This is a genomic window from Candidatus Defluviilinea gracilis (assembly GCA_016716235.1).
GTDB lineage: Bacteria > Chloroflexota > Anaerolineae > Anaerolineales > Villigracilaceae > Defluviilinea > Defluviilinea gracilis.
Genome location: JADJWS010000003.1, coordinates 57294 through 114964, shown reverse-complemented (window position 1 = coordinate 114964; position 57671 = coordinate 57294). Strand labels below are relative to the sequence as shown.

The window sequence follows — 57671 nt, the reverse complement described above, 5'->3', positions numbered from 1 at the left end:
TCGACGGGCGGCTTGGCTCGCAAAGTGAAGCCTCTCTGCCGCTTCTACGAACGCGAGATGACGGCGTATTGCCTTGCGCGGGGCATCGAATACATCTACGAGGAATGTCCGTTCGCGGAGGGATCGCAGTCCATTTACTACAAGGAACTGCTCAACAAACTCGAAACGGATCGCCCCGGCGCCAAGTTGACGTTTTACCTGCGATTCCTCGAAGCGCGCAAAAGTGGACAACTATTTGTGGAAAAAGATTCCAAGCAGGCGCATCTGCATCCGTGTGTGAAGTGCGGACAACCCACGTCCGCGCCGGAGTTGTGTTCATTTTGTCGGACGATCGAGAAGGCGAGGGAAGTAGCGCCGACTTAAGTCGGCGTTACTTTTATAGAATATATGTGCTAGAATGGGCGGAAATTTATGGAACCGATCAACATCTCCCAACAAACAGCGCGGCGATTCGTCCTCGGCAGGCAGGGATTGTGGCCCGGGCGTCGGTGGCGCGGCAAGAAAGGGACAGCCGATGCGATCAACGTGTGCGAGGCGGTGCAACTCGATCCGTTGAATGTCATCGCGCGAAGTCAGGATATTGTCTTGCACAGCCGTGTGTTGGAGTACAAGCCTGACCATCTTTACGACGTTGCCTACAAACAGCGCAAGTTTTTTGATTACGGCGGCTGGCTGGCAATGTATCCGATGAGCGACTTGCCGTATTGGCGCGCGCACATGAACAGGCGGAGTCACGACAAGCGCATCGAAGGCTTTGTGCTGAACCACAAGAAATTGTTCAATGATGTGCGCTCTGAATTGCGGAAGCGCGGTCCGTTGGGGAACCGAGATTTTGAGGGCAATCGAATTGGTTTGTGGAATTATCGCGGACGCAAAGATACGGCGTTGGCTCTGTTCGATATGTGGCTTTCAGGCGAACTGATGATGCACCATCGCGATGGGTTCAGCCGCGTGTATGACTTCCGCGAGAATATTGCGCCGAAGGAATTCGATTATGTCGCGACGGAAAAAGAAGCGGAAGAATTCTTTGCGCGGAAAGCGGTCGCGTTTTATGGATTGAAGCGTGAAAGCACAATGCGTGGCGAGTTGAATTATCACATCCATCGCGACTATTCCAAAACGGAGATGACGAAATTGCTCGAAGGGTGGAAAGAGTCGGGGATGGCGAGGCAGGTTCAAATCGAGGGCGGACGCGATACGTATCTCGTTTTGGGCGAGGATGTCGCGGCGTTGGAGTCGCTTGAGAAGGGTCGAGTCCCCAAAGGTTGGAATCCAAAAGAAACAAACACGCTGGAGGAAGTCACGTTTCTCGCGCCGTTGGATATCGTCAGCGCGCGCGGACGGGCGAAGAAGTTGTTCGATTTTGAGTACACGTGGGAGGTGTACACGCCCGCGCACAAACGCCGCTGGGGATATTATGTCCTGCCGATTTTATACGGCGATGATCTGGTGGCGCGGCTCGACCCGAAGTTGGACCGCGCGACGATGACGCTGGAGATCAGAGGTTTTTGGCACGAAGATGACGCGCCCGTGAAGGATGCCGATTTTGCGAACGCGCTTGCAAAGGGATTGATGCGCTTCGCGAAGTTCGTGGAGGCGAAGAAGGTGGATGTGAGCGCGATCAAGCCTGTGGGGTTGAGGAGGGAGGTGAAGAGGGTGATAGGGATGGAGTGATTAGTTATCAGTTATCAGTGAGCAGTGGAGTGTAACCGCATGATTTATTTCTATGGCTCGTTGACCTTCGTTGTTCTGTTCACAGATTTTCTCCTAGCAATTTTTCTAACTCATCAACAGTTTCTTGAATAAAGTCACCATAGCCCCAGCCAATATCAGAGTTTTTCCTTATCGCCATTAAACGCGGTCTGAATTGTTCATATAACTCGTATTTGGCGGGACTTCGGCGCAGTTCGATTGCAAAGTGTTCCAGCATGTTGATGAGCTTATCGTAAAATGGTTCGTCAATGTCGCCGAAATCCAGCGTAAATTCGTGCCCACGTTCCAAGTAGGTAAGCATTAGATCAAGCGCGCCCCGCAAATCACTTGTGGATTTGCGATACTCGCTAATGACTTTCTTCGCCTCCCGAAACCGCGGCATGGATGGCATTCCTTTGGTTTCCTTGTACACGTAATTGGCAACTTTGCGGCGACAATCTTCGAGATATTTTGTATCTTGCGCTACTGGCAAAAGTTTTGCCCGCAGCCAGGCTTTGTTCTGTGGAGACAAATCGTGCAAGCCTTTTACCAGCTTGGCGATATCCCCTACAGAAAGTTCTTTCAAGCGCTTGTCAATTTCTATCCACGACATCGCGGTTCTCCTTCAACGCATTATCCTTCGCACCCAAAGACCCTCCACGAATGGGTCACGAATAAACGAATCTCGCGTTGTCCATTCGCACATTCGTGAATAATTTGTGGACAGTACTTTTCACGCAAAAGTCTCCGCCAGCAGACTTTCAAAAAGATTCTCCGCTTGTCTTTCGCTCTCGGCTTGACGGGCGCGCATTCCCTCCACCCGCGCCACCATGCCCGCAAACTCCTCTTGTTTGCTAAACAGGGAGATGATACGGAACTCAACCTTCCTTATTTCCATCTTTCACCGCGTGCATGATGGCGAGTATAACGCTGTCCAAATTTTTCATCACATCGTTATTCCAAAAGCGGATGACCTTGTAACCCTCAGATTCCAAATATTTCGTCCTGTCATCATCATATTCTTGTTGTTCCAAATGCTGACTGCCATCCAGTTCAAGGATGAGTTTCTTTTCGATGCAGACGAAATCAGGGACAAAGTTGCCAATGGCGTGTTTCCTGCGAAAGTTGACTCCCAACTGGTCGTTGCGAATCTTTGACCACAGTTTACGCTCGGCAGGAGTTGGGGTTTTGCGGAGTTTTCCCGCAAAGTTCATGGTTTTTGGGTTGCTTCGTTTTTTACGCGGCATTTCGCCCCTCCCCTACCCTCCCCAAATGCGACGAAGAGCACGTCGAATTTGGGGAGGGGGAAGTTTAATGTTGGGTATAAAAAAGAATGTTCATTCGTACGTCACATTCTCTCGTCCAAATGCGACGGAAATCACGTCGAATTTAGGGAGGGGGAAATTTGATGTTGGGTATTTATGAGAATATTCATTCCAAATTTCCGTTCCCCTTCCCCCAAATCCGACGAGAGGCACTTTGAATCCGCATACAGAATTTTGTCGTCGTATTTGGGGGAAGGACGGGATGGGGGTCACAACTCTCCCTTGAGCGCTTTATCAAATACGTTTGGCAACAGCGCATCTCCTACCTCCTGCGTTTCAAACCGTAGTTCCAATGCGCTCGCTTTTGTAAGCATATATCGAAATTCTTTCCCGCGCAAGGCGGGATTTGCCAGTTGTAATCGCCCTCCAATCGTTGTATAGTGAGACCGTCACACAGAGAGGAGACAACCCATGGCTGGTAAATCAAAAATCCGCAAAAAGGCTTATTCTCGAAAAGCGAAGTCCGCTGAACCCGTCTTGACCCAGAGTCAACTCAGTGAGATTCAAAATGAGTTGGTGCTTCCCTACAAAGAATTGAGAGTGACAGTCGGCTTGTTGGGCATGCTCATGCCGTTAATCCTGTATTTGGGCGGACGGGTGATCTTTGGGAAGGTGTTGCAGGAGTCGATCAGCGCGTACTATCACACGGGGATGCGGGATGTGATGGTGGGGATTTTGTTCTCCCTCGGCGTGTTCTTGTTTTCGTATAAAGGATACGGGCGCGCCGACGATATCGCTGGTAACTTTGCGTGTTTCTTCGCCATCGGGACTGCGTTATTCCCAACCTTGCGAAGCGGCGAGACCGGGGAGGTCTATAAACTAATCAGCATCGCGCATCATATCTTCGCGGCGTCGTTCCTGTTGACGCTCACATACTTTTGTCTCGTGCTGTTCACGAAGTCCAAGCACAAGCCCAACGATATGTCGAACATGAAGAAACTGAGGAATAAAATTTATCGGATCTGCGGCGGCGTGATGCTGCTTTCGATTCTATTAATCGCTGTGTACTTTGCCGCGTTCGGCGCGGAGGGGCGATTCTTCGGCATCACCAATCCGATCTTTTGGTTCGAAACACTCGCCATCTTCGCATTTGGTTTTTCGTGGTTTGTGAAAAGCGAAGTGATCCTGAAAGACGAAGAGGACGATATGCCGTCTGTAGAGTGGAAGCCTCAACTCATTGGCGGGTAAAATCATCGCGCCACTTCTTAATGCATGAAACAAACCCTCCGAAGGACAAAGTCCCTCGGAGGGTAGTCTCCAGTCTCTAGCCCCCAATTCTCTAATTCTCCAATCTCCAATTACCAATTACTACTTACCACGCACTCACGCCGTCTCCAAATACCTCTCGATCTCATAATCCGAAACTCGCAAGCGGAAATCGTCCCATTCCGCCCATTTCGCGCGGGAGAAGGCTTCGTATGCCAATTCACCCAACGCGGACTTGATAACTTCGTCGTTCTCGAGTTCGGTCAACGCTTCGGCGAGCGAGCCGGGCAATTCAGTCACGCCCAACTTCGCGCGGTCTTCTTTGTCGAGGTGATACAAGTTGATGTTGTTGAGCGGCTTCGGCGCGGTCATGTTCTTTTCGATCCCGTCCAACGCGGCGGCGAGCATGACCGTGAACGCGAGATACGGATTCGCGGATGGGTCGGGGAATCGCAACTCGGCGCGGACGGCTTTATCGCGTCCTTCGGTGTAGCGCGGGATGCGGATCAACGCCGAACGATTTTGTTGCGCCCAGCCAATGTAGACCGGCGCTTCGTAACCGGGGACGAGTCGCTTGTACGAGTTGACCGTCGGCGCGACGACGGCGGCTAATGCCCGGGCGTGCGCCAACTGTCCAGCGATGAATCCATACGCAAGTTTGGAAAGATGCGCTTCGTCATTTTTGTCGAAGAACAGATTCGTTCCCGTCTTGTTATCGAAAAGACTTTGATGACAGTGCATCCCCGACCCGTTGATGCCGAAGACGGGCTTGGGCATAAATGAAGCGGTGAGTCCGTGTTGCGCGGCGATGGCTTTGACAGTGTACTTCAACGTCAGCACATTGTCGGCGGTCTTGAGCGCGTCGGCAAAGCGGAAATCAATTTCGTGTTGACCGAGCGCAACTTCGTGATGACCAACTTCCACGTCGAGTCCCATCGCGTCGAGCGCGCTCATCAGGTCGGTGCGCACGACGACGGCTTCATCGAATGACGAGAAGTCGAAGTAGCCGCCCGCGTCGTGCGGAACGGGATGCACGCCATGTCCGTTCGTCCCCTTGAAGAGGAAGAACTCTGGCTCGGGTCCGAGATTATATGTCCAGCCTTTATCTTCGATGCGCTTCAACTGTCGCTTCAATGTGCCGCGCGGATCGCCCTCAAAGGGATCGCCGTTCGGCATGTGGATATCGCAGAACACGCGCGCGCGTTTTGAGTCCGCCGCCGACCACGGCAACACCGCGTACGTGTCGGGGTCGATCAACAGGCGCATGTCGCTTTCTTGAATGCGCGCAAAGCCCTCGACGGATGAACCGTCGAACCATGCGCCGTCTTTCAGCACATCTTCAAGATGACGAACGGGCATGTCCACGCTTTTCACAGCGCCCGTCACATCCGAAAATTGTAGTGAAAGAAACTTTACACCATCTTCTTTTACTTTCTTGACCAAATCCTTGCCGTCCATTTTTTCTCCTTTTTCTTATGTCGTTGCGAGGCGAAGCCGAAGCAATCTCCTCGTGATTGAGTAATAGATTTTTCTTAATACACTGAAAACATACTGGACGCTGATTCACGCTGAGAAACGCAGATTTTCTTTTTGATCAGCGCAGTCAGCGTTTATCTGCGTCCCAATAATGTCGATTGGAAATTTATTCTCCGCTCGGCGCGGACTGCAACGGTTTTTTCTTGACTTTGACCTGCCTCGCCCAATTGATGAAGATCACCGACCCGATGATGATTCCTGCCGCGGCGAGAGTGCGCGACGTAAGCGGCTCACTGGCAAACCAGGCGCCGAGCAACACCGCCACCAACGGGTTGACATACGCGTATGTTGCGACGAGCGAGATCGGCGCGTTTTGCAACAACCAAATGTACGCGACAAACCCAACCATCGAACCAAACGTGATGAGATAGATCAGCCCTAGCCATGATTCGGTCGAAACTTGCGCGATGTTGAATCTGCTCCACTCGCCGAGCGCAAGGCTCACTAAAAATAGCGGAACGCTTCCCGCGAGCATTTCCGCGCCTGTCGTCATCAACGCAGACTTGGGGATGTCTGCGCTTCGGCTGTAAATGGAACCGAGCGCCCAGAGAAACGCCGCGGCGATCACGGCAACCGTGCCGATCGTATCGAATTGAAGCTTGCCCGTTGATGCCGACGGACCAATTAATAGGTAAATACCGCTAAAGCCAACGATCAACCCGACAATGATCAGCCACGTGGGTTTGACCCCGTTCGGGCGCAGGGATTCGATCAACACCAGCCACATCGGGGTCGTGCCGACGATCAACGCCGCGACGCCTGATGCGATGCGTTGTTCTGCGAACGAGACAAGCCCGTTGCCGCCGAGTAGTAGCAATGTGCCGATGATCGCCACCGATTTCCATTGCACGCGCGTCGGCACGGCATCTCCCGCCGCGCGCCGCCAGAGGACGAGGATCAGCCCTGAGATGAGGAACCGCAACCCCGCATGAAAGAACGGCGGGATCGTTTCCACTGCGAATCGAATCGCAAGATAAGTTGAACCCCACACAATGTACAACGCGAGCAAAGCAATCCATATTTTTGTTTTCATTTATTCCTTTGTAGCCACATATCGTCCCGATGTCCTTCGGGAGAGCCACAGAGAACACTGAGAAAACCTTTTAAAAATCTCTGTGCGCTCTGTGTTCTCTGTGGCTGATGTATTTTTTACACGCCTTTCACGCACTGACGAACTCTCTAGCCAACAACGCCTTCTTCCTCAACGCTCCGTAGCGATACTTCCCAAACTCGCCAGCCTTGCGGATCACCCGATGACAGGGAATCAACACGGCAATTGGGTTGTGACCAACGGCTGTTCCCACCGCGCGAACGGCGTTTGGATTGCCGATGTGCGAAGCGATCCCTTCGTAGGTGGACACCGAACCCGCAGGGATTTGCAACAGCGCCTCCCACACTTTCAACTGGAAGTTCGTCCCGCGCAGGTGCAACGTCAGCGGCTTGATGCGGGTGTTGAAGCGCAGGTCGAAGATCGGACCGACTAGCGCGGCAGTGGCTCGATAGTCTTCGATCATCTTCGCTTCCTTCCAATCACTCACGAGATTGTCAATTGCTTCGCCTTCGCTTCCCTGCACAAAGCCGAGGTGACAAATTCCGCGTTCGGTGAGTCCGATCAAACATTTGCCGAATGGCGTGAGATGGATCCCGTATCGAATGGTCACGCCTTCGCCTTTGGATTTGTACTCGCCTGGCGACATCGCCTCGGTGTTCACAAAAAGATCATGGAGGCGGCCCAGACTCGACAGTCCGACTTGATGCGTGGTGTCGAGCAGATTCTCCGACTTGTCGAGCAGATCCTTCGCGCTTTCCTTCGTCACGAATTGCAAAAAGCGTTTCGGGCTGACTCCCGCCCAACGTGTGAAGAGTCGCTGAAAGTGAAATTCGCTCAAGCCGACGTTCGCGGCGACCTCGTCGAGGTTGGGCTGGTCTTTGAAATGGTTTTCAAGGTACAGGATCGCCTGCTCGATGCGCAGGTAATCTTCGGACGATTGTTTGAAATTGGTGTTCATAGTTTCTCCTTTTGTTGATGCTATTCTATGAACATCCATTACATCTGCCGACCCGATTCTTGCTGAGTTCATTCCTAATTCGGTGGTTGAGTAGGGCGAGCGCTTCTCTCGCCCGTATCGAAACCACAAATTACAAGTTCGGTATTGCCTGCTGGTTTCGACTGCTTGCGCTCAACCAGCGTTTTGGGTAAAAACGAAAAACAGGCATGCGTGGGCATGCCTGTTAACGACTCAGCATTAAAAAAGACAGCCCTTCCATAGCACAAACAGATGGAATCCATCTGTGTCACTTGCGCTTCCCTTGTCCCAAAGATCGCTCTTTGGATTTCGGGCGAACAACAGAGTTTTTTTAAACCGTGTTGCCTTTCGCTTATTTCGGAAGGGAGAAAGAAGTTTGTGACAAACTTCAGAGGCATCCGCTGATCGATCCGATTTTTGAACCTCACCCCTAACCCCTCTCCTGAAAGGAGAGGGGAAGTCCGTAGCATCCCGCTCGCGCGGGAGAACCTCCACCTCGTGGTCTCGTACGACAAATTTCAATTTGTCGCATAAGACCCAGCCGCTAAATCTCCGAATATAGGGCGATTGCATCTAAATTGAGGTAAAAAAGGGCTATCTTGAAGGAGATAGCCATGACAAAGAAGCCATTGGAGGCGATCGCCGAGCATTTTAGCAAAGTGAGCGATCCGCGGGTGGATCGAACGAAGGAACATAAACTCATAGATTTGATCAGCATCGCCATATGTGCGGTGATCTGTGGAGCGGAAGGCTGGACGGACATTGAGCATTTTGGGCATAGCAAGATAGTCTGGCTGAGCACGTTTCTTGAATTGCCGAATGGTATCCCGTCGCATGACACTTTTGGTCGGGTCTTCTCGAAGTTGGATGCCCAACAGTTCCAGTTGGCGTTTTACGAATGGGTCTGGGCAGTCAATGAGATCATCCCAGGGCAAATCATCAATATTGATGGGAAGCGTTTGGGTGGCTCGCAGGATCGGCTACTGGGCAAACGAGCCATTTATATGGTCAGCGCTTGGGCGGAAGAAAACGAGATTGTTCTGGGACAGCGTAAAGTGGACGAAAAGTCGAACGAGATCACCGCCATCCCCGAATTACTCAAGATTCTGGCGCTTGCAGGCTGTATTGTGACCATAGATGCCATAGGAACCCAAACCAATATTGCCCAAACCATCGTCGCAGCTCAGGCAGATTATGTTTTGAGTGTGAAAGAGAACCAGGGGCGTCTGTTTGAAGATATTTCGGTCGTGTTTGCGGTCGATCAAGCCCACAACTTCAAATATGCTTCCCTGGACTATGACAAGACAGCGAATAAGGGACATGGGCGCATAGAAATTCGAGAATGCTGGAGTACCTCTGATCCTGCCTATCTAAACTTGATTCGTAACAAAGAAAACTGGCCTGGTCTGCAAAGCATTGTCATGCTCGTGTGCACGCGGAACGTGGCTGGCAAGGAAACCAAAACAGTACGCTACTATATCTCCAGCCTGCCCAGTCACCCGAAACGATTGTTACATCTGGTGCGCAGACACTGGGCGATTGAAAATGAACTGCACTGGGTCTTGGATGTGGCTTTGCGGGAAGACCATAGTCGTGTGCGTAAAGATCAAGCTCCTGAAAACTTCGCCGTCCTTCGCCACATTGCGCTCAATCTGCTCAAACAGGAGAAAACCGCCAAAGGCGGTATGCATGCCAAGCAACTCCAAGCCGCTTGGAACCAGGATTACCTCCTCAAAGTCCTCGCCTCACCGATTTAGATGCGATTGCCCTATCTCCGAATATTCAATTGTTAATGGCGGCGATTGTATACTGCATGACGAGGCTTTGTCAAGCGCAATATTGGTGGTTGTGTTTTATTTTGATTTTCGATAAGATTCACAAGCAGTCATGTCATGCTGAGCGAAGCGAAGCATCTCCTGGATTGTGCGGGAGACTCTTCGGTCGCAAAAAGCGCTCCCTCAGAGTGACATAATCATCTGGAGGCATCAATGCAATCCGCGCATTCGATTCAAGATTATTTGGACGTGGTGAAAGAGGGGATCGCAAAACGATTTGGAGACGGCAAGCCTAAACGCGTCGTCATCGTGGGGGCGGGTCTTGCGGGACTTTCAGCTGGGTACGAGCTTCGGCGGGCTGGTCACACCCCGATCATTCTCGAAGCACAACAGCGCGTGGGTGGACGAGTGTACACCTTGCGCGATCCATTCACCGAAGGCTTGTACGCCGAAGTCGGCGCGATGCGCATCCCGCGCGCGCACACGTTGACCATGTCTTACGTCGAGAAGTTTGGACTGAAGACGAACGCCTTCACGATGGACAACCCAAACGCCTATCACTACATGGGCGGACGGAAAGTCCGCGCCTCGGAAGCCGCGAAAGATCCGTCACTGCTTGGCTTTGATGTTTCTGAAAAGGAAAAAGGAAAAACGGCGGGCAAAATGTATGAAGCCGCGCTCAAACCTCTGCTTGACCTGCTCGAAAGAGACGGCGACAAAGCCTGGGACGAGATCATCGCCAAATATGACCAATATTCCACGCGCGAGTTTCTCGAATTGAACGGCTGGTCCGAAGGCATGATCGAGATGTTCGGCTTGCTGGCGAATCAAGAGTCGGTGATGAACTCATCCTTCCTTGAATTGTTCCGCGAGGATTCGGGGAACTACTACACCAACATGATCGAACTCGACGGTGGCACAGATCGCCTTCCTCACGCGTTTCTCCCTGAATTGAAAGATAACATCCGCTTCGGCGCGAAGATGATCGCGATGGATCAGTCGCCGACGGATGTGACGATCCACTATCAAACACAAGCAGGGAGATTTGAAGAAAAGGGAGATTACGCGATCATCACCGTTCCATTCCCTGTGTTGCGGCATGTGGAGGTTCTTAAGCCATTTACTCGCGCCAAGAATCGCGCGATCCGCCAGTTGCATTATGATGCTTCGGCAAAAATCCTTTTTCAATGCAAACGCCGATTCTGGGAAGAGGACGACGGCATCTTCGGCGGTGGCACGATGACCGATCTGCCCATCCGCAATTTGTATTATCCCGACCACGGACGCGAAACGGGACGCGGCGTGATCCTCGCAAGTTACACATGGTCGGAGGATGCGCAACGGTGGGGCTCGCTCAAGCCCGATGATCGCATCGCCCAAGCATTGGACGATGTTGCCGAGATTCATCCGCAAATTACAAAGGAGTTTGAAGTCGGCGCCTCATGGATGTGGCACGACGATGAATTCGCGGGCGGCGCGTTCGCATTATTTGATCCTGGTCAGCAAACGTTACTGCATGATGAAATCGTAAAGCCCGAGGGGCGAATCCATTTTGCGGGTGAACATGCGTCGCTGTATCACGCATGGATCCAAGGCGCGTTCGAGTCGGGTTTGCGCGCGGCGATTGCGATTCATCAATCTCCGTAAAATAAAAAGACCTCACAGGTCTTTAAGACCTGTGAGGTCTGCTACATTCGATTCCCCGCCAATGCCGTGTGCTACGAAGTTTTGAACCTGCTTTCGCAGGTGGGTCCCTACCCAGAAACGCCGCCTTGGCTCAGGCCTATCGCGTTATTTCTTTAGGAGTTAAAGACCCGTTTAAAAAATGTTGGCTCAAAACGGAAGGGCAACATCACGAGCACAGCAGGGACGCGATTTTTATACCATAAACGACGATGAGGGGGGAGACTAATATTAATTGCGAAATTTTCAGGTTGGTTGATTTTGCTTGACATTTATGCTACCCTTAATCGTATTGTTTGTCAGACAAGGAGAATAAGATGACAACCGTTCCTGGTATCGACGTTTCATATTGGGATGCAGGCATCGACTGGCCCAAGGTTCGCGCGACGGGTCAACGATTCGTTTTTGCGAAAGCCACAGAGGGAGATTTTCACTCGGACCAAACTTTCGGCGCGAATTGGACCGGCGCGAAAGCGGCTGGACTCTTGCGCGGAGCGTATCACTTCTTCCGCGCGAATGTGGACGGCAAGAAACAAGCCAACCGTTTTATTGAGTACGTGAAATCTGCAAACGACCTTGGTGAATTGCCGCCCGTTCTCGACCTTGAAAGCCACGACGGGCAAAGGAAAGAGAAGATCATCGAACGCGCAAAAGTGTGGCTCGATCTCGTTGAAGCCGCGTTCGGCAAAAAACCGATCATCTATTCGGCTCAATACTTTTTGCAGGATTATTTTTCCGAGGCGGGCGGCGGACCTCCCGTGTGGGCGAAGGATTATCCGCTATGGCTGGCGCAATACCCGAATAATTATTCAGAAGAATCAAAACCGTTCTTGCCGCGCGGCTGGTTCAAATGGACATTTTGGCAGTACAGCGAGAAGGGACGCGTGAATGGCATCAATGCCAGCGTCGACATGAATCTTTTCAACGGGACGCTGGAGGAGCTATATCAACTTGCGGGCGCGAAACCTATCTCAACAGATTCGTCGAAGCCGGCGAAGCACAAAGTGGCGGCGGGTGATTCGTTTGAATCGATTGCGAACAAATATGGCGTGACGGTGCGCGAACTTGTCAGCGCGAACCCGCAGTTGTTGAAGACGGGCGATTCGTTGACGGTGCCTGCCCCGGTGGCGATCCCTGCCGAGGGTGAGACAGGCTCCACTGGCGGAGGAAGCGGTTCTTCATCCCCAAGAATGCACACTGTTAAATCGGGCGATTCGTTGTATGCGATCGCGATCAAATACAGCACGACGGTCGCGTCGATCGCTTCGGCGAATAATATTTTGAATGTGAACAATATCAGTGTGGGGCAGGTGTTGGTGATACCGTGAGGGTGTGGATGAAATGTGATTTCAGCGTAGGATGCAGTTCAACTGCATGCTGAACAGGGGGATGGTGATGGTAATACGGTTGTCTTATAAAGAGGTCAACAGCCAGTAAAACCCTGCCGCCAGCAGGGCGCTGACCGGGATGGTGATCAGCCATGCGGTGAGGATGTCGCCTGCCACGCTCCAGCGGACTTTGCTCAGGCGTTCCGACGCGCCGACGCCGATGATGGCGGAACTGACCACGTGCGACGTGCTGACCGGCGCGCCGAAGAATGAGGCGCCGAGAATGACGATGCCCGATGTAAGTTGCGTTGAAAAACTGTGAAGCGGACGGATCTTGTAAAACTTTCCGCCCAGCGTGCGGATGATTTTCCACCCCCCGAAACTGGTGCCGATCGCCATGGAAACCGCGCTGGCAACGGTGACCCAGAGCGGCACCTCGAACGATTTCAGGTGACCGCTGATCACCAGCCCAAGCACGATGATTCCCATCGATTTTTGGGCGTCGTTCGTGCCGTGACTCAAACCGAGAATGATGGCGGTGATGAGTTGACTCCGTTTGAAAAATTCGTTGATGCGCGGGGTCGCATTCTGCGCCAGAAAATAGATCACGCGCGTGAAGAGAAAACCGGAAGCGAACCCGATCAGCGGAAAAATAAACAACGCAACTAACACTTTGGTGAGCCCGGGGATTTTGATCGCTTCCCAACCTGCGGAAACCATGACCGCGCCGACGATCCCGCCGATCAGCGTGTGCGATGAACTGCCGGGGATTCCGAAAAAGCCGTTGATGATGTTCCACACGATCGCGCCCAGCAGGGCGGCGACGATTACCGTGAGCGTCAACGAGTCGGCTTGGACGGTATCCACGCCGATGGTGCGCGCCACCCCAACCCCGAACAAAAACGGACCCGTGAATTCAGCCAGCGCGGCGATGGTCAACGCGGCGCGAGGGGCGAACGCGCGCGAAGAGATCACGGTGGCGACGATATTTGCCGCGTCGCGGATTCCGTTTAGAAATCCGAACAATAACGCGAGCATGATTACGATGATGAGTTCGTTGGGCATGGTTTGAATAGTCGTTGCGTTTGGAGGCTTCGCTTTGCCACAGAGATCACAGAGTGCTTAAGGGGTTTCGATCTAGCCACTCGACACTTTTCTTTTTTGGACACTGACCGCGAAGCGCGCTGAAAACGCCGAGAAAAGTTTTTTGCGCCTGTTGCGTTTTTTCGCGTCCCATTTTTAAAAACTGTCAGGTGGGTGGGTTTCGATGACAGTTAAGTTTTCTTCACCACAATGTCCGCGATGATGTTTGCGGCTTCGTCGCCGCGGTCTGCCGCGTTGGAAAGATGGCGATAGACCTCGCGCAGTTTCAGCATTTCCACCACGTGATGCACATCTTCGGGACCGCGGAACAGGTCCGCGATGGCTTCGCGGTAGACGCCTTCCACGCGGTTTTCGAGCGCCTTGGCGCGTTGGGCGTGTTCGGTGGCAACGGCTGGATTTTTCTCCAATCGCAACACTGCCTGGTGGATTTCAAACGCCGCGTCTTTGAGGAGCGAAGCCATGCGCGTCATGTACGAAGTAGGCGAAACATTCAAGATCGCCATTTCGCTGACCGTGCTGTCGGCGTAGTCGATCACATCGTCAATCGAGCGGGAGAGGGAAAAGATGTCTTCACGATCGAACGGCGTGACGAAACTGCGATTCAACTCGTCGATCAGGATGCGGCGGGTTTCATCCGCTTCTTTTTCTTTCAGGGACAGTTGGTCGGCGATCTCGGGGGACTGGGTCTCCAAATATTTAACGAGCAGTTTCAACCCCTCGAAGGTGACTGCCGCTTGTTCTTGAATGAGTTTGTTGAAGATCTCTTCGCGCTTCTTGAAAAAACGAAACATGGATAACCTCGTGCTGGCTGAAATGTCCGCCAATCATACCACCGGCGGAGAGGATTGCCTGTCGGATAGTAACCTGTTGATCGCCTTCCATGGGGGCGTGATCGTTCAACCCTAAACCATGATTTAATCGTACAATCGGGGTGTCATTGGAGACCGAATGGCTATCAGAGGGAGAGCCAGGCTCGCTACCCAAATTTGACCAAAATTCAAATTAGGAGAACAAATGACTACCAGCTACCCCCCCGAACCGTTCCGCATTAAGGTGACGGAACCCATCCGCTTGATTGGGCGCGAAGAACGAGAAGACGCGCTCAAAGAGGCGGGCTACAATCTCTTCGCCCTCAAAGCCGAAGACACCTATATCGACTTGCTCACCGACTCGGGCACCGGCGCGATGAGTCAGGAGCAATGGGCGGCGATCATGCGCGGCGATGAATCGTACGCGGGCGCGCGCTCGTACCAGCGCCTCAAAACCGCTGTGGAAGACGTCTTCGGTTTCAAGTACTTTATCCCCACGCATCAGGGACGCGCCGCCGAAAATATTTTATCTGCGTGTTTGGTCAAGCCGAATCAATATATTCCCAGCAACATGCACTTCGACACCACCGACGCCAACATCCGCGCGCGCGGCGGGCGCCCGGTGAACCTCGTCATTGATGAAGCCGCCGACCCGTCGAATCCGCATCCCTTCAAGGGCAACATGGACATCGCCAAACTCAAAGCCTTCATCGCCGAGCATGGGCGCGACAATATTCCCTTTGGGATGATCACGGTCACGAACAACGGGGGAGGCGGACAGCCCGTCTCGATGGAGAATCTCAAGGCGGTATCCGCCGTCTATGGCGAGGCAGGCATCCCCTTCGTCATTGACGCGGCGCGTTACGCGGAGAACTGCTACTTCATCCAACAGCGCGAGTCGGGCTATCAGAATACATCCGTCAAAGAAATTGCGCGCGAGATGTTCGCGCTCGCCGACGGCATGACCATGTCCGCGAAGAAAGACGCCATCGTCAACATCGGCGGGCTGTTGTGCGTGAACGATGAAAAATTATTTCAGAACATCAAAAACGAATTGATCTTGCGCGAAGGATTCCCCACCTACGGCGGACTCGCGGGACGCGACCTCGACGCGATGGCGGTTGGACTGTACGAGGGCTTGGACGAATCGTACCTTGCCTATCGCGTCGGGCAGACGTTCTACCTGTCTGCCCGTCTCAACGATATCGGCGTCCCCACCATTCAACCCTCCGGCGGACATGCCGTCTACATCGTTGCGAATCAACTCCTGCCGCACATCCCCAATTACGAATTCCCCGCGCAATCGCTCGGTGTGGAGTTGTATCGAGAGGGCGGCATCCGCGGCGTGGAGATCGGCTCGGTCATGTTTGCGCATCTCGACCCTGAAACAAAGCAGTGGCGTTACCCCGCGCTTGAACTGTTGAGGTTGACTATTCCGCGAAGGGTCTACACACAAAGCCACCTTGATTACATCGTGGAGATTCTTAGCAAGATCAATTCGCGAGCAAACCGCTTGCGCGGATATAAACTCACGTACGCCCCCGAATTGCTGAGGCATTTCACGGCGCGGTTTGAACCTTTATAAGCCAGCGCTTACGCAGTTGGCGGGTAGTTGTACTGCCGCCGTCGCAGTGCAACTACAGCGCAACAGGTTCACCTGCATAAGTCCTATAAGCGTTAAAATAGCCATGTCAAATATCCTTGACATAATGTCAAGGATATTTTATACTCCCGAAAGTCAAGTTTACTTTACAGGAGCAAAAATGAAAAAGAAAAATCCAATGGCGGGCTTTGCAATGGGAATCGCGATCGGCGTTGGGATCGGCGTTGCGCTGGACAATATCGGCATGGGAATTGCTATCGGTGTTGCATTAGGTTTTGCGTTCGGGGCGGCGTTCAATAAAGAAAACGATAAAAACGGAGACAAGTCATGAATCGGGAGGTTCAAAAAAGGTACTTTAAAGAATTTGGCATTTCCATGGGGTTCTATGTGGTCCTGTTGATTGCCAGCATTTCGGTCATCTCCAATGTTGAACTCCCGAAGGCTGTTCAAGTTGTTATCGCCTTGATTCCCGTGATCCCAACCATCTTTGTTGTGATCGCCGTGATGCGGGCGTTGCGAGATAGCGACGAACTGCAACAAAGAATCCAACTGCAAGCCGTGACCTTCTCCGCCATCGTCACGGGCTTGATCACCTTCAGTTATGGCTTTCTCGAAAATATCGGCTTTCCGCATTTTCCATCTCTTTTCATATTTCCACTCATGATTGCGTTGTGGGGAATCGGCGCGGGCATTTTTGCGAGGAAGTACAAATGAAAAACAAACTCAAGGTATTGCGCGCTGAAAAGAACTGGTCACAGGCAGAGTTGGCGGAAAATCTCAATGTGTCGCGGCAAACGGTGAACGCCATCGAGACCGAGAAGTACGATCCCAGTCTGCCGCTGGCATTTCAAATCGCAAAACTGTTTGGGAAAAGGATCGAGGAGATATTCGAGCCAGATAAGAAATAGAAAACAGAATCAAACGACCTTCAGAGCATCTCCGAAGGTCGTTTTCGTTTGTCATTTACAAAATTATTCTGTATACTGTTCTAGCTTTGGAAGCGTTTGCAGGTACATCCAGATCGCTTTCAATTCATCGTCGGTGTAATTGCGGAAAGTCTCCCACGGCATGAACTCGTTATCAAGCTTGTATCCGCTTGGCGTGACGCCTGTGCGAATCGCCGTGATGAAATCTTCCTCCGTCCAAGCAGATAGTTCGCCGCCGGGTGTCAGATTCGGAGAGATCTTCGTGATGGTCGGGTCGGGGAACGGACCGCCATTTAAATTCGGGCCGTGACAAGTGCGGCAGTCGTTCGTATTCACCATGTACTCGCCGTACTCCGCGGTTGCTCCCGCCTCAGGCGCCGTGACGTGGACGTCATGGCTTACCGTCTCAACCGGCATGTTGGGAAGTTTTCCCAGCACAAAAAGGATTTTCGCCAGCGGCGTGAAGTTATGTCCGTTCGTCACATGATCCACTGGCGGGACAGACTTGACGTAGGCGATGATCGCGCCGAGGTCTTCATCGCTCAAATAAGAAGTAGATCCAACGGCTGGCATGAAGATCGCTTTGCCGTCCAGTCCTATCCCATGGCGAATGGCTCGCACAAAATCTTCATCCGATGTTGCTTCGCTCGCGAACCCGCCCTCGCCCGATGTAAGGTTAGCCGAATCCACCGTCCCAATCGGACCGGCATTGAACCACTGGTTGATGCCGCCAAGGTCGGGTCCATGACATCCCTGGCATAATGCCTCAACCCGATGTTTGCCGCGTTCGATGCTCGCCGCGTCCGTAGGAATTGTGATATTCGACGGCGGGAAGTCGTACGTCTTATTCAGGCGGCTATTGCCGATCATAACCATCACAATGCCCGCAAGCAAGATCAATCCGATCAACGAACCAAGCACGATCCCGATCCATTTCAAAACTTTTTTCACTTCATACTCTCCTTTATCAAATTTCCGTTCCGCAAACTTCGGTATGGTTTTGTACTGCAAACTTTAGTTTGCGCTACGATTAGAACGGCTTGACGATCATCAACCACGCAATGACCGCGAATCCTCCGTAGCCAACGACGAGCAATAGTGTTGGATTCACCTTCGCCGTCGCGGCATAGATTTCCTCATCGCTTCTGGCCGACTCCGCAGGGAAGGGTTTTCCCTTGACCCTGTACGGAATCCCCACGGCTTTTCTGATCTCGCCGAAAGCCGCCGCGCCATAGACTGCCATCAACACAATGATCGCGACCAGAACGAAGATCGAGAGCCAGATCCAGCCTGTGCGCCACCAAACCATGTTGAGAAACGCGGCGGCAAGTCCGAACACGACGATGGCAAGCAGTGTCAAAAACATCGAAGGATAAGATTTCTCCGAAAGATCAAGCAGGGCGCGGATGCGGTTGACGTCGCGCTCTTTCTTGATGGCGTATGAAACTGATGCCGAGACCCCGTGCGCGAGCAGGTATCCGAGCACCGAAACGACGTGCAGGAAGACAACGAGTTGATAAAGCATGTAAAACTCCTTTGGTGTATTTTGCAGTACCGCAACCTTCAGGTTGCGATACTGCGCAGGGTGAGTTATTTACTCCGCTTTCGTCTGCCGCAGGAAGACGAAACCCGTGAGAACAATGATCAAATGGACTACGATGAAGCCGATATAACTGCCAGCGTCATACCCTCGCGCAATCCAAATGGCGTCTGCCACAATTCCGCGAAAGATTTCCGCCAAAATTATGACCCATGCCATGATTCGATTTTGAGCGGGATCGCGCGCCGCGACCAGCGACATTACGCCAAGAACGCCGAGTTCAAACACGAACACCAGCCACGCGTCGGCAAACGCCTGACCCGCAAGCGGATCCGCATTCATGGGCGCTGGCAGGGTATCGGCAAGCATTTGAATGCCGCCGAAAAACAGGAAGTACACATTCATCGAAGTCAGGAGCAGATAAAACGCCCCCACGATCCGAAACCACCACTTCAGTTTGTTCATTTTGTCATCTCCTTTTTGGAATTGCCTTCGGATGAATCCTTCATCCATTTTTCCAGAAACGCGGCGAGTTCGCTCAAATCTTTGAAACCGACGCGCTCCTCCTTCTGCGAGTCCTGCAAGCTGAAACGCCACGCCAAGCGTTGACCGTCCGCGCCGCGCTCCTCCCACACCAGCAGGAGAAAGTGATGGTATTTCGGCGGGCGAACCTGCGAAGACATTGACATTGGACGCTTTTCATTCATTCTCAACTGTGATAATCTTGCCCCATTCTACAAAGCCACCGTTTAGAAATCGTTTATTGGAGCCGTACCGCAAACTTCAGTTTGCGCCCGCTTCCGTTCGACAAACTTAAGTTTGTCCCACGCCCATGCCCGAAACCATCTACTATCGCCGCGACCTGCCGCACATCCACCCGCAGAACAACCCGCTCTTCATCACTTTCAGCCTCGTGGATTCGCTCCCCGCCGCCGTTGTGGACGAACTAAAAGCCCGACGCGAAGAAGAACTACGCGCCGCCAAAACCGCCCAAGAACGCTACAACATCCAGAAAAAATATTTCGGACATTTCGACAAATGGCTCGACCGTTGCGAACACGGACACGACTGGCTCAGGCAGGAAAACATCGCCCAAATTGTGGCGGATGAAATCCACAAAAAAGCCGACCAGCATTACGAACTCTACGCCTATTGCATCATGCCCAACCACGTTCATCTGCTCATCCTCTCGCTCATCGAAAAATTTCCCCCATCCAGAATGAAAAGCGCCATCTCCCCCGTCGCCGAAATCATGCGCCTGCTCAAAGGACGCGCCGCGCGCTACTGCAACCTCGCCCTCAACCGCCAGGGTTATTTCTGGCATCACGAGTCGTACGATCACTACGTCCGCGATGAAAAAGAAATGGAACGAATCATCCTCTACATTCTGAACAACCCCGTCAAAGCGGGGCTGGCAAAAGAATGGAAGGATTGGAAATTCACCTATGTCAACCCCACCCTCGGCGAATGGTAAGACAAACTTAAGTTTGTCCTACATGGGCGCGCCAAAAATCACGCGCAACAACGCCCTCATCGCCAACTTCATCTCCAACAAAGTCCCCGCGTTGCTGGCGTATCTCGTCGTCACGCGCCGCGCTCACACCCGCGACAAACTCGCCGCGCTCCTCTGGGGCGAGATGTCCGACGCCGATGCGAAAAATAATTTACGGCAAGCCCTCGCCAACCTCCGCAAATATTTTGAAGACGAGCTGACCATCACCCGCGACTCGATTGAATTTACGGGGGACTGTTTTCTCGACTGCGCGGAATTTGAGTCCCAACTCCGCCTCGCCTCTTCTCTCGACGGGGAGGCTGGCGCGGCGATTCTGACAGATTCTCTGCGCCTCTACCGCGCCGACTTCCTCGAAGGCTTCCACGTCCGCGATGCGCCCGACTTTGAAGATTGGATGCTCGCCGAACGCGCCCGCCTGCGCGAACTTGCTTTGCAAGCCCTGCACCGCCTTGCCGAGATCCAACTCAGCCGCGCGGACTATCCCGCCGCGCTCGAAGCGACAGCCCGCCTGCTCGCTTTTGACCCGTGGCGCGAAGTGGCGCACTGTCAGCGCATGTCCGCACTCGCCCGCGCGGGACAACGCTCCGCCGCGCTTGCTCAATATCAGACCTGCCGAAGAATCCTCGAAAAAGAATTTGGCGTCGCACCCTCTGCCGAGACGACCGCGCTCTACGAACAGATCCGCGACGCGGAGACTCGTCCCTCGGGCAACCTGCCCGCGCGCGCCACCTCGTTCATCGGGCGCGAAGCGGAATTGGCGGAGATCGGCGTCAGGCTGGCAAATGCCGATTGCCGCGTATTAACTTTGGTCGGCGAAGGAGGCGTGGGCAAATCCCGCCTGGCACTGCAAGCCGCGCAGATTCACATCCACCAATTTTTGGACGGCGCGTGGTTCGTCCCGCTTGCCAATGTCAAAGACGCGGAGGGGATGTTCCTTGCGATTGCGAGCGTGTTGAAGATCAACGCGACAGGCGGCGAGCAGGTGCGCGAATTTTTGCGCGACAAAAACCTATTGCTGGTTTTGGATAACATGGAGCAACTCGTTGGCGACGCGCTCAACAAATGGATCGTTGAAACCGTGCGCCTCGCGCCGAACCTGAAACTGCTCGTCACATCGTTGACGCGGCTGAACATCCAAGCCGAGACGCTGTTTGAAGTGCGCGGACTGCCGCACGTTGATTCATCTTCGCCTGCCTTCAAGCTTTTCATGGACCGCGCCCGTCGTCTCAAACCCGACTTCAACTTGAACGCGGCTGACTCTTCCACGCTTGCGCGTCTGTGCGAGTTGGTGAACGGCTCGCCGCTCGCGCTCGAACTTGCCGCCGCCTGGGCGCGCGGACTCACCGTCGCTGAGATCGCGCAGGAGATCGAGCGCAATCTCGACATCCTCACCGTCTCACAACAGGATTTGCCGCCGCGTCATCGCAGTATGCGCGCCGTGTTCGATCACTTTTGGAGTTTGCTCGCGCCCGAAGAACGGATCGTCTTTCAAAAGCAGGCGGTCTTCCGCGGCGGATTCACGCGCGAGGCGTTCTGTGAAGTGACGGGCGCCGACCTCGCCATGCTTGCGCGCTTCGTGGATAAATCTGCCATGCATTTCAACGACGACGGACGCTATCGCCGTCATTCACTGATGGCGCAATATGCCAACTTGAAGTTAAGCGACGATGCAAATCTGCGCGCGCAAACGCGCGAAACACACGCGCGTTACTTCAGCAACCTCGTGAAAAAACTCGAAGCCGATTTTCTTGGCGGACAACCGCAAAACGCCATGCCGCCGTTTCTTGCCGATCTCGCCAACATCCGCGCCGCGTGGGAGTGGGCGGTTGAACATGGCGACGCGCCCACCTTCAACGCCATGTCCGATTCGATCATGCAGGGCTTGGATCTCGCGGGCTTGTATCGCGAAGCGTTTCAAATAGCAGAAGCGGCGATTCGGTCCATGGAGCGCTTACCGAAAAACGCAAAGAAAGAATCGCTCATCGCCAAAGGCAGGGCGATGGGCTTGGCAGGCGCGTTCCTCTTTCGTCTCGGCGAATATCAACCAGCGTTCGACTGGTGCGAAAAATCTCTGACCGCGCTGGAGAAATATCGCCCGCACATCGCGTACGCGCACACGCTCATCTACGCGGGCGCGGCGCAGTTTGGTTTGGGCGATATGCAGAGCGTGATCGCATATTGGAAGAAAGCGGCAGACGAATATCGCGCGGTTGATTCGGCATGGGGAGAGATGACCGCCAACTCGAATTTGGCGGAGGTCTTTCTTGCAACAGGTCAACTGCCTGAAGGAACAGCCTGCGCCGAACGCGCATTATCGCTCGCTCGCAACATGAAAAATCTGGAAATGATCGGCTCCGCAACCACGAGCCTGGCGAACGTCGCCATGCAGGCAGGGAAATTCATCGAAGCCACACAGTTCGCCGAAGAAGCCCTGCGCTCGCATCAACAAGTCGGTCACGACGCGCACATCGCCAACTCGCTCGCCACGCTGGCGCAAATCGCCTTCAAACAAAAAAATTTCACCGAGTCGCGCCGCCTGCTTGAAGAGTCCATCGGCATTTTGAAGCGCGTGGGCAATAAACTTTATCTCGAACAGCGTGAGAACGAACTCAATGAAATCCTCGCGGCAAGTAACACTTGAAACTTGACACCTGCAACCTCACCCCTGATACTTGACGAATGACTCGCTGGCTCGACCCTCCTCAAACAGACACTTCGCCTCTTTCGACCCTCGACCTGCCTCTGCTCCTCAAGCAGACTCTCATCCGACGCGGCATCGCAACCCCCGACTCCGCCCGTGCCTTCCTCCACCCCGAAGAGACTCCCTCCACGCCATTCCCTGAGATTGAAAACGCGGTTGAAATTATTTATCAAGCCATCCAACGCAAGGATCGCATCTGCGTCTGGGGCGACTTCGACGTGGACGGGCAAACCTCCACTGCCTTGCTCGTGCAAACGCTCCAATCCCTCGGCGCGGACGTTGTGTACTACATCCCAATCCGCGGCAAAGAGAGTCACGGCGTGCACATCGAATCGCTCGCGCCGATCATTGACGGCGGGATCAAGCTCCTCATCACCTGCGACACAGGCATCACCGCGCATGATGCGATTGATTACGCCAACTCGCGCGGGGTGAATGTTGTCCTCACAGATCATCACGACGTAGGCGAAACACTTCCAAACGCCAAAGCGATCATCAATCCAAAATTATTGCCGCAAGGACATCCGCTCAAAAACCTCGCTGGCGTCGGTGTTGCGTATAAACTCGCTGAAGCCTTACTACGTAGTGACGACTTCAGTCGTCAAAAAACAGCGACTGAAGTCGCTACCACGACAAGCGAAGATTTGTTAGATTTAGTTGCGCTAGGTTTAATCGCCGACGTTGCATTGCTCCAAAGCGAAACACGCTCACTTGCGCAAAGGGGAATTCGCCAACTTCGCAAAACAAACCGCCTTGGCTTGAAGGTGATGGCGGAACTTTCCAACACTCAACTCGAGTCATTGACCGAGGAAACCATCGGCTTCACATTTGCCCCACGCTTAAACGCGCTCGGCAGATTAAGCGACGCGAATCCCGCCGTCGAATTACTGATTACCAATAACCCCGCCCGCGCCCGCGTCCTCGCCGCGCAGATCGAGGGACTCAACGCCCAGCGCCGACTATTGACGAGTCAAGTCACTGAGGCGGCGGAGGTGCAACTGCGCGAACATCCCGAATTGTTGAATGAACCTGCCATCGTGTTGTCGCATCCCAATTGGCCCGGCGGAGTTGTCGGCATCGTGGCGAATCGCCTCGTTGACCGTTACCACAAACCCGCTCTGCTCCTCACCGAGTCTGATGATGGAATCTTGCGCGGCTCGGCGCGTTCCATTGAGGGACTGCACATCACCGAAGCGATCTCTTCGCAAAAGAATTCGCTTCTGAATTTCGGCGGACATCCCATGGCGGCGGGACTGTCACTGCAAAAAGAAAATCTCACGTCATTCCGTCGTGGACTTGGCAGAGCGATCGAAAAACAACTCGGCGAAATTATCCGCGAAGACCCGACGCTTCAAATTGATTCGTGGCTCGGCTTGGATGAGATCAATCTCGAGTTGGCGGATGCAATCGAGTTGCTCGCTCCGTTCGGCGCGGGAAACCCGAAGTTGACATTCGCTTCACGTGGCATAACGTTGAAATCTATCGCAGAGGTCGGCAAGACAAAAGAACATTTGCGTTTGGCAGTGGAAGACGAAAACGGAAATGTTCAAAGTATTTTATGGTGGGGCGGAGCGGGTGAAGAACTGCCAGAAACGGGAACTCAAATTGATATTGCGTATTCTGTGCGAGCCTCCACGTTTCGCGGCGAGAAACAAGTCAATGCGACGTTTGAGGAGTTTCGCATCGTTGAAAGCAAAGCCATCGAGATAAAAGAGCGGAGACTGGAGATTAGAGATTGGAGATTAGAAAGTGGAAAGTGGAAAGAGTTGGAAAACGTGTTGACATGGGCGGAAGGTGCGGATAAAGCAAAAGGTAAATCGCGTTACGAACTGCATCCCGCCGATGAACTTGTGATTTACACAACACCTGCGTCACCAGCAGACCTGCGCGCGGTGCTGGAAATCGTCAAGCCGAACATTGTGCATGTGATTGGCGTTTCGCCCGCCAAAGAAAAAACGGACGAGTTTCTCGCGCGGCTGGCGGGCATGGCAAAGTTTGCGATCAACAACAAAGGCGGGAAAGTTTCGGTGAACGAGCTGGCTGTCGCAACTACACAACGAGTCAACGCGGTACGAGTCGGCTTGGAGTGGCTGTCGGCCGGGGGTCACGTGACAGCCGTCCCGGAGGAAGACGCGGTTCTTTTATCCGCAGGGAATGGCGAGGCGAATCAATATCTGCAAAAGGAATTGTTTGTGGCTGTTCGCGGAATCCTTGATGAAACAACGGCTTTCCGCGATTATTTTTCGAGAGCCGACCTGAAGCAGTTTTTTTCCGATTTGTAATTTACGGGGTTGCTGTGGGCGTGGGGGTGAGGATGGGATCGGGGACGATGAGCGAATCGAGATTGATCGAGCCGCCGGAAAGATGGGTGATCGTGATGCTGTGCGTGCCGTTGACTAATATCCGCGAGGGCCATTCCTGAATGCTTGTCGCGCTGGCAGATTGATTGAGGTCAAAATCTAAACCGTCCAGCGAGATGCGTACCGAGCCAAGCCCGGGTCCTTCCTGATAGAAGATTCGAATCTGCTCGCCGATGAAGCGGAAGGATAGCGAGTTATTTAATATGTTCGAAACATGCAGTGTGTCCTCGAAGGCGTCAGGCACGTCCACTTGTTCGATCCAATTGCCTTCATATTGAATGTGCGCGTCGAAATCGTCATAGGTGCCGGGGTTGAGCGGCGCGTTGGATGGGGAAGTGGTTGGCTTGGATGGAGCCGTGCTGGTCGGCGCTGACGCTGGCTTGGTTGGCTTGGATGAGGCGGGCTGGGTTAACACAGAGGATGGTTTTGTTGGCGCTTTTGTTGCATCGATTTCCTCAGTTTCTTCGGTTGAAGTGGGATGCAAAACATCCAGATCGAACGGGGTGGTGGTGGGTTCGGAGGTTGCGCCCTCTTCCGCCGCGCTGTCGTCAGGTGTGAGGGTTGTAAATCCCGGTTCGGTTCCGAGTAGCAGATATTTGAACGGGGTGGAGGTTTCGCTCACAACAGAAACGGAACGGAACGAACTTAACTGCCCAAGGAGCAACACGAGGCAAATGCCGAACAAGGCGAACACGCCCAGCGCGAGCGGGATGACAAAAGCGCGATCAAAGGTTGGCTTGTTATCCATGTGATTCGTTGTCTGTAATTTCCAACGCCTTATCCAGCACATCCATCCCCTCTTTGAGTTGTTCCTCGGTAATGATCAGCGGCGGGATGATCAGCACAGTATGCCAATGCGTGTACAAGAACAGCCCGTGATCGAGGCAATATTTTTTCAGCGCGTTCATGGCCGGCGACGAACTGTTCCATGGCGCCATCGGTTCTTTCGTTGTTCGATCTTTGACCAATTCAAGGATGCCGAACAACCCAATCGAGCGGACTTCGCCCACAGAGGGGTGCGCCTCACCGAGATCGGTCAACATGCGCTTCATGACCGGACCCATGCCTGCCACGCGTTGGACGATTTTATCGTCCTTCATCGCCTGAATGTTGGCAACCGCCGCCGCCAGCGAAACAGGATGCGATGTATACGTCAATCCGCTTTCAAACGGAGTTTCGTTGAACGCCGCGGCGATCTCTGGTTTCATGGCAACTGCGCCGAGCGGCGCATAGGCAGACGTGAGCCCCTTTGCCATGGTGATGATGTCGGGCGTCACATCCCAATGCTCGATGGCAAACCATTTTCCGGTGCGACCGAATCCGCTCATCACTTCGTCGCAGATCATCACAATTCCATACTTATCGCACAACACCCGCGCTCCCTGCATATATCCATTAGGAGGAATGATGATCCCGTTCGTGCCGGTGACCGATTCCATGAGGAGGGCGGCAATGGTGTCGGGTCCCTCATATTGGATGATCTCTTCGAGGTGGTTCAGATAATCCTGGGCGAACTCTTCTTCGGACAAGTTGGCGTTGTGTTTATGAAAATTGGAGCGGTAGCGATACGGATCGAGAAAATGAACTACGCCGGGCATCAAATTAGGTTCCCAGACCACGCGCCGCGGGTCGCCGGTCGCCGCCATGGCGCCGGCAGTTGCCCCGTGGTAAGACCGGTAGCGCGTGAGGATCTTATGCCGCCCGGTGTATCCGCGCGCGAGTTTGATGGCGTTCTCGTTCGCGTCCGCGCCGCCAAGGGTGAACAGGACCTTCGTCAGGGCTTTCTGCGGGGTTATATCCGCTATGGTTTTGGCGGCAAGCGCGCGAATTTTCGTGGTCATGCCCGGCGCGGCGTAGGGAAGTTCCGCCGCTTGCTCTTGCATGGCTTGGATGATCCGCTCGTCTCCGTGACCGATGTTCACACACATGGTCATCGAGTTGAAATCGAGATAGCGTTTATCGTCCACGTCCCAGAAATAAACGCCTTGAGCGCGCTTCACCGCGATCGGGTTAACTTTCGCTTGCGCCGACCACGTGAAAAACACATGATCTTTTGTCAGTTGCTGAATTTCATGATCTGGCAGATCGAACATGGGTCAAATGTGCTCCTCTGAATGCTTACTCGTTTACCTGCTTCCCCCCGAATTATAACCCTCCACATTTTTACTTTCCTGTGATAAACTCCGCCCGCTTAACAATAGGTACGCGCGCAAGTGAACGTGCCTTTCCGCTCCCGGCACACCTACGGTTTGAACGGGAGCAATCCCATGGAAAGGAGGAATACCCTCATGCGAAATTATGAATTGGTTTGCATTATCCAGCCTGATCTGGACGAAACCGCGTTTAAAGGCGCGGTCGAAAAGATTCAAGGTTGGGTGACGGAAGCCGGCGGCACCGTGGACAAAGTGGATATTTGGGGACGCCGAAGGTTGGCGTACAACATCCACAAACAACGCGAAGGTCAATACGTTCTTTTGAACCTGACCATCAACCCCAAGTCCACGTCCGATTTGGAACGCAATATCCGCTTTCTGGAACCGGTCATGCGTCACATGTTGACGGTGGCGTAGTCGGTCTTTTTCTGGTTTGGAACACAAGGAGTTGAAATGAGCCGCGGATTGAACAAAGTTCAGATCATTGGTCATCTCGGGCGCGAACCTGAAATGCGTTATACGCCTGCCGGGAAGCCTGTCACTACCTTTACTGTGGCGGTCAGCCGTTCATGGAATACGAACGACGGCGAGCGTCACAGCGAAACCGAATGGTTCAATATTGTTGCCTTCGGGAGTCTGGCAGAAACCTGCAAGCAGTATCTCAACAAAGGAAAGCAGGTTTACATCGATGGACGATTGCAGACCCGCCGCTGGGACGATAAAGAAGGCGTCAAACATTCCAGCGTGGAGATCGTTGCCAATGAGATGATCATGCTGGGCGACCGCCGCGACCAAAACCAGCACGGACACACTCCCGCCGAGTCTGAATCGCGCGACACCGACTCGCCCACCCCGCCGGAAGATGAATTTCCATTTTAACGACACAGAGGCGGGCATCCACTGTGGATGTCTGCTGAAAGAAATAACGGAGTACTATCATGGCTGAAGAAAGAGAACAACGCAGATCGCACGAAGGCGGCGAAGGAGGCGGCGAACGCCGTTTCTTTGCAAAACCAAAGTTTTGCCAGTTTTGCGCCGACAAATCCCTGGTGATCGATTACAAAAAGATCGACTTGCTGAGAAAATACATCGGCGATGATGGGCGCATTCGCCCGCGCCGCCAAACCGGCGCATGCGCGCGTCATCAGCGTGTGGTCGCCGCGGCAGTGAAACAGGCGCGTCATATTGCTTTGATTCCATTTACCGGCGCGCACGCAGACGCGAACCGATAAACACGTATGAGCAATCAAAGCCAACCACCGCGGGCTGTCACCAAGAAACACGTTGCCCGCCTCGAACGCGATCGCCAGCAAGCCCGACTGGCGCGTTGGATCGCCGTGGGCGGAATTGTGCTGGTAGCGGCGATCATCGGGTATGGTTATCTCAATCTGAATTACCTGCAATTGAACGACCCGGTCATGACGATCAACGGGCAGGAAGTCACCACGAAAGAATTTCAAGAGCGCGTGCAGGTGCAACGGCTGATCCTCTTGAACGAATATCAGAACCTGCAATTCCAGCAAAATTTTGGCTTGGATACCACCCAGCAAATGCAATCGGTTGCCTTCACCTTGCAGACCCCAACCCTGTTGGGTCAGCAAACGCTGGACAACTTGAAGACGGAGATTCTCGTGCGGCAGGAAGCCGAAAAGATGGGAATTGTGGTGACAAAAGAGGAAGTGGATGCCGCGATCCAGGCGGCGTATGGATTTTTCCCGAACGGGACCAAGACGCCCACAGTCACACCGACTGCGGTCGATTTCCCAACCCTCTCGTCCCAGCAGTTGACGTTATACCCCTCCACGTTCACTCCCTCGCCCGCGCCCACCTCCACCGTCACACCGACGGGAACGCCGGATCCTGCTATGACCGCGACTGCCACCTCCACCGCGGCGCCGGCTACCCCGACGTTTGTTCCGCTGCCCGCCACCGCCACCGCCACGCCCTACACTCTCGAAGGCTATAACTTGCAATACGCCACCGCGATAGCGAACTTCAAAGACAACAGCGGCTTCAGCGAAGAAACCTTGCTCGCCGTGTATGAATATGGCTTGATCCGCGACAAGGTATTTGAAAAAGTAACCGCCGATGTTCCGCGCGCGCAAGAACAAGTTTGGGCGCGACATATCCTTGTCGATACCCTCGCCGGAGTCAGCAACGCGCAAGCCTATTTCGACCTGGGTTATGATTTTGCCGAAGTTGCCCGCAAAGTATCGAAGGATACAGGCTCCGCAGTCAACGGCGGCGACCTGGGATGGTTCGGCAAAGGGATGATGGTGCCCGAGTTCGAAAACGCCGCCTTCAGCCAGGAGATCGGCGTGATCGGCGAGCCGGTCAAAAGCCAGTTCGGATATCATATTATTCAAGTGCTCGGTCGCGCCGAGATTCCGCTCAACGCGAGCCAATATCGTCAGGCGCAAGACACCGCCTTCACCGAATGGCTGGCAAAGATAGAAGAAGAATCCAAGATCGAGACCTTCGACTGGCAGGAGCGTGTTCCGCCCGCGCCAGCCGGGTTCGGTCAATAACCTTCTTGCTCAGAATCAAATCGCCCTGTTCAATACGAACAGGGCGATTTTTTTGATACATGACTCTCTACCGCATCCCTAACTAACGGTGTGCGTTACCTGCGCTGGGGCGGGGACGGCGAAGCCGTCCAGCCAGAAAAATGCTAAGGCGTGTGAAAATGCTTGAGATGTGCGTAGAATCCCCAGCGTCAGATGCATGCTTTGTTCGGCGGCTTTGTGCAAGGCATTATCCTTTTTTTGTAGTTTCAAGTTTTCCATTTTAATAAACTTAACCAACTCGACTTGCTCTCAGATATTTTTCCAGATTGTCCATTGATAAACATGTGGAAAATATCATTTGAAGTTTTTCTATTGACAACCCATACGGGAAGAAGAAGCAATTTATAGGTTTTATCAAAAACTAGTACATCATCTTGAAGCATATCAGACTCTAGCATAAATAAACTTCGGTGCACGGCTCTCTTAAAAGCAATATCTCGCATAATTTTATGAGACACGATAGCGGCGTCTTCAAGTGCAATTTGATAATTTTCGGCTTGCCAGCCAGCCAGTATCTCAGGGCGATATTCAAGGATTGATTTCAGGTCAAAAGGAAAAATTGAAGTAATCGAATCGTGTGGCACACTTCGAGCAGCATACACCAACAAATCGTCAATGTCGCATTCAAACCAACTTTTTTCGAGGGGCCACTCTCCTTTGAATATTACCCGCTCTTGTGGTGAGTATGTAACAGGCGGAACACGATACCCTAATGCGCAAAAAATTTGCACAGTTCCATCAAATGTCCAAAAAGGTAGATATATAGACGCAAGCGTAATCTCCTGTGCGTTGATGAGTTGCGAAAGTTTTCTTGTTTGAATGTCCCATTGCTTAGCGATAATTTCTAAAATGTCATTCCTGTGGTATTGAAAGGGCACAATCCCAGCGGGAGAAACAAGGTTAGGAGTGGGAGATTGTGTGGTTATCATGTCCGAATTGCAGAAGGGACACCTTATTGTCATTTGGCTAGAGGGATGAGATGTCTTTGCTCCACAGGCGCTACAAGTGGATTGCGACTCTATACATGCCCAATTTCCCGAATCGCTTTGGAGAACTTCGCTCAGGGAAGATTCAGCCTGTGACGCGCTTTCCAATGTCAAATACTCAATTTTGCCACAGTACTCGCACTGCATACCTAGAATATCAGGATCAAATCGTTGTTTACCGCCGCAATTTGAACACGTAAATATTACAAGATCAGAGTTTTTCTGGTTTGAAGTGGTTTCTGTTCGATTTAAACGGTCAAGCAGCACACGGGCGGCAAAGGTATCGGGGGCAACTTTTAATGCTTCTTGTAAATATTGCTGCTTTCGTGCAGTTGTTTCAGATACTGTTGCTAACCATAACCAAACACGTGGATTGGAAGGCTCTATTCTTGCAGCAAGGCTCAGTATCTTGAGTGCTTCTTTATATCGCCTCGTACGCGCTGCAATGATGCCTCGACCTAGTATTTCGTAGAAGTCATATATCATATTTCTTTGGTTGCTGATTATATTACCTTGCCGCCGAACTAACTTTTAACCTCGTTTCAACATATCTTCCGTTACCTGATCCAACCGCAGGCTGATCATCTGGCTTGCCGAATCGCGCCCCATCGTAATGCCATAGATCACATCTGCCGCCTGCACCGTGTTGCGGTTATGCGTGATGACGATGAACTGCGTTTCCTTGCTCAACTCCTGCAATAGATCGCGGAACCGCCCCACGTTCGCCTCATCCAGCATCGCGTCCACCTCATCCATGACACAGACCGGGGTAGGCGACACTTTGAGCAACGCAAACACCAGCGCCACCGCCGTCAAACTTCGCTCGCCGCCTGAGAGCAACGCCAGCCCCTGCTCGCGCCGACCAGGCAAACGCGCTTCGATCTCGATCCCTGTCTCAACCAAATTATCGGGGTCGGTCAACGCAAGCCGCGCCGACCCTCCGCCGAACAGACGAGTGAACATGGCGCGGAATTGTTTATCCACCAAATCGAACGTCTTCGCGAACGATTGTTTTGTCAACTCATCGAGTTCCGCCATCACCTGGCGCAAGTCCGTTTCGGCTTTGCGTAAATCCTCCAATTGAGTCTTCATGAACGAATACCGCTCAGACTCAGCGTCGAATTCCTGCTTCGCCTCCGGATTCACCGGACCCAACCGGCGCACGCGCGAACGATTCTGGGTTAACTGCCCCTCCAGGTCGGGAGTAATTTCTGTCACAACCGGCAATTCCTCCACCATACCATCCAGCGGTAACGGCACCGGATCCGAAACATCCTCGGCATACTCGAACATCACCAGACCGAAATCATCGGAGATTTTCTGGCGCAAATTATCGAGCGCTTCCTGCTTCCGCAGATGTTCCAATTGCGCTTGTCCCATCAACCGTTCAGCGGATGCCAGCGCCCTCTGCGCGTTCGCCTCGCCATCTTGCAATCGCGCTTCCTCTTGTTCAGCGGTTTCCAACACCTTCTCGGAAGGCTCAATCTTCACGCGCAATTCCCCGATCTGTATTTGTAATTCGCTTTCACGCTCGCGGAACAAGGTTTTTGAATGTTCCAACTCGCTCAACGAAGTTTCAACATCCGAAGCCCTTGCCGAAATTTCAGCGCGGCGGGCATCGAACCGCTCCACCTCGCTCGAGCGTTCCTCTTTCCTCGCCCGCGCATCTTCCAACGCGCGTTCCACAACCGCAACGCGCGTGCCCCAATACGCCGCCTTCGATTGAGTCTCTGCCAGGTCGGTCTCGGTCAATTGCGCGGCAAGCAATTTCACTTCCTCTTGCGCGCCCGCGGATTGCGCCTCGATATCTGATAACGTTTTCAAGAGAGTATTCTGTGCGGATGCCGCCTCGCCGGCGTCCGCTTCAAGTTGACTTTGTTGCCCCTTCTGCCATTCGAACTGACGACGCGCCGCTTCAGACTCCAACCCAGCCTGATTCTCCAGCGTCTGCGTTTCCTCCAACCTCAGGCGCCACTCGCGCGCCTCGCCCTCGGCTTGACTCATCACCCGCGCGGCATCCTCCATTTGCGCGGAAAGCGAATCGACCTCGCCGTTCAACGACTCGATCTGCGCGCTCAACGCGGCGAGGGCTTCGGTCAACTCTCGCTTTTGGCGAGGCCGCCGTAGGGCGGAGGAAGAAGCGGTCTTCCCGGCAATAATCACCCCATCACCGCGGAAAACTTCCCCTTGTAGTGTCACCACGCGCGCGTGAGTCGGCAAATCGCGGACCATGCGTCGCGCCGACGAGCGGTCGCGCGCGATCAACGTATGACCAAGCATCACCCGCGCCGCCGCCTGCAACTCCTCGCTGACGTTGACAAGCTCAGAAGCGACGCCGATGCAATCGTCATCGCCGGGCTTCGATAGTATCTCGCGCGCAAGATGTTCGACGGGCAGAAGCACGGCTCGTCCTGCTTCGTCTGCTTCGAGCAGTTGCAGGGCGTCTTCGATCTCGTCGGCGTCCAGCAAAATGGCGTCGAGGGTATCGCCGAGCGCGGCGGAGATCGCGGTTTCGAGGTGCGCGGGCACATCGAGCAACGCGCTCAACGCGCCGCGCGCGCGTTTGAGTTTGAACTGCCGCGCCGCATCGAGCAAAAAGCGCGCGCCTTCGGCATAGCCCGCCAGCGATTGTTCGGCTTGTTCCAACACTTCCATCTGCGTTTTGACGCGCGTATGCTCGGCGAGAGTCCCCGCGCGTTCCTCATTCTTCGCGCGCCGCGCGCCTTCCAACGAATCCACTTTTAACTTACCGCGTTCCACCTTCTCTTGCGCTTCCTTCAACACCGCTTCGGCTTCTTCCCGGTTTTTCCGCGCTTCGGCAAATGTATCGCCAGCTGTCTTGGCATCCGTTTCAGCGGATAGCATGCTCCTGCCTGTTTCCTCCAGCCGCGTTTGCAATGCGTCGACCCGCAGGGTTAATTCATCGAACCGGGCTTGTGATTCAGCGCGCTGGGTTGTCCATTTTTCAATTTGAGCGCGGGCAGATTGGATCTTTTCCTCAAGCGCGGCGCGATCCAGTTGGCGGGTTTGTAATTTTTGTTGCGCGTCTCCGAGTTGTTGTTGCGCCTCGTTGTATTCGGCTTGTAAACGCTCGAACTCGCGCCCGGTTTCTTCGATACGCGCGCGCGCGATCTTTTCTTCATCGCCGGCGCGTTCTTGTTCGGTGAGCATGGAGGTTTGCGACGCGAGCAAGGACCGCCTGCGTTCTTCAAGCACGGCAAGTTCGCGGCTTGCTTCCTCGCGCTGGCTGTGCAATTCAGAGGAGGCGCGATGCCACGTGTTCAACTCCGCCCGCAGACCGACGAACTTTTCACGGAATGCGTTGTACTCATCTTGCGCCTGCTGATGAGCCTCCCGCGCTTCCGTCACGCGCGCCTCCTGCCCTTTAACGGTTTCTTTTGCGGTGGTCAATTCTTGTTGGGCGCGGTGCCAATGATACCCATACCATTCGCGCAAAATAATTTTCAAGTCGGCTTGCGCGCGTGAAAATTCGATGGCGCGTTTTGCCTGTCGTTCAAGGCTCCGCAAGCGCGGCTCCAATTCAGACATGATGTCGAGGACGCGTTCGAGATTGCGTTCCGTATTGTCGAGTCGTTTCAGGGCGTCTTCGCGGCGGACGCGGTACAAGCCCACCCCGGCGGCTTCCTCGAACAAGCGGCGGCGCTCATCGGCTTTCAACGCCAGCGACGCGTCCACGAGTCCCTGCCCTAGAATCGTATACGTCCGCTCCGATAACCCGGAAGCGGCGAGGATTTCATTCAAATCGCGCAGGCGCACTTGTTGATTATTTAATAGGTAATCGTTGTGACCGTCGCGGTAGGCGCGCCGGGTCATGCCGACTTCGGTGAAGTCGAGCGGAAGCCAGTTGGCGGTATTGTCGAATAAGATGTGGGCAGACGCCATGCCGGCGCGGGCGCGGTGTTCCGAACCGTTGAAGATCATATCTTCGGTCTTTTTGCCGCGCAACAACGCGTACGATTGTTCGCCCAATACCCAGCGGAGCGCGTCGGCGATGTTCGATTTGCCCGAGCCGTTCGGTCCGACGATGGCGGTGATCCCGCTCGCGAATTCGAAGGTGGTCTTCGATGCGAATGTTTTGTATCCTTGCAGTTCGAGTGATTTGAGTCTTAGAGGCATTTTGATTTACGATTTTAGATTTACGATTTCAGATTGATGGTCGAGTAGCCCGAATGTTTTTGGAGGGCGTACCGAGACCAGATTTACGATTTACGATTGACGATTGATTGTCTTGCCCATTTGCCCATTTGCTCATTTGCCTATTTGCTCATTTGCTCATTTGCTCATTTGCCTATTTGCTTTTTTGCTGATTTGAACTTTTACATCACTCGATCTCAAGATTTTTCAAGGCATCTTGCGCGGCGGCGTGTTCGGCAGTGTGTTTGCTGGTGCCGTTCCCTCGCCCGGCAACTTGTCCGCCGACCTCAACGTCCACTTCGAATTCCTTGGCATGGTCGGGTCCGCTAGTCGAAATTGTCCGGTACCGAGGCGGGTGTAGTTTCTGCGCCTGCGCCCACTCCTGTAACAAACTTTTTGCGTCGTGGATTTTTGACAAGACCGATTCCCGCACATCTTCCAGCAGGGGATTGACGAACGCCTCCACCGCCCCCAAGCCTGAATCCAGGTAGACGGCGCCGACCACCGCCTCGAACAACGACCCGAGCAAGGCGTCGCGCGAGTGACCGCCGGAGAGGAACTCGCCGCGTCCCAGCCGAAGCGCCGGACCAAGGTTCAGCGTCCGCGCGAATTTCGCCAACTGGTCATTGCGCACAATGGCAGAACGGATTTTAGTCAACTCGCCTTCTGGCATTTCCGGGAAGCGATGATACACCCATGCCCCAACGATAAAGTCGAGCACGGCATCGCCGAGAAATTCCAGCCGTTCGTTATCCGCCGACGAATTTTGATTCTCGTTGACATACGAACGGTGGGTGAGGGCGCGCGTCAGCAGGGATAAATTTGAAAAGGGCAGACCCAGCCTCAGGCTGAGGTCCGAAGCGGATTCAAAATCCCGCGATTCGGGTTTTGAGGTCACAGTCATCTCCCTGGAACTCAGGGGGAGCAAACCTCCTCTCCCGGTGGGAGAGGAACGAGGCGAGGAATTTGCGCTCCGTCAGTTCCAATGTTGGATTGGCGGGCTGAATTTTATCCCGGATTGTTCGGGCTGGCTATGAGACCGTCATATTTTAAGATACAATGCCGCAGTTCCCATGGAGAAAACGCCTTGACCAACGTTAGCGAAGATACCAGGTTTTTACACGCGATTGAGATGGGGTTGGGCGCCATGCAATGGGGCGATCGCGCGGTTTGGCAATATGGGCATGGCTATGGTGTTGAGGATGTGCGGCAGGCTTTCGAGATGGCGATCGAAGAGGGCATCCGCTTTGTAGATACGGCAGAGTTATATGGTAACGGGCTTTCGGAGAGGTTGCTTGGGCGTTTTATCAAAGAGACCGCCCAGCCCGTCTTGATCGCTACAAAATTTTTCCCCTGGCCCTGGCGGTTTACAAAAGGCGCGCTCCCGCGCGCGTTGAAAGGTAGCCTCGCCCGTCTTGGCGTCGACAGCGTGGACTTGTACCAGATCCATTGGCCCAGCCTGACGATGAGCACCGATCTTTTGATGGATGGCTTGGCGGAGTGCGTGAAAAGCGGAATGACCCGCGCGGTCGGCGCGTCAAATTTTGGTCATGCCCGTATGGTGGCGGCGTATTCCGCATTGGCGCGAAACGGCATTCAACTGGCTTCGAATCAAGTGCACTACAGCCTGCTGAACCGCACGATAGAAAAGCGCGGAGTGTTGGCGCGTTGTAAAGAACTGGGTATCCGCCTGATCGCCTACTGTCCGCTTGAGCGCGGTTTATTGGCTGGGAAATATAACGCGGAGAATATGCCGAGCGGTTCTCGCGCGCGGAAGTACAAAGAACTCATCCCCAAAATCCAACCGTTATTGAAATTGATGACGGAAATCGGGCAGGATCATGGGGGCAAATCCTGCGCTCAAGTGGCATTGAACTGGGTGATCTGCAAAGGAGCCCTGCCCATCCCCGGCGCGAAAAACTCCGCGCAAGCCCGGCAGAACGCCGGCGCCCTCGGGTGGCGATTGACCGAAGAGCAAGTTGCCCGCCTCGATTTTGCCAGCCATGCCATCATGGAACCAACAATGACCGCGCATTAATGCGCGGTCATTGTTTTTAATTCGTGTTACACGTTTGCGAACGGTTTGTTATTTCATGCGGGGTTGCAGGAACAGCACGAACACGTAACCAAGTCCGAAGGCGAACTCGACTACGACCACGACCCAGCCGAAATTGCGGATGATGCCATCGGCGGCGACGCCAATGATGGTGACGATCAATGCGAGCACGGTAGCGCCGAGCATGGCAAAACCGAGATTGCGTTGCACGCCTTCATCCGAAGCGTCCTTGGCGAACCAGAGCGCCAAGCCGAGCGCGATCAATGCGGCGCCGAGGAACCGCGCCATGTGCAATTCGGGGACGCGGGTCTCCGTTCCGAACTGGGTCAGGGTTGCCTCAGGCACGAACATCAACCCAGCGCCCAACACAGCCACCACGAGCGCGTTCAAAATAAACAAAATTTTTCCCATATTTCTCTCCTTTGGTATGTAGAATGTTATGCGAACAAAATTACTATACAACACCTTGCACCCAATGGGAAGAAAAATCAAGGCAATTCACCTTACATCATCCTTACACATTGGGCTTGCCCTATTGGGGTTTCTGCCAACCTGACCGCTTCGCGTCTTTCTCCTCGTAGCCTGGCTTGCCATTCGGAAGCGTTGCCGCGCCTGTAGTACCATCGGCGAGCCAGTTTCCCAAGGTGTACAGTACAATGAGGCTCATCAAACGGTCCTCAAAGGAACAGCATGGTTGAAATCATATCAATCTTTTCATTCGTAATCGGTATCGGCGGCGCGATCTGCGCCACTGTGTTGCCTATCGTGATCCTGGTTGCGGTTGGATACTTTATCTATCGCCGCAGCAAAATGCGAGATACGGCGAAGCAAGCCGCGCAAGATTGGTCCAGCACGATGGGGGTGGTGATCACCTCCACAGTTCAAGTGAAACGCAGTTATAAAAGCCGCTCTGAGATTCCCGTTGTGGTCTATCAATATCAAGTGGACGGAAAGCCGTACACGGGACAAGTGGTCAAAGCGGGCGAACAATTCTTTAGCGTCCGCATCTATGGTGACGCGCAAAAAACGGTTGCCCGCTATCCCGTCGGCGCGCAGGTGATGGTGTATTACAACCCGGCGAATCCCGCCGAATCTGCGTTGGAACGTTAAGTCTGTGCTATAATGCCGCCATTATGAAATATCCGTTTTACTTCGCCAATGACAACGATAATAATGACAATGACGATCTGCTGTATCGTTGGGCGAAGCCTTGCTAGTTGACGGATTGAAAAAGTCGAACTCATCGCCCAACGCAATTGCGAAGGGCGATTTTTTATGTAAACCAAGACCTGACAGGTTTCATTGAGAACTAAGCCCGTCAGAACAATTGCGAATTGGAATGTATTCGATTGATCGAACGTTCGTGAAAACCTGTCAGGTCTTACAATTTCTTGGAGGCGCACTATGTACAGAACTCATACTTGTGGAGAATTAAGAGCCAGCCACGCGGGTCAAACCGTGACGTTGGCGGGCTGGGTGAATCGCCGCCGCGACCATGGCGGGGTGGCATTCTTTGACTTGCGCGACCGCGCTGGCATTATTCAAGTGACCATTAACCCCGATTTGCCAAAAGAAATGCTGGAGCAAGTTGCCAACGTGCGCAACGAGTGGGTGTTGCAGATCGAGGGCGTGGCGCAGAAACGCCCCGAGGGAATGGCAAACCCGAAAATGGAAACGGGTGAGGTGGAGGTCATCGCCAAGAACGTGACCGTGCTGAATCCGTCGAAGACGCCGCCATTCATGGTCAACACCGATAACGACCTGCCCGATGAGAACATGCGCCTCAAGTATCGTTATGTGGACCTGCGCCGCGAGCGATTGACTCGAAATATCGTGTTGCGTCACAAGGTCATCAAGTTCATGCGCGACTATCTCGATGAACAAGGCTTCATCGAAGTTGAAACGCCGATCATGTTCAAAGCGACTCCCGAAGGCGCGCGCGACTATCTCGTGCCGTCTCGTATCTACCCTGGGCAGTTCTATGCTTTGCCTCAGTCGCCGCAACAGTTGAAGCAGTTGCTCATGGTCGCAGGCATGGATAAATATTTCCAGATCGCGCGCTGTTTCCGCGATGAAGACCTGCGCGGCGACCGTCAGCCTGAGTTCACGCAACTCGATCTTGAGATGTCCTATGTTCACCGTGACGATGTGTTGAATCTCGTTGAGGGTTTGTTCACGGCGATGCTCCCCGAAGTTGCGCCGCACAAGAAGTTATATTCCTCGCCGTGGCCCAAGTTTTCATACAAAGAAGTTCTCGAACGCTTCGGCACCGACAAACCCGATCTGCGTTTCGGCATGGAACTGGTTGACGTGAGCGAGGTCTTCGCGAAGAGCGAGTTCAAAGTCTTCCAGTCTGCGTTGAGCGCGGGAGGCGTGGTCAAGTGTATCATCGCGCCGAAGTCGGCTGAGATGTCGCGCAAGGAAGTGGACGCGTTGACCGAGTCGGCGAAGGGGCTGGGGGCGAAGGGACTGGCGACGCTGGCGATCCAAGCCGAAGGTCCGAAGGGAACCGCCGCGAAGTTTGTCACAGAGGCAGAGGTGGAAGAGGTCAAATCCAAAACGGGCGCGAAGGACGGCGATCTTATCCTGTTTGCGGCAGACGCGCGCGCGGTCGTCAACAAAGTGTTGGGCGGGTTGCGAATCATTTTGCGCGATAAACTCGATCTTGCCGATACATCCATGATGGCGTTCGCGTGGGTGGTGGACTTCCCGTTCTTTGCGTGGAATGAGGAAGAAAAGAAATGGGAGTCGGAGCATCATCCGTTCACGATGCCGAAGTTGGAAGATCTGCCCAAGTTCGACACCAACCCTGGCGAAGTGTATTCGGACGCGTATGATATGGTGTGCAACGGCTACGAGACCGCGTCGGGTTCGATCCGTATTCATCGCCGAGATATTCAGATGAAGATGTTCCAGATGCTTGGCTTGAGCGACGAGGAAATTCAGACGAAGTTCGGTCACATGCTGGAGGCGTTCGAGTATGGCGCGCCTCCGCATGGAGGGATGGCTCCAGGCGTTGATCGACTCGTGATGTTACTGGCTGACGAGCCGAACATCCGCGAAGTGATCGCGTTCCCAAAGAATCAAGCGGGGCGCGATGTGATGGCGGACGCGCCGTCGGAAGTTGAGCCGAAGCAGTTGAAAGAATTGCATGTTCAGATCAGGGAATAGAGATTGGAGACTGGAGATTAGAGATTGGTAGCGATGCGGAGAATTAGAGAATTGGAGAATTGATCGGCGATGAACGAGAAGCAACAGATTCAGGTAGATGAAAAGTTAGTGCGAGACATCGCGTCTTTGGCGCGGTTGGATTTGAACGAGGACGAGACGAAGATGTTCGTTTCTCAGTTCAAGGATATTCTCGATTACGTCGGTGTTTTGAATGAAGTGGACACGGAGAATGTCGCGCCTGCGTATTTGTCGTCGGCGAATCAAAGCGTGATGCGCGAGGATGAGGTCGAAGAGTCTGTGCCGACGGAGGAGTTTCTCGCCAATGCTCCGCAGTCGAAAGATGAGTATGTGGTTATTCCGCGCGCGCATGTGGAGCAGTAACAAGTAATTGGTAAGTAGTAATTGGTAATTTTTGTTGCGGAGTTTTGCGTTGGTAACGAACCGTCCACGAATAAAACCACGAATTCACGAATAGAGGCGCGTCAATTCGTTTACATGTGCCCGTCAGGGTATTCGTGAACATTCGTGGATGGTTGTCACTCCGCGAAGAAGGTCTTTGATGAAGCGCAATCTTGTATAACTCGATTTGAAAATTTATGGATTTACACGAATTAACCATCCACGAAACACACGAACTACTTTCCAGTCGAAAGATTTCTTCGGCGGAGTTGACGCGCGCGTATCTTGAACGCATTCAACGACTCGACCCGCAGATCAAATCGTACGTCACGGTTTCTGAAGATGTGGCGTTGGAGCAAGCCAAAAAAGCGGACGAACGCATCAAGTCAGGCGAAGGTTTGACCCCGCTGACGGGAATTCCCTACGCGGCAAAGGATTCGCTTTCGACACGCGGCGTGAACACGACTTGCTCATCAAAAATCCTTGAGAACTATAAACCGTTTTACGACTCGACCGCGATCAAGAAATTACATGCGGCTGGCTCTGTCCTCCTTGGCAAAAACAACATGGATGAGTTCGGAATGGGGTCGTCCACCGAAAACTCTGGCTTCTTCACCACCCGCAACCCGTGGAATTTCGATCACGTCCCTGGCGGTTCGAGCGGAGGGTCAGCGGCGGCGGTCGCGGCGGGACTGGCTCCGTTTGCGCTCGGCGAAGACACGGGCGGATCGGTGCGCATGCCCGCGTCGTTTTGTGGCGTGACGGGACTCAAAACCACCTACGGAAGAGTTTCGCGCTACGGATTGATTCCGCTGGTGTCGTCGTTTGATACGATCGGTCCGATGGCGAGGAGCGCGTATGATGTGGCGCTTGTCCTTGAAGCGATTGCGGGACATGATCCCAAAGACAGCACGTCGCGCGTTGAGTCTGTTCAAAGTTATTCGGCGAGTTTGAAGAACGCGGAAAATTTACGCGGACTTCGCATCGGCATTCCCAAAGAATATTTCGTTGAAGGGCTGGATAAAGAAGTAGACGCTTCCGTTCGAGCCGCGATCAAGCAAATCGAATCGCTTGGCGCGGAAGTCCTTGAAGTGTCGCTTCCGCACACGCAGTATGCGATCCCTGTCTATTATTTGATTCTGTTTGCCGAAGCCAGTTCCAACCTCGCAAAATACGATGGCGTGCGGTTTGGACTGTCGGAGCGCGAGTCTGGCGATTTGATGGATGTCTACTTGAAGACGCGCGAGGCAGGCTTCGGCGCGGAGACCAAACGCCGCATCATGCTTGGCACGTTCGCGCTTTCGGCTGGATATTACGATGCCCACTATTTAAAAGCACAGAAAGTCCGCGCGTTGATTCGGCAGGACTTTCAGAAAGCGTTCGAGACCTGCGACGCGCTCATCACACCTGTCGCGCCGACGACTGCGTTTCGTATCGGCGAGAAGATCAGCAACCCGCTCGATATGTATTTGTCGGATGTGTTCGTGGTCGCTGTCAATCTCGCAGGGATTCCCGCGCTGTCTGTCCCATGCGGCTTTTCGAACGGACTGCCCATCGGGATGCAAGTCATGGGTCCGCATTTGTCGGAGGAGACTCTGCTTCACATTGGACATTTGTATCAATCGCAGACGGATTGGCACACGAAACAGCCCTCACTCTAGCATGTCATGCTGAGCGAAGCGAAGCATCTCTGTCACAACACACGAGACCCTTCGCTGGCGCTCAGGGTGACATGCCAATAGAAATTATGAACTACGAACCCATCATCGGACTTGAAGTCCACGCGGAGTTGCTCACAAAATCGAAAATGTTTTGTGGGTGCGAAGTTGTCGACTCAATCACCGCAAAACCGAATCGGCATATCTGTCCCGTTTGCACGGGTCAGCCTGGCGCGTTGCCTGTGTTGAACAATAAAGCCGTCGAGTTGGCGGTCAAAGTTGGGCTCGCGCTTGGGTGTCAGATCCACACCGAAAGTATTTTCGCGCGCAAGAATTATTTTTATCCCGACCTGCCGAAGGGCTATCAAATCTCGCAATACGACCAGCCGCTGGCAACAGACGGGAAACTGCTCATCGAAACTGAAGCAGGCATAAGGTCGATTCGGATTCGCCGCGTCCACTTGGAAGAGGACACGGGCAAGTTATCCCACGCCGACGCGCGCTCGTTCATTGATTACAACCGAAGCGGAGTCCCACTGCTCGAAATTGTCACCGAGCCCGATCTGCGTTCGTCCGATGAAGCGAAAGCCTACGCGACCGCGTTGCACGCGATCCTGCGTTATCTCGATGTGAATTCGGGCGACATGGAAAAAGGCGTGATCCGTTTTGAGGCGAACGTTTCGGTGCGCGAGGCGGGGAGCGAGCGACTCAACACGCGCACTGAAATAAAAAATCTCAACTCGTTCCGCTCGCTCGCGCAGGGCATCGAATACGAGATCGCGCGGCAGACTGAAATTGTTTCGCGCGGCGGAATCGTCGAACAGGAAACGTTGGGCTTCAACGAAACGACGGGCAAGACGTATTCGCAGCGCGGCAAAGAAAGCGCGCATGATTATCGTTACTTCCCCGAGCCTGATTTGCCGCCGCTAATTTTGGATTCGGATTGGATCGATTCGATTCGCGCGACTCTCCCCGAATTGCCCGACGCAAAAACAAAACGCTTCATCTCGGACTTCGGCTTGACTCAGTCCGATGCGCGTTTTCTCACCTCCGAGCTTTCTCTCGCGAACTACTTCGAGCGCGTCGCCGCGAAATCGAACAGTTCAGCGAAAGCCGTCCATTCATGGATCGCGGGCGAGTTCATGCACTACGTCAACGAGACGGGAATCAAAATTGAAGATGTGACTCTGCCGCCCGAATCGTTCGCCAAACTCATTGACATGACGACCGACAAAGTCATCGGCGGCAACTCGGCAAAAATCGTGTTGAGCGAACTCCTAAGAAATGGCGGCGACCCCGAACATATCGTCCAAGAAAAGGGACTCGTCCAAGTCTCCGACGAAAGTTTCATCAAGGAAGCCGTGACGAAAGCGCTGAACGATAACCCCTCCGAAGTGGAAAAATATCTCGCGGGCAAAGAGACTCTCCTGCAATGGTTCGTCGGTCAAGTGGCGCGCGCCACGAAGGGGAAGGCGGACCCGAACGTGACGAGGGAGTTGGTGGTGAAGGGGTTGGAGGGGAGGAGGAAGTAAGTTATCTGTGGTGTAAAATAAAGCCATGGGAATATTTACGCGTAGTGAAATCGAAGAGGGCTTAAAACGACTTGGAGAACTAGCCCAAGCCAGAGGGATTCATATTCAATTGACTCTCGTTGGCGGCGCAGTCATGGTTCTTCAATTCGACGCGCGCTCATCCACGCGGGATATAGACGCGGTTATTCTCGAGCCGCGTGAAGCCCGTCTGGTTCGAGAACTGGCAAAAAGTGTTGCCGAAGAATTCGACTGGACAGAAGATTGGTTGAATGACGGCGCAAAAGGATATTTGGTGGGCATTAGCAATGGACCGATTGTGTTTCAAGCGCCTGGGATAGAAGCGCGAACGCCTTCTTTGGAACAATTGCTCGCGATGAAACTCTCTGCATGGCGCGACGATATTGATGTTTCAGACGCTCGACGGCTTTTGCAGGAAGTTGGAAAGGGTAGAAAAAAAGATGATGTTTGGCAAAGCGTCGAACCTTTTCTCGTAAAGGGCGATGAGTTGACCGCGCAATACGCTTTTTGGGATTTATGGGAGAACTTATATGGAACAGATTGAACAACTTGCCCAAGCCGCGCTTGAACGAGACCATCTCAAATTACGCAGTCTCGTTCAAGACTTGACTCGCTCCAATACGGACTTTAGCGCTCTTCCTCGACCATCCACCACAGACCAGCGCTTATTGACCGTCAGCGCGGCTTTAACAGAATTGCTTGCCCAACGAAGCAATCAACAACCGCCTTCATGGACAAAAGAGATCGGCGCGTTGAAAGAGCCGTTCTTCCTACTCGAATCGGCGGCAACGATGAAGCGCCTGCGAACGCTCTGCGAAACTCAATCTCCTGAACCCATGCGGAAACGTCTGCTCTACGCGCCTCCGCATTTTCTTGCGTTCGCCTAACATCTCACCAAAGTGGAGAAATATCTCGCGGGCAAAGAGACTCTCCTGCAGTGGTTTGTGGGTCAAGTAGCGAGGGCGACCAAGGGCAAGGCAGACCCGAATGTGACGAGGGAGTTGCTGGTGAAGGGGTAGGGGGAGAGGAAGAAGTAGTTCTCCTTTTGTTGTAAAATCAACACACGGTGAGCGCGCTACTTACTAAATGACATCACCTTTTATCTACTTCCTCGAGGAATCATCATGAGAAAAACAAGAACCACTAAAGGGAAAAAGAAGATTGACCCAACGATTATTGTGGCATTAATCACGGTTGTTGGAACTATTGTCGTCACTCTTATATCAGTGTTCGGAAACACACCTCAAGATCACCCTGCTCTTCCAACATCACATTCGACATCTGCAATTGCCATACCCAGCACACCGACTGAAACACCGCACCCACTACCGTCAATGACACCCACAAAGGAACCCGAAATAATTTTTGGACCGCAGAATGGATCTTTAGATGAATCGAATTCCTTTATTTTTCGACCAAACTCTCCTAATCTACAAATTCATAATTTCATATTATCTGTCGTATTTGTTAATCCGAGTAATACAGATACCTGGAGTTATAGTATTTATTTTAGGGATAAAATAGGAATAAACAACAATTATTTGACAATATGTAATTGTGGCACTTGGAGTTTATATTCAACTACTCCTGAAAAAGGACTTACTAAACTCTACGATGGAACTATTAATAACCTTAATCTTTCAAGGGGAGGAACCAATCATATAAGATTGGTTATTGAAGATCTTGTTGTTTCCGTTGTTATAAACGAAGATTCAATAAACGATGATGAGATGATACTTAATTCTGATTTGGGACACGGAGGCTTTGCGATCGCAGCATCCCCCAGAATAGACTATTATGGACTCCAGATACTATCACTGGACGATCGGTAGCCAGAACATGATATCAACTATAGCAAAAGAAGTAACTTTCTAAGACAAAGAGTCTCCTTTTGAGTCTCTTGTCTATTTTTTTGTTTTTCTACCTTCTTTTTCATCTTTTGATCGCCATGCGCCATCATGTCAATGGGGCAACGATTGTCAAAATCAGAATGTGAATCTGACCCGCGTCAATTTCCACGCCATACGCATCCGTGAGGCGGAAACACTTCTTGGAGGTTTCAGCCATCCTGTTTATGTATGCGCCGACAAGGTAGGAGTTTATGCCATCTGCTATAATCGGCGCAACCACTAAATAAAGGATCCCCTACATGGCTGAACAAATCAGCGTTTCGCAAATTTCAAAATATATTGGACAAGAAATAACCATCAAAGGCTGGGTCTACAACCGCACGGACAAGGGCAAGTTATGCTTTTTACTCGTCCGCGATGGCTCGGGCTTTGTGCAATGCGTCGCGTTCAAAGGCGACCTTGAACCCGAAGTGTTCGACAAGGTCATGCGTTTGCCGCAAGAGTCGTCGGTGATCGTCACAGGCGCGGTGCGGGAGGATAAGCGCGCGCCTGGAATCCCTGGCGGATATGAACTCGGCGTGAAGCAGATCGAGATCGTGCAAGAGGCGGGCTTGGATTACCCGATGTCGCTCAAGGATCACGGTCCCGACTTCGCGCTCGATCATCGTCACTTGTGGATACGGATGCAAAGTCAGTGGGCGATACTGAAAGTGCGCAGTACCGTCATGGCGGCGACGCGCGAATGGCTCGACACGAACGGCTTCCTCGAAATGAGCACGCCCATCCTCACTCCCGCCGCCGCCGAAGGGACAACGACTCTCTTCGAGACCGAATACTTCGACGAGGGTAAAGCCTACCTCGCGCAGACGGGTCAACTGTACAACGAAGCCAACATCTTCGCCTTCGGGAAAGTCTACTGCTTCGGTCCCACCTTCCGCGCGGAGAAATCGAAGACGCGTCGTCACCTCACCGAGTTTTGGATGCTCGAACCCGAGATCGCTTTCTGCGACTTGGACGGCTTGATGGACGTGGAAGAGGGACTCATTAAACACATCGTCCAAACTGTGTTGCGCGAGTGCGCCGCCGAATTGAAATTCCTTGAGCGCGATGTGACCAAACTGGAAAACGTCACTGGCACATTCCCGCGCATGTCGTATGACGACGCGGCGAAATATCTCATTGACCTGTACGAAAAAGAAACCGACCCTGAAAAGAAGGAACTTCTCAAATTCGAATGGGGCATGGATTTCGGCGCTCCGCACGAAACCGAGTTGACGAAACTTCACGACAAGCCACTATTTGTCTATGGCTACCCCAGCGCGGTCAAGGCGTTTTACATGGAGCCATGGCCAGGTCGCCCCGAAGTCTGCAAGTCTGTAGATTTGCTCGCGCCCGAAGGCTACGGCGAAATCTGCGGCGGCTCGGAACGCATGTCGAGTCACGACGCGTTGCTGGCGCGAATTCATAAAGAAGGATTACCCGAAGAAGCGTTCAAGTGGTACCTCGAACTTCGCAAGTATGGCTCCGTTCCGCATTCAGGATTCGGTATGGGAGTGGAACGAGTCGTCGCATGGCTGTGCGGAATCGAACACATCCGCGAAGCGATTCCGTTCCCGAGGACGATCAAGAGGGTGTATCCGTAAGAGAGTATTGCTTGAGTCTGTATCCTCGTTTTTTTTTGTACACGGATACTTCGACAGGCTCAGCACAAGTTTCACGGAAAACACGTAGAATTTAAAGTTCTTTTCCGTGAAAATCAGTGAAATCTGTGGCTTCCGTGTCTAAAGAGAATTTGAGAATTGATCTCAGTGATCTCTGTGAACTCTGTGGCTAAGGATATATAATCAACGACAGCACAATAACGAAGTCAATCCAAATCCCTTGCGGAGGAAACCACCGTGACCAAACTGTTTTTTGCGACAGACATTCATGGTTCGGATATTTGCTGGAACAAGTTTTTGAACGCGGGGAAATTTTATGAAGTGGATGTGCTGATCCTTGGGGGCGATATGACCGGAAAAGCGGTCGTGCCGTTTATTCATCAGGGCGGGGAGAATTACAAAGTCACTTTGCTCGAACAGGAATTTCCAATTACCAATGCGGACGAACTCGCCGAAATGAAGAAGCGCGTGCGCAGTCGCGGCTATTATCCGTATTTGACGAATCCCGATGAGATGGCGGAATTGGAAAAGGATCCGAATCGCGTTTCGGAAATTTTCAATGCCGAGGTGTTGAAAGTCGTCCAACAGTGGATGGACATTGCCGAGAAAAAATTGGGCGGCACGGATATGAAAGTCTATTGCTCGCCGGGCAACGACGATATGGATGAAGTGGACGATGTCATCCGCGCGTCGAAGCGGGTATTGTTGGTCGAGGGGCAGGTGACGCAGTTGGATGAACATCACGAGATGATCGCCTCCGGTTGGAGCAACCGAACTCCGTGGGATACGCACCGGGAAGAGGGGGAGGACCAGCTCAAGGTCCGGTATGAAGCGATGATCTCCAAGTTGAAGAATCCGAAGAACGCGGTGTTCAACGTCCACGTGCCGCCGTATCGGTCTGGACTGGACGAGGCTCCCGAACTAGATAAGGATTTGCGTCCCGTGCTGGCGGGTCAGGCTTTGAAGCCGGTCGGTTCGACGGCTCTGCGCGAAGCCATCGAAAAATATGAGCCGCTTCTCGGCTTGCATGGGCACATCCACGAAGGGCGCGGGGCGATGAAAGTGGGCAAGACGTTGTGCATCAACCCCGGCTCGATGTACGAACAGGGGACTCTGTTGGGGGCAATTGTGAAACTGGGCAAGGATAAGATCGAAAATTACGTGCTGACATCAGGATAACTCTCTGTAACTTGCTTCAGCCGCCGTCCTCGGCGGCGTTTGTAAGGGAATTCCTGCGCCGGGACGGCGCAGGGAGCAATATGATTACGTGCTGACATCAGGATAACTCTCGCTCGGGTTTTGTGTTATGTACAGTAGCCGACGGCATGGCAGGTTTCTCCCGCCGGGTACTCGCAAAATGAATTTTGCGGTACGACTCAATTCAATAGAGGAGATGTGAAATGAGCAACTTATTTGTCCGCAAGGCGACCGGCATGGTACGTTCATGGTCGGTCATGGACGCGTTCATCTACGCGTTCTTTTCGATCAATCTGGTGACGTTGGGGTTCTACAGTTTCAGCCAGATGTATTATTTCGGCGGAGGCATGATCCCCGCGTTGCTCATCAGCGCGGCGTTCATCATCTTTGAGGTGATTGTGTACGCCTCATTGATCGCCGTGATGCCCCGCTCGGGCGGCGATTACGTCTGGCAGACGCGCATCTTCGGCGGCGGCATCGGCTTCATCCTCTCCATCACGGGTTGGTGGTTCACGCTTTGGTTGTGGACTCCCATCTACGGCGATATGCTCCGCCAGATCGTGCTAACCCCGTTGCTTGGCGCGTTCGGTTTGCAGTCTGCCGCGGTGTGGTTCGCGGGGCAGGGAAACGCCCTGTTTGTGTGTTCCTTGCTGACCCTCGGGTTTGTGGCGTTGGTTATCTTCCTTGGGATGAAGAACTACGCGCGCGTCCAGAAGTATTCGTTCTACGCGGGCATGCTCGGATTGCTGATCGTCATCGTTTTGCTGTTCACCGGTTCGCCGGATGCGTTCAAAGCGGGACTCGCTTCCAACTCTGCCGCGTACTTTGGCACGCAGGGCGAACTCTACGATGCGACCGCCCAAGCCGGCGTGGACGCGTTCGCTTCAACCCCGTTGACGGGCGGCTCGTTCGGACTCATCATGCTGACTCTCCCGTATCTGGTTTTCTTCAACTTGTGGCCCAACTGGGGCGCGACATTGTATGGTGAAGTGCGTGGCGCGACCGATTACAAACGGAACTTTGCCGGCATGGCTTGGGCGCTTGTCATCACCACCGCGTTGGGAATTGTGTTCTTCCTCGGCGTTGCCAAAACCATCGGCTGGGATTTCTACGTGCAAGCGAACGCCGCTTGGTGGAATTACGCGTGGGGTTACGTAACCGAAGCGCCTCCGCTTCCGGTCTGGCCCAACCCCGCGATGCTGGCGGTCTTCCTCACTGACAATCGCCTCGTGCAGATCGTCGTGCTGTTGTTGATGAGCACGTGGTGGTTCGGCTGGGCAGGGACGTTGTTCCTCTCCTCGACCCGCGTGATCTTCGCCGCCGCGTTTGACCGCCTGCTCCCGGAAAAAGCCGCAGAGTTGAACAAGAACGGCACGCCGGTGAATGCGATGTTGTACATGATCCTGCCAGCCATCGTTGTTGCCGCGTTGTATGCTTATAACGTGGCAGGCTTCCGCTCCATCACGCTTGCCGCCACGCAAGGCATTGCCATTATGTACTTTGGCACAGCCATTGCCGCAATCGTTCTGCCGTACAAAAAGAAAGCGCTCTTCGAAGCCTCGCCAATTGCCCAAATGAAAGTGGCTGGCATCCCGCTCATCACCGTTGCGGGCGTGATCTTTGCCGGCTTCCTTGGCTTCCTGTTGATCGAATGGATGTTCGACCCCTGGTTGAACTCAGGTGGCGAAGGCGCGGGCTTGTATGGAATCAGTTTCAAGAACACTAACTCGATCATTTTCCTCGGCGCGTGTTATGTATCCGCCGCGGCGATTTACTACGGCTTCAAAGCCCGGCGCAAGGGCGAGGGCATCGACCTCGATAAAGTGCAGGCTGAAATCCCTGCCGAGTAGCCGCTTCAAAATTTCTAGTTCTGACCCTAAAGGATTCCGGATAATCCTTTAGGGTCATTTATTGGTAGAATCGCTTCGTGCCTTTTCAGCCAGACGCCTATATTGAAATGAATCGGTTGATCGCCGCTGCCGGCGAGCAGTCCATCCTTTTGCGCGCGCTTGGCGGGCTGGCAGTGAAGGCGCATCACACAGCGGAACATCCGATATTCACGCGCGATTTTGGCGACCTCGACCTGATCGTTGAGGCGAAGCGGCGCCGCGAGTTTCAAGAATTTATGGAGCAGGCTGGATATTCCCCGCACAAAAAATTTAATTTGCTGAACGGCGACCAGCGGCAGATCTATTTTCACAACGACTCCGAGATGAAGGTGGATGTTTTCGTCGGCACGTTTGTGATGTGTCACAAGATTCCCCTCGAAGATAGACTCCATCTTCATCCGGTCACGATCCCGCCCGCGGAATTGTTGCTGACGAAAGCGCAGATCGCGGATCTGAACCGCAAAGACGCGCTGGATATCGCTTCGCTTCTTCTCTACGTGGAAACTGGTTCAAGCGATGAGAATTGCATCAACCTTCGGCGTCTTGAGTTGTTGTGCGGCGCCGATTGGGGCTTGTACAAAACTACCGCGATCAACTTGAAGCGTGTCGAAGAAACCGTAAGCGAGGAGTCGCTTGCGCTGGCTGAATCAGAACGAAGTCAGATTAAGAAGCGGATTGGCGAAATCCTGCAGGTGTTCGACTCCATGCCGAAGTCCATCCAATGGAAGATGCGAGATAAAGTCGGCACGCGCGTGCGCTGGTATGAGGAGGTGGAGGAAGTCGCCCGTTAAAGTGGTCTTTACAAATGATTAACCGTGTTTGAAATGTTCAGTATATAATCGAAAACGATGGAGAGCATGTGGCTCTCCACAAGTCAATGTATCTCAAAGGAGAGAGAATGAAGACTAGAAAGAGTTTGTACAAGCTATTCTCGTTGTTGCTTCTCGCGAGCCTTGCGCTTGCCGCATGCGGACCCGCCGCGACCGAAGCGCCCGCCGCAACGGAACCGCCTGCCGCGACTGAGGCGCCAGCCACCGAAGCCCCCGCAACTGCGGCGCCCGCCGCCGACCCGATGGCGGATTTGATCGCCGCCGCGCAAGCGGAAGGTATGCTCACCACCATCGCGCTCCCGCACGACTGGTGCAATTACGGCGAAGCCATCGAGACCTTCAAGTCGAAATATGGGCTCGAAGTCAACGAATTGAACCCAGACGCCGGCTCCGGCGATGAGATCGAAGCCATCAAAGCGAACAAGGATAACCCCGGTCCGCAGGCTCCCGATGTCATTGACGTTGGTTTTGCGTTCGGTCCTTCCTCCAAGGCTGAGGGACTGATCCAGCCGTACAAAGTTTCCACGTGGGATTCGATCCCTGCCGATGCCAAGGATGCCGAAGGCTACTGGTATGGCGACTATTACGGTGTGTTGTCCTTCCTCGTGAATACCGATGTTCAGCCTGAAGTCCCGCAAGATTGGGCAGACTTGCTCGACCCGAAATATAACGGGCAGGTCGCGCTCTCTGGCGATCCTCGCACCTCCAATCAAGCGATTCAATCCGTCTTTGCGGCTTCCCTCGCCAATGGCGGCTCGCTCGATGACGCCCAGCCTGGTCTCGACTATTTCGCCCAGATGAACTCCGCTGGTAACCTCGTCCCGTTGATCGCCAATAACGGCTTGGTTGCTACCGGTGAAACCGCTGTCCGCATTACGTGGGACTACAACGCCCTCGCCGCTGTCGATTCCTTCGAAGGCAACCCGAAGGCTGAGGTTGTGATTCCCGCTTCCGGTCGTTTCGCCGGCGTGTACGTTCAAGCGATCAGCGCCTACGCTCCGCACCCGAACGCCGCCAAGTTGTGGATGGAATTCCTCTATTCAGATGAAGGTCAGACGATCTGGATGAAGGGTTACTGCCACCCGATCCGCGAACAAGATATGCGCGATCGCGGCGTGATCCCAGCCGACTTGCTTGCCAAGTTGCCTGATGTATCCGGCGCAGTGTTCCCGACCGTTGCTCAGTTGGATGCCGCCAAAGCGCTCATCACCGGAAATTGGGATGCCGCTGTCGGCGCGAACATTCAAGCCGCTCCGTAAGGAAATTTTCTGCACCAAAAACGCGAGACCCTGCCGCACGGCAGGGTCTCGCCCAATAGCACGAAGATTGTTTGAGGACTTCTGACATGGCTCAAACTTCCATAGCCCTTCCGAAAATCAAAGAACCTTCAAATCTCAAAAACTGGCTGGGCGTATCCCCGTTTTTTTTGTTTGCCATCATGTTCATCATCTTCCCTTCGTTGTATCTTGTGGAAGGGAGTTTTTTCAATCAAGAGGGGCAGTTTACGCTGGAAAATTATGCCCTGCTTCTCCAAACCCCGTCAATTGTCAACGCATATAAATTGAGCATTCAAATCAGCGCGGCAACCGCCATTGGAGGCGGGATATTTGGTTTCCTGCTTGCGTACTCGATTACGGTGGGCGGCTTGCCGCGACAATTACGCTCAGCGTTGATCACCTTCTCTGGCGTTGCTTCGAACTTCGCCGGTGTTCCTCTGGCGTTTGCATTTATCGCCACCCTGGGCAGACGCGGATTTGTCACACTCCTGCTGAAAGACAACTTGAATATTGATTTGTATCAAGCGGGTTTCGACTTGTACACGTTTTGGGGATTAACAGCCATTTACATGTTCTTTCAATTCCCTTTGATGGTGCTGGTGATGGTCCCCGCGCTGGACGGTTTGAAGCGCGAATGGCGCGAAGCCGCCGAAAATCTGGGCGCATCCTACTTCCAATATTGGACGCGGGTTGCCATGCCGATCCTGCTTCCCTCCATCCTCGGTTCGATGATCCTTTTATTTGGCAACGCCTTCGGAGCCTACGCCACCGCCTACGCCTTGACCGGCGGCAGGCTGGGCATCATCACCATACAGATCGGCGCGCAGATCCGCGGAGATGTGTTGCATAACCCCGGCTTGGGCTATGCCATGGCAATGGGGATGGTCATCATTATGGCGGTGTCGCTTCTTGGGTATTCGTGGCTTCAAAAGGTTTCTGAAAGGTGGTTGCGATGAGCGAATCATCTGTTGATGTCTCGATCGGGCGGGATCGAAAACGCTGGTCGCTATTGCGGATCGGCGGTCGGTTTTGGAGTTGGGTCTGGTTCATCCTCGGCGCGATCTATTTCCTCGTGCCATTATTCGCCACCTTGCGGCACTCCCTCCGCATGGAGCGGGATGTTCTCGGCTTCAAAGCCTATGAACGCGCCTTTGAAGACCCAAGCTTTCTGGAAACCTTTTTATTGTCCAATGCCCTTGCGGTCGCGACAATTATTTGCAGCGCCATCCTAATCGTTCCGACTGCTTACTGGATTCGATTGCGTGTGCCCCAAGCACGGCGGATCGCGGAATTCATCACGCTGTTGCCGTTCGTCATCCCGGCGATCATCCTCGTGTTCGGTCTCATCCGAACGTATAGCACGCATTTCACCATACCGTTTACCGATATTGAATTGTTCCAGCCCTTAACTACGACGAAATTTGGAACGTACGCGTTGATCACCGCCGGCTACATGGTGCTTGCCATGCCCTACATGTACCGCTCGGTGGACACCGGTATGCGCGTGGTGGACATCCGCACGTTGACCGAAGCCGCGCAAAGTTTGGGCGCAGGGTGGTTTACCATCATCACGCAAGTCATTCTGCCCAATGTTCGGTCGGCGTTATTGAGCGGAGCGTTGCTCACATTTGCGATCGTCGTCGGCGAAGTGACGTTAGCCTCGTTCCTTGGCGTGGACGCATTCGGTCCATACCTGTTTTTGATCGGTCAGCATAAAGCGTATGAACCTGCCGCGTTGTCGTTTGTCACCTTCCTGATGACCTGGCTTGCCATGGGCATGATCCAATTTGTCACCGGCGGGCAGGGACAAGCCACAGGCGCGCACTAAAGATATTTGCAGCGGAGAATCCTCATGTCTTATTTGACTCTTGAAAATGTGACCAAACAATTTGGCGATGTGGTAGTGGTCGATAAATTCAACCTCGGCATAGAGAAAGGTGAATTCGTCTCGTTCCTCGGTCCCTCAGGCTGTGGAAAGACGACGACGCTACGCATGGTCGCTGGGTTTGAACTCCCAACCTCTGGCAAGATTACACTGGGCGGCGTTGATATTACCGACAAAGCCCCGAACCAGCGCAACGTTGGAATGATCTTTCAGGCATACGCGCTCTTCCCGAATATGACTGTCGCGCAAAACATTGGCTTTGGTCTGCGCATTCGCAAGACGAATGCAACTGATGTTCACGCCCGCGTAGATGAAATGCTCAACCTCGTCAACCTCGAGAAGCACGCCAACAAATATCCCTACCAACTTTCAGGCGGACAGCAACAACGTGTCTCGCTCGCCCGCGCGCTTGCCATCCGTCCCGAAGTGCTTCTGCTCGATGAACCGCTCTCCGCGTTGGATGCGAAGATCCGTGTTTCACTGAGGCAGGAGATCCGAGCGATTCAAAAGCGTTTAGGTATCACCGCCATCTTTGTCACGCACGATCAGGAAGAAGCGTTATCCATTTCAGATCGAATCGTGGTGATGAACGTCGGCGAGATGGAACAAGTCGGCACTCCCTTTGAAATTTATAACTTTCCCAAAACGCAATTCGTGGCGAACTTTGTCGGCTCGCTCAACAATGCCGATGCCGAAGTGGTTGACCCCGCGAACGGAATCCTTGCGATGGACGGCGTCCACTTCAAGACAGCCGAAGAGGATTTCGCAAGCCGCAAGAAAGGCGACAAGGTAAAAATTTCCGTGCGACCCGAGCGTTTCAGTTTTGCCGTTGAGCCGAAGAAAGATAACGTCATTGATTGCACCATCGAAACCATTACTTTCCTGGGTTCGGTGGTCCGCATCCAAATCAAAATTGGCAACACCAATTTCAACATGGACACGTTCAACAATCCCTTCCTTGAACTGCCTGCCATCGGCGCGAAAGAGCAGGTGATGTGTTCGAAGGAAGCGGTGTTGGTTCTTTGAAAAGACAGTAAACAGGTACACAAGTAAACAGGTAGACAAGCAGACACGTGTGTACGTGTTTCCGTGTCTACTTGTTTACGTTTGAGGAGAGCATGTCCGTCATTGATGAAGTTGTCACAAAAATTCCCGAATGGAATGGAAAAAATATTTCCGTCACGCCGCTCTCTGGCGGACTGACCAACTCCAATTTCAAAGTGGAAGTGGATGGCACGCCGTATTTTGTGCGTGTGCCTGGCGCCAGCACCGAGCTCCTCGCGATTGACCGCGCCAACGAATACCACAACACCAAATCTGCGTCGCAGGCGGGCGTTGCGCCGAAGATTTTTTATCACCTGCCCGAATACAACGTGATGGTGATTGAATTCTTGAATGGCAAAACCATGTCGAAGGATTCGCTCAACGAGTCGGGACAACCGACGCGCATGGCGCAAGCCATCAAGCGACTCCACGCTGGTCCACGCTTCCTCCTCGACTTCAACATGTTCCGCCTCACGGAATATTATCTCAGCCTCTGCCGTGACCGCGCCATCAAAATCCCCGATGGATATTTGGATAGAATGTCCACAGTGAATCGCATCGAGGAAGCGATGAATGCCAAGCCGCTTGCAACCGTTCCTTGCAACAATGACTTGCTCGCTGAAAACTACATTGACGATGGGAGTCAACTCTGGCTCATTGACTACGAATACAGCGGCAACAACGACCCAACATTTGAACTTGGCAATACCTGTCAAGAAATGCAATTCTCTGATTCTCAAATCTCAGAAGTTTGCGCCGCGTATTTCGGCAAAGCGACTCCCGCCATGATCGCGCGCATGAAGTTGAATATGATCATGTCCGATGTGGGCTGGGGACTCTGGGCGGCGATCCAGGCGGATATCTCCACCATTGACTTCGACTTCTGGGGCTGGGCAATCGAACGCTGGGGCAGGGCGGAGGAAAAGATGGACTCGAGGAAGTTTGAGGGGTGGTTGGCTGATGTGGAAAAATGATTCGCGTCTTGGGGAGTCTAATCCCGAAGGGATGGTAGGATTATAGAATCGTCGAAGTTTTGTCCAATCCCGAAGGGATGACATAATGCCACCCCTTCGGGGTTTGAATTCGATCATGCGTGATCTAGAATCATTTGACCCCCTCGGGGTCGTTTCAACAAAAAGGTGAAAATGAAAACCCAAGCAGAAATCGTCGTTATCGGCGGCGGAATTTACGGAACGAGCGTTGCATACCATTTACATAAACTCGGCAAGCGCGACATTGTCTTGCTGGAGAAAGGCGATATCGCCAGCGGAGAATCGTCTCACGCGGCGGGAGTGGTGACGCAGTTCGCCACGTCGAAGACGATGATGTCGTTCCGCAAATATTCCATCGAATTGTGGAGCGAGCTCGGGTTCTTTCACCACGTCGGGAGTTTGAGGGTGGCGTCCAGCGCGAACCAGCTCAAAGAGTTGGAAAGAAGCGTGAGTCGGGCGAAGGCGATCGGCATGGAGGTGGAGATCATCTCCCCAGCCGAAGCGGTCCGAATCATGCCGCAGATCACCGACAAGAATCTCTACGGCGCGATCTATCTTCCGCGCGATGGGCATCTTTCCCCATACGACACGACGACGGGGCTGGCGCGCATCATCAAAGAGATGGGCGTGGACGTTAACACGAACACGCGCGTCACAGGACTCGAACTTTCGCCGCGCGGAGAAATTCAATCGGTGATCACCGATAAGGGCGCGATCAAAACGAATCTTGTGATCAACGCGGCGGGCATGTGGGCGCCGCGACTCGCCGCGATGGTGGGCGTGCCGTTGCCGACCACACCCGTTGACCATCAGCACATCACGCTCAAAGCGGTGGCGGGACATGAGTTCCCGAAGAACACGCCGTGTCTGCGCGACCCCGATAATTTGGTGTACATGCGCGAAGAGCAGGGCGGACTCGTGATCGGCGGCTACGAACCGAACCCGCCCGCGCGTTGGATTGACGGCACGCCGTGGGAACATGGCAACGCGACTCTGCCGCATTCGTATCAACGATTTGAGATGTTGCTTGAAGGCGCGATTCGGCGCATCCCATTTTTGAAAGACGCGGGCATCATAGACATCACGTGTCACCCTGGCGCGTACACGCCCGATTGCCAACCGATGCTCGGACCCGTCGCTGGCGCGCGCGGATTGTGGATGTTGGCGGGCATGTCGCTCAACGGTTATGGCGGCGCGGGCGGCATGGGCAAACTGCTCGCCGA

56 protein-coding genes and 1 other RNA gene (2 of these 57 cut by a window edge) are annotated in these 57671 nt (G+C 53.3%); 37 read left to right on the top strand and 20 right to left on the bottom strand.

Annotated features, from left to right (window positions below; genetic code table 11):
• Positions 1–363, top strand: partial view of an adenine nucleotide alpha hydrolase family protein gene (locus IPM31_14330; protein MBK9008156.1) — the end only. The gene continues 576 nt to the left of window position 1, outside the view; the window shows 363 of its 939 coding nt (coding positions 577–939); the start codon falls outside the window, past its left edge; its stop codon occupies positions 361–363.
• A gap of 48 nt (positions 364–411) precedes the next feature.
• Positions 412–1674 (top strand): YcaQ family DNA glycosylase, encoded by a 1263-nt coding sequence (locus IPM31_14325; protein ID MBK9008155.1) that lies wholly within the window; start codon positions 412–414, stop codon positions 1672–1674.
• 79 nt (positions 1675–1753) lie between these two features.
• On the opposite strand, the gene IPM31_14320 is transcribed toward IPM31_14325, so the two are convergent.
• The 3 genes from IPM31_14320 to IPM31_14310 all read right to left on the bottom strand — a co-directional run bounded on the left by IPM31_14320 (position 1754) and on the right by IPM31_14310 (position 2906).
• Positions 1754–2305 carry a hypothetical protein gene (locus IPM31_14320; protein MBK9008154.1) on the bottom strand — a complete coding sequence of 184 codons (552 nt, stop codon included), beginning with the start codon at positions 2303–2305 and terminating at the stop codon, positions 1754–1756.
• 120 nt (positions 2306–2425) lie between these two features.
• A complete protein-coding gene (locus IPM31_14315; GenBank protein MBK9008153.1) occupies positions 2426–2590 on the bottom strand; it encodes a hypothetical protein in 165 nt (54 codons plus the stop codon).
• The gene (locus IPM31_14310; GenBank protein MBK9008152.1) at positions 2571–2906 is read right to left on the bottom strand and encodes an endonuclease domain-containing protein; all 336 of its coding nucleotides are present in this window, start codon (positions 2904–2906) and stop codon (positions 2571–2573) included. Before IPM31_14310 ends, IPM31_14315 begins: the two co-directional genes overlap by 20 nt.
• 522 nt (positions 2907–3428) lie before the next feature.
• Here IPM31_14310 and IPM31_14305 point away from each other — a divergent pair.
• Positions 3429–4205, top strand: coding sequence for a DUF998 domain-containing protein (locus IPM31_14305; GenBank protein MBK9008151.1), 777 nt, complete (start codon positions 3429–3431; stop codon positions 4203–4205).
• A gap of 135 nt (positions 4206–4340) precedes the next feature.
• Here IPM31_14305 and IPM31_14300 read toward each other — a convergent pair whose 3' ends face one another.
• The 3 genes from IPM31_14300 to IPM31_14290 form a co-directional block, all read right to left on the bottom strand.
• A complete protein-coding gene (locus IPM31_14300; GenBank protein MBK9008150.1) occupies positions 4341–5681 on the bottom strand; it encodes a glutamine synthetase in 1341 nt (446 codons plus the stop codon).
• A gap of 184 nt (positions 5682–5865) precedes the next feature.
• Complete coding sequence (locus IPM31_14295; GenBank protein MBK9008149.1) at positions 5866–6792, bottom strand: EamA family transporter; 927 nt, start codon at positions 6790–6792, stop codon at positions 5866–5868.
• A 127-nt stretch (positions 6793–6919) separates the two neighbouring features.
• Positions 6920–7768 (bottom strand): methylated-DNA--[protein]-cysteine S-methyltransferase, encoded by an 849-nt coding sequence (locus IPM31_14290; GenBank protein ID MBK9008148.1) that lies wholly within the window; start codon positions 7766–7768, stop codon positions 6920–6922.
• Between the two features lie 632 nt (positions 7769–8400).
• On the opposite strand from IPM31_14290, the gene IPM31_14285 reads away from it, so the two are divergent.
• Both IPM31_14285 and IPM31_14280 read left to right on the top strand, forming a co-directional pair.
• On the top strand, positions 8401–9543 hold the full coding sequence (locus tag IPM31_14285; GenBank protein MBK9008147.1) for an ISAs1 family transposase: 1143 nt from the start codon (positions 8401–8403) through the stop codon (positions 9541–9543).
• Between the two features lie 231 nt (positions 9544–9774).
• Positions 9775–11208 carry a flavin monoamine oxidase family protein gene (locus IPM31_14280; protein ID MBK9008146.1) on the top strand — a complete coding sequence of 478 codons (1434 nt, stop codon included), beginning with the start codon at positions 9775–9777 and terminating at the stop codon, positions 11206–11208.
• A 48-nt stretch (positions 11209–11256) separates the two neighbouring features.
• Here the strand turns inward: IPM31_14280 and ssrS are convergent.
• Positions 11257–11434: non-coding RNA, 6S RNA (ssrS, locus tag IPM31_14275), on the bottom strand.
• Between the two features lie 127 nt (positions 11435–11561).
• Between ssrS and IPM31_14270 the strand changes: the two genes are divergently transcribed.
• Positions 11562–12572, top strand: a complete 1011-nt coding sequence (locus IPM31_14270) for a LysM peptidoglycan-binding domain-containing protein (GenBank protein ID MBK9008145.1) — start codon at positions 11562–11564, stop codon at positions 12570–12572.
• 84 nt (positions 12573–12656) lie between these two features.
• Here the strand turns inward: IPM31_14270 and IPM31_14265 are convergent, their stop codons facing one another.
• Both IPM31_14265 and IPM31_14260 read right to left on the bottom strand, forming a co-directional pair.
• Positions 12657–13637 carry an inorganic phosphate transporter gene (locus IPM31_14265; protein MBK9008144.1) on the bottom strand — a complete coding sequence of 327 codons (981 nt, stop codon included), beginning with the start codon at positions 13635–13637 and terminating at the stop codon, positions 12657–12659.
• A 209-nt stretch (positions 13638–13846) separates the two neighbouring features.
• Positions 13847–14467 carry a DUF47 family protein gene (locus tag IPM31_14260; protein ID MBK9008143.1) on the bottom strand — a complete coding sequence of 207 codons (621 nt, stop codon included), beginning with the start codon at positions 14465–14467 and terminating at the stop codon, positions 13847–13849.
• A 223-nt stretch (positions 14468–14690) separates the two neighbouring features.
• Between IPM31_14260 and IPM31_14255 the strand changes: the two genes are divergently transcribed.
• The 4 genes from IPM31_14255 to IPM31_14240 all read left to right on the top strand — a co-directional run bounded on the left by IPM31_14255 (position 14691) and on the right by IPM31_14240 (position 16996).
• The gene (locus tag IPM31_14255) at positions 14691–16070 is read left to right on the top strand and encodes a tryptophanase (GenBank protein ID MBK9008142.1); all 1380 of its coding nucleotides are present in this window, start codon (positions 14691–14693) and stop codon (positions 16068–16070) included.
• 178 nt (positions 16071–16248) lie between these two features.
• On the top strand, positions 16249–16419 hold the full coding sequence (locus IPM31_14250) for a hypothetical protein (GenBank protein ID MBK9008141.1): 171 nt from the start codon (positions 16249–16251) through the stop codon (positions 16417–16419).
• Between the two features lie 44 nt (positions 16420–16463).
• Complete coding sequence (locus IPM31_14245; protein MBK9008140.1) at positions 16464–16802, top strand: hypothetical protein; 339 nt, start codon at positions 16464–16466, stop codon at positions 16800–16802.
• Complete coding sequence (locus IPM31_14240; GenBank protein ID MBK9008139.1) at positions 16799–16996, top strand: helix-turn-helix transcriptional regulator; 198 nt, start codon at positions 16799–16801, stop codon at positions 16994–16996. The genes IPM31_14245 and IPM31_14240 overlap by 4 nt, the downstream gene beginning before the upstream one ends.
• A gap of 63 nt (positions 16997–17059) precedes the next feature.
• On the opposite strand, the gene IPM31_14235 is transcribed toward IPM31_14240, so the two are convergent.
• From IPM31_14235 to IPM31_14220, 4 genes are all read right to left on the bottom strand, one after another.
• A complete protein-coding gene (locus tag IPM31_14235; protein ID MBK9008138.1) occupies positions 17060–17965 on the bottom strand; it encodes a c-type cytochrome in 906 nt (301 codons plus the stop codon).
• Positions 17966–18044: 79 nt separating this feature from the next.
• A complete protein-coding gene (locus tag IPM31_14230; GenBank protein MBK9008137.1) occupies positions 18045–18539 on the bottom strand; it encodes a hypothetical protein in 495 nt (164 codons plus the stop codon).
• A 69-nt stretch (positions 18540–18608) separates the two neighbouring features.
• Positions 18609–19019 (bottom strand): BphX family protein, encoded by a 411-nt coding sequence (gene bphX / locus IPM31_14225; protein ID MBK9008136.1) that lies wholly within the window; start codon positions 19017–19019, stop codon positions 18609–18611.
• A complete protein-coding gene (locus IPM31_14220; protein MBK9008135.1) occupies positions 19016–19237 on the bottom strand; it encodes a hypothetical protein in 222 nt (73 codons plus the stop codon). Before IPM31_14220 ends, bphX begins: the two co-directional genes overlap by 4 nt.
• 149 nt (positions 19238–19386) lie before the next feature.
• Here IPM31_14220 and IPM31_14215 point away from each other — a divergent pair, with 149 nt between their 5' ends.
• Genes IPM31_14215 through recJ form a run of 3 tightly spaced genes read left to right on the top strand, consistent with a single transcriptional unit; the run spans position 19387 to position 25050 of the window.
• Entirely contained in the window at positions 19387–20028 is a 642-nt protein-coding gene (locus IPM31_14215; GenBank protein ID MBK9008134.1) for a transposase, read from the top strand.
• Positions 20000–22708 carry a tetratricopeptide repeat protein gene (locus IPM31_14210; protein MBK9008133.1) on the top strand — a complete coding sequence of 903 codons (2709 nt, stop codon included), beginning with the start codon at positions 20000–20002 and terminating at the stop codon, positions 22706–22708. Before IPM31_14215 ends, IPM31_14210 begins: the two co-directional genes overlap by 29 nt.
• A gap of 38 nt (positions 22709–22746) precedes the next feature.
• Positions 22747–25050 carry a single-stranded-DNA-specific exonuclease RecJ gene (recJ, locus tag IPM31_14205; GenBank protein ID MBK9008132.1) on the top strand — a complete coding sequence of 768 codons (2304 nt, stop codon included), beginning with the start codon at positions 22747–22749 and terminating at the stop codon, positions 25048–25050.
• Position 25051: 1 nt separating this feature from the next.
• Here the strand turns inward: recJ and IPM31_14200 are convergent, their stop codons facing one another.
• Both IPM31_14200 and IPM31_14195 read right to left on the bottom strand, forming a co-directional pair.
• On the bottom strand, positions 25052–25876 hold the full coding sequence (locus IPM31_14200; GenBank protein ID MBK9008131.1) for a hypothetical protein: 825 nt from the start codon (positions 25874–25876) through the stop codon (positions 25052–25054).
• Positions 25869–27221 (bottom strand): aminotransferase class III-fold pyridoxal phosphate-dependent enzyme, encoded by a 1353-nt coding sequence (locus IPM31_14195; protein MBK9008130.1) that lies wholly within the window; start codon positions 27219–27221, stop codon positions 25869–25871. The genes IPM31_14200 and IPM31_14195 overlap by 8 nt, the downstream gene beginning before the upstream one ends.
• 195 nt (positions 27222–27416) lie before the next feature.
• On the opposite strand from IPM31_14195, the gene rpsF reads away from it, so the two are divergent.
• From rpsF to IPM31_14175, 4 genes are read left to right on the top strand one after another with little or no spacing between them, the layout of a single operon-like run.
• The gene (gene rpsF / locus IPM31_14190) at positions 27417–27698 is read left to right on the top strand and encodes a 30S ribosomal protein S6 (protein ID MBK9008129.1); all 282 of its coding nucleotides are present in this window, start codon (positions 27417–27419) and stop codon (positions 27696–27698) included.
• A gap of 36 nt (positions 27699–27734) precedes the next feature.
• Positions 27735–28160, top strand: a complete 426-nt coding sequence (locus IPM31_14185; GenBank protein MBK9008128.1) for a single-stranded DNA-binding protein — start codon at positions 27735–27737, stop codon at positions 28158–28160.
• A gap of 56 nt (positions 28161–28216) precedes the next feature.
• A complete protein-coding gene (locus IPM31_14180) occupies positions 28217–28513 on the top strand; it encodes a 30S ribosomal protein S18 (protein MBK9008127.1) in 297 nt (98 codons plus the stop codon).
• Positions 28514–28519: 6 nt separating this feature from the next.
• A complete protein-coding gene (locus IPM31_14175) occupies positions 28520–29809 on the top strand; it encodes a peptidylprolyl isomerase (GenBank protein ID MBK9008126.1) in 1290 nt (429 codons plus the stop codon).
• Between the two features lie 78 nt (positions 29810–29887).
• Here IPM31_14175 and IPM31_14170 read toward each other — a convergent pair whose 3' ends face one another.
• The 4 genes from IPM31_14170 to rnc all read right to left on the bottom strand — a co-directional run bounded on the left by IPM31_14170 (position 29888) and on the right by rnc (position 35893).
• Positions 29888–30058, bottom strand: a complete 171-nt coding sequence (locus tag IPM31_14170; GenBank protein ID MBK9008125.1) for a hypothetical protein — start codon at positions 30056–30058, stop codon at positions 29888–29890.
• A complete protein-coding gene (locus tag IPM31_14165; GenBank protein ID MBK9008124.1) occupies positions 30055–31320 on the bottom strand; it encodes a hypothetical protein in 1266 nt (421 codons plus the stop codon). The genes IPM31_14170 and IPM31_14165 overlap by 4 nt, the downstream gene beginning before the upstream one ends.
• A gap of 45 nt (positions 31321–31365) precedes the next feature.
• Complete coding sequence (gene smc / locus IPM31_14160; protein ID MBK9008123.1) at positions 31366–34971, bottom strand: chromosome segregation protein SMC; 3606 nt, start codon at positions 34969–34971, stop codon at positions 31366–31368.
• Between the two features lie 205 nt (positions 34972–35176).
• On the bottom strand, positions 35177–35893 hold the full coding sequence (gene rnc, locus IPM31_14155) for a ribonuclease III (protein ID MBK9008122.1): 717 nt from the start codon (positions 35891–35893) through the stop codon (positions 35177–35179).
• Between the two features lie 228 nt (positions 35894–36121).
• Between rnc and IPM31_14150 the strand changes: the two genes are divergently transcribed.
• Entirely contained in the window at positions 36122–37027 is a 906-nt protein-coding gene (locus IPM31_14150) for an aldo/keto reductase (protein MBK9008121.1), read from the top strand.
• A 48-nt stretch (positions 37028–37075) separates the two neighbouring features.
• Here IPM31_14150 and IPM31_14145 read toward each other — a convergent pair whose 3' ends face one another.
• Complete coding sequence (locus IPM31_14145) at positions 37076–37456, bottom strand: hypothetical protein (protein ID MBK9008120.1); 381 nt, start codon at positions 37454–37456, stop codon at positions 37076–37078.
• Positions 37457–37735: 279 nt separating this feature from the next.
• Between IPM31_14145 and IPM31_14140 the strand changes: the two genes are divergently transcribed.
• The 19 genes from IPM31_14140 to IPM31_14050 all read left to right on the top strand — a co-directional run.
• Positions 37736–38155, top strand: coding sequence for a DUF3592 domain-containing protein (locus IPM31_14140; protein ID MBK9008119.1), 420 nt, complete (start codon positions 37736–37738; stop codon positions 38153–38155).
• A gap of 294 nt (positions 38156–38449) precedes the next feature.
• Entirely contained in the window at positions 38450–40216 is a 1767-nt protein-coding gene (aspS, locus tag IPM31_14135) for an aspartate--tRNA ligase (protein MBK9008118.1), read from the top strand.
• Positions 40217–40285: 69 nt separating this feature from the next.
• A complete protein-coding gene (gatC, locus tag IPM31_14130; GenBank protein ID MBK9008117.1) occupies positions 40286–40597 on the top strand; it encodes an Asp-tRNA(Asn)/Glu-tRNA(Gln) amidotransferase subunit GatC in 312 nt (103 codons plus the stop codon).
• 215 nt (positions 40598–40812) lie between these two features.
• Positions 40813–42276 carry an Asp-tRNA(Asn)/Glu-tRNA(Gln) amidotransferase subunit GatA gene (gene gatA / locus IPM31_14125; protein ID MBK9008116.1) on the top strand — a complete coding sequence of 488 codons (1464 nt, stop codon included), beginning with the start codon at positions 40813–40815 and terminating at the stop codon, positions 42274–42276.
• 86 nt (positions 42277–42362) lie between these two features.
• Complete coding sequence (gene gatB, locus IPM31_14120) at positions 42363–43805, top strand: Asp-tRNA(Asn)/Glu-tRNA(Gln) amidotransferase subunit GatB (protein ID MBK9008115.1); 1443 nt, start codon at positions 42363–42365, stop codon at positions 43803–43805.
• A 25-nt stretch (positions 43806–43830) separates the two neighbouring features.
• Positions 43831–44367: a nucleotidyltransferase gene (locus IPM31_14115; protein ID MBK9008114.1), complete on the top strand. Its 537-nt coding sequence runs from the start codon at positions 43831–43833 to the stop codon at positions 44365–44367.
• Complete coding sequence (locus IPM31_14110) at positions 44354–44710, top strand: hypothetical protein (protein MBK9008113.1); 357 nt, start codon at positions 44354–44356, stop codon at positions 44708–44710. Before IPM31_14115 ends, IPM31_14110 begins: the two co-directional genes overlap by 14 nt.
• Before the next feature lie 12 nt (positions 44711–44722).
• Positions 44723–44842: a hypothetical protein gene (locus tag IPM31_14105; protein ID MBK9008112.1), complete on the top strand. Its 120-nt coding sequence runs from the start codon at positions 44723–44725 to the stop codon at positions 44840–44842.
• 105 nt (positions 44843–44947) lie between these two features.
• A complete protein-coding gene (locus IPM31_14100) occupies positions 44948–45655 on the top strand; it encodes a hypothetical protein (protein MBK9008111.1) in 708 nt (235 codons plus the stop codon).
• Positions 45656–45972: 317 nt separating this feature from the next.
• Positions 45973–47316, top strand: a complete 1344-nt coding sequence (asnS, locus tag IPM31_14095; GenBank protein ID MBK9008110.1) for an asparagine--tRNA ligase — start codon at positions 45973–45975, stop codon at positions 47314–47316.
• Between the two features lie 255 nt (positions 47317–47571).
• Positions 47572–48513, top strand: a complete 942-nt coding sequence (locus IPM31_14090; protein ID MBK9008109.1) for a metallophosphoesterase — start codon at positions 47572–47574, stop codon at positions 48511–48513.
• A gap of 221 nt (positions 48514–48734) precedes the next feature.
• Complete coding sequence (locus IPM31_14085; protein ID MBK9008108.1) at positions 48735–50381, top strand: APC family permease; 1647 nt, start codon at positions 48735–48737, stop codon at positions 50379–50381.
• A 77-nt stretch (positions 50382–50458) separates the two neighbouring features.
• The gene (locus IPM31_14080) at positions 50459–51211 is read left to right on the top strand and encodes a nucleotidyltransferase family protein (protein MBK9008107.1); all 753 of its coding nucleotides are present in this window, start codon (positions 50459–50461) and stop codon (positions 51209–51211) included.
• A gap of 107 nt (positions 51212–51318) precedes the next feature.
• Positions 51319–52509: an extracellular solute-binding protein gene (locus IPM31_14075; GenBank protein ID MBK9008106.1), complete on the top strand. Its 1191-nt coding sequence runs from the start codon at positions 51319–51321 to the stop codon at positions 52507–52509.
• An 86-nt stretch (positions 52510–52595) separates the two neighbouring features.
• Positions 52596–53483, top strand: coding sequence for an ABC transporter permease subunit (locus IPM31_14070; protein MBK9008105.1), 888 nt, complete (start codon positions 52596–52598; stop codon positions 53481–53483).
• Positions 53480–54355 (top strand): ABC transporter permease subunit, encoded by an 876-nt coding sequence (locus tag IPM31_14065; GenBank protein ID MBK9008104.1) that lies wholly within the window; start codon positions 53480–53482, stop codon positions 54353–54355. The genes IPM31_14070 and IPM31_14065 overlap by 4 nt, the downstream gene beginning before the upstream one ends.
• 18 nt (positions 54356–54373) lie before the next feature.
• Positions 54374–55438, top strand: a complete 1065-nt coding sequence (locus tag IPM31_14060; protein ID MBK9008103.1) for an ABC transporter ATP-binding protein — start codon at positions 54374–54376, stop codon at positions 55436–55438.
• Between the two features lie 92 nt (positions 55439–55530).
• A complete protein-coding gene (locus IPM31_14055; protein ID MBK9008102.1) occupies positions 55531–56430 on the top strand; it encodes a phosphotransferase family protein in 900 nt (299 codons plus the stop codon).
• A 171-nt stretch (positions 56431–56601) separates the two neighbouring features.
• Positions 56602–57671 carry the start of an FAD-dependent oxidoreductase gene (locus tag IPM31_14050; protein ID MBK9008101.1) on the top strand. Its footprint extends 1354 nt past the window's final position, so only the first 1070 of its 2424 coding nucleotides appear in the window; its start codon is at positions 56602–56604; its stop codon lies beyond the right edge, outside the window.

What these genes read in the sequence shown, in the direction of transcription:
- IPM31_14325 (MBK9008155.1), top strand. Translation starts at nt 412, where the DNA reads ATGGAACCGATCAACATCTCCCAACAAACAGCGCGGCGATTCGTCCTC.
- IPM31_14320 (MBK9008154.1), bottom strand. Translation starts at nt 2,305, where the DNA reads ATGTCGTGGATAGAAATTGACAAGCGCTTGAAAGAACTTTCTGTAGGG.
- IPM31_14315 (MBK9008153.1), bottom strand. Translation starts at nt 2,590, where the DNA reads ATGGAAATAAGGAAGGTTGAGTTCCGTATCATCTCCCTGTTTAGCAAA.
- IPM31_14310 (MBK9008152.1), bottom strand. Translation starts at nt 2,906, where the DNA reads ATGAACTTTGCGGGAAAACTCCGCAAAACCCCAACTCCTGCCGAGCGT.
- IPM31_14305 (MBK9008151.1), top strand. Translation starts at nt 3,429, where the DNA reads ATGGCTGGTAAATCAAAAATCCGCAAAAAGGCTTATTCTCGAAAAGCG.
- IPM31_14300 (MBK9008150.1), bottom strand. Translation starts at nt 5,681, where the DNA reads ATGGACGGCAAGGATTTGGTCAAGAAAGTAAAAGAAGATGGTGTAAAG.
- IPM31_14295 (MBK9008149.1), bottom strand. Translation starts at nt 6,792, where the DNA reads ATGAAAACAAAAATATGGATTGCTTTGCTCGCGTTGTACATTGTGTGG.
- IPM31_14290 (MBK9008148.1), bottom strand. Translation starts at nt 7,768, where the DNA reads ATGAACACCAATTTCAAACAATCGTCCGAAGATTACCTGCGCATCGAG.
- IPM31_14285 (MBK9008147.1), top strand. Translation starts at nt 8,401, where the DNA reads ATGACAAAGAAGCCATTGGAGGCGATCGCCGAGCATTTTAGCAAAGTG.
- IPM31_14280 (MBK9008146.1), top strand. Translation starts at nt 9,775, where the DNA reads ATGCAATCCGCGCATTCGATTCAAGATTATTTGGACGTGGTGAAAGAG.
- IPM31_14270 (MBK9008145.1), top strand. Translation starts at nt 11,562, where the DNA reads ATGACAACCGTTCCTGGTATCGACGTTTCATATTGGGATGCAGGCATC.
- IPM31_14265 (MBK9008144.1), bottom strand. Translation starts at nt 13,637, where the DNA reads ATGCCCAACGAACTCATCATCGTAATCATGCTCGCGTTATTGTTCGGA.
- IPM31_14260 (MBK9008143.1), bottom strand. Translation starts at nt 14,467, where the DNA reads ATGTTTCGTTTTTTCAAGAAGCGCGAAGAGATCTTCAACAAACTCATT.
- IPM31_14255 (MBK9008142.1), top strand. Translation starts at nt 14,691, where the DNA reads ATGACTACCAGCTACCCCCCCGAACCGTTCCGCATTAAGGTGACGGAA.
- IPM31_14250 (MBK9008141.1), top strand. Translation starts at nt 16,249, where the DNA reads ATGAAAAAGAAAAATCCAATGGCGGGCTTTGCAATGGGAATCGCGATC.
- IPM31_14245 (MBK9008140.1), top strand. Translation starts at nt 16,464, where the DNA reads ATGGGGTTCTATGTGGTCCTGTTGATTGCCAGCATTTCGGTCATCTCC.
- IPM31_14240 (MBK9008139.1), top strand. Translation starts at nt 16,799, where the DNA reads ATGAAAAACAAACTCAAGGTATTGCGCGCTGAAAAGAACTGGTCACAG.
- IPM31_14230 (MBK9008137.1), bottom strand. Translation starts at nt 18,539, where the DNA reads ATGCTTTATCAACTCGTTGTCTTCCTGCACGTCGTTTCGGTGCTCGGA.
- bphX (MBK9008136.1), bottom strand. Translation starts at nt 19,019, where the DNA reads ATGAACAAACTGAAGTGGTGGTTTCGGATCGTGGGGGCGTTTTATCTG.
- IPM31_14220 (MBK9008135.1), bottom strand. Translation starts at nt 19,237, where the DNA reads ATGTCTTCGCAGGTTCGCCCGCCGAAATACCATCACTTTCTCCTGCTG.
- IPM31_14215 (MBK9008134.1), top strand. Translation starts at nt 19,387, where the DNA reads ATGCCCGAAACCATCTACTATCGCCGCGACCTGCCGCACATCCACCCG.
- IPM31_14210 (MBK9008133.1), top strand. Translation starts at nt 20,000, where the DNA reads ATGTCAACCCCACCCTCGGCGAATGGTAAGACAAACTTAAGTTTGTCC.
- recJ (MBK9008132.1), top strand. Translation starts at nt 22,747, where the DNA reads ATGACTCGCTGGCTCGACCCTCCTCAAACAGACACTTCGCCTCTTTCG.
- IPM31_14200 (MBK9008131.1), bottom strand. Translation starts at nt 25,876, where the DNA reads ATGGATAACAAGCCAACCTTTGATCGCGCTTTTGTCATCCCGCTCGCG.
- IPM31_14195 (MBK9008130.1), bottom strand. Translation starts at nt 27,221, where the DNA reads ATGTTCGATCTGCCAGATCATGAAATTCAGCAACTGACAAAAGATCAT.
- rpsF (MBK9008129.1), top strand. Translation starts at nt 27,417, where the DNA reads ATGCGAAATTATGAATTGGTTTGCATTATCCAGCCTGATCTGGACGAA.
- IPM31_14185 (MBK9008128.1), top strand. Translation starts at nt 27,735, where the DNA reads ATGAGCCGCGGATTGAACAAAGTTCAGATCATTGGTCATCTCGGGCGC.
- IPM31_14175 (MBK9008126.1), top strand. Translation starts at nt 28,520, where the DNA reads ATGAGCAATCAAAGCCAACCACCGCGGGCTGTCACCAAGAAACACGTT.
- IPM31_14165 (MBK9008124.1), bottom strand. Translation starts at nt 31,320, where the DNA reads ATGATATATGACTTCTACGAAATACTAGGTCGAGGCATCATTGCAGCG.
- smc (MBK9008123.1), bottom strand. Translation starts at nt 34,971, where the DNA reads ATGCCTCTAAGACTCAAATCACTCGAACTGCAAGGATACAAAACATTC.
- rnc (MBK9008122.1), bottom strand. Translation starts at nt 35,893, where the DNA reads ATGACTGTGACCTCAAAACCCGAATCGCGGGATTTTGAATCCGCTTCG.
- IPM31_14150 (MBK9008121.1), top strand. Translation starts at nt 36,122, where the DNA reads ATGGGGTTGGGCGCCATGCAATGGGGCGATCGCGCGGTTTGGCAATAT.
- IPM31_14145 (MBK9008120.1), bottom strand. Translation starts at nt 37,456, where the DNA reads ATGGGAAAAATTTTGTTTATTTTGAACGCGCTCGTGGTGGCTGTGTTG.
- IPM31_14140 (MBK9008119.1), top strand. Translation starts at nt 37,736, where the DNA reads ATGGTTGAAATCATATCAATCTTTTCATTCGTAATCGGTATCGGCGGC.
- aspS (MBK9008118.1), top strand. Translation starts at nt 38,450, where the DNA reads ATGTACAGAACTCATACTTGTGGAGAATTAAGAGCCAGCCACGCGGGT.
- gatC (MBK9008117.1), top strand. Translation starts at nt 40,286, where the DNA reads ATGAACGAGAAGCAACAGATTCAGGTAGATGAAAAGTTAGTGCGAGAC.
- gatA (MBK9008116.1), top strand. Translation starts at nt 40,813, where the DNA reads ATGGATTTACACGAATTAACCATCCACGAAACACACGAACTACTTTCC.
- gatB (MBK9008115.1), top strand. Translation starts at nt 42,363, where the DNA reads ATGAACTACGAACCCATCATCGGACTTGAAGTCCACGCGGAGTTGCTC.
- IPM31_14115 (MBK9008114.1), top strand. Translation starts at nt 43,831, where the DNA reads ATGGGAATATTTACGCGTAGTGAAATCGAAGAGGGCTTAAAACGACTT.
- IPM31_14110 (MBK9008113.1), top strand. Translation starts at nt 44,354, where the DNA reads ATGGAACAGATTGAACAACTTGCCCAAGCCGCGCTTGAACGAGACCAT.
- IPM31_14100 (MBK9008111.1), top strand. Translation starts at nt 44,948, where the DNA reads ATGAGAAAAACAAGAACCACTAAAGGGAAAAAGAAGATTGACCCAACG.
- asnS (MBK9008110.1), top strand. Translation starts at nt 45,973, where the DNA reads ATGGCTGAACAAATCAGCGTTTCGCAAATTTCAAAATATATTGGACAA.
- IPM31_14085 (MBK9008108.1), top strand. Translation starts at nt 48,735, where the DNA reads ATGAGCAACTTATTTGTCCGCAAGGCGACCGGCATGGTACGTTCATGG.
- IPM31_14075 (MBK9008106.1), top strand. Translation starts at nt 51,319, where the DNA reads ATGAAGACTAGAAAGAGTTTGTACAAGCTATTCTCGTTGTTGCTTCTC.
- IPM31_14070 (MBK9008105.1), top strand. Translation starts at nt 52,596, where the DNA reads ATGGCTCAAACTTCCATAGCCCTTCCGAAAATCAAAGAACCTTCAAAT.
- IPM31_14065 (MBK9008104.1), top strand. Translation starts at nt 53,480, where the DNA reads ATGAGCGAATCATCTGTTGATGTCTCGATCGGGCGGGATCGAAAACGC.
- IPM31_14055 (MBK9008102.1), top strand. Translation starts at nt 55,531, where the DNA reads ATGTCCGTCATTGATGAAGTTGTCACAAAAATTCCCGAATGGAATGGA.